Origin of the sequence: Actinomadura sp. NPDC000600 (assembly GCF_040492135.1) — a bacterium.
Classification (GTDB): Bacteria; Actinomycetota; Actinomycetes; order Streptosporangiales; family Streptosporangiaceae; genus Spirillospora.
On sequence record NZ_JBEUPD010000043.1, the window covers coordinates 1 to 57671 of the forward strand.

Below are 57671 nucleotides of genomic sequence, written 5' to 3' on the forward strand. Positions count from 1 at the left end.
GTCGCGCTGTTCACGCTGTCCAGCCTGGCGTGCGGGATCTCCCAGGACCCGGCGCAGCTGATCGCGGCCCGCGCCGTGCAGGGGCTCGGCGCCGCGCTGCTGATGCCGCAGACCATGTCCATCATCATCAGCGTGTTCCCGCCGGAGCGGCGCGGCGCCGCGCTCGGCGTCTGGGGCGCGGTGGCGGGCGTGTCCACCATCGCCGGGCCGACGGTCGGCGGGCTGCTGGTCACCAGCCTCGACTGGCGGTGGATCTTCTTCGTGAACCTGCCGATCGGCGTCCTCGTGCTGGCCATGGCCGTCCCGATCCTGCCCGGCCACACCCGCACCGTCCGGCACCGGTTCGACGTCGCGGGCGTGCTGCTGGCGTCCGCCGCCCTGTTCTGCGTCACGTTCGCGCTGACCGAGGGCCAGAAGTACGAGTGGAACGAGGGCATCTGGGGGCTGATCGCCGCCGGGCTCGCGCTCTTCGTGATCTTCGTGGTGCACCAGCGGGGCCGCCAGGACCGCGAGCCGCTCGTGCCGTTCTCGCTGTTCAAGGACCGCAACTTCACGATCCTGAACCTCGTCGGCGCGGCCGTCTCGGTCGGCATGATCGGCATGTTCCTGCCGATGACGATCTACCTGCAGTCGGTGCTCGGCTTCAGCGCCCTCAAGGCGGGCCTCGTCATGGCGCCGTCGTCGCTGGTGTCGATGCTCCTCGCCCCGGTCGCGGGCCGGATGTCCGACCGCATCGGCGGCAAGTTCATCCTGATGGCCGGGCTGACCCTCTACGGCGTCGGCATGGCGTGGATCCTGGTCGTCGCCGAGGTCGGCACGCACTGGACCGCGTTCATCGCCCCGCTCGTGGTGTCCGGGCTCGGCATCGGCGGCGTGTTCGCGCCGATGGCGACCGAGGCGACGCGGAACGTCCCGCCGCGCCTCGCCGGCGCCGCGTCCGGCGTCAACAACATGATCCGGCAGGTCGGGTCGGTGCTCGGCAGCGCCGCGGTCGGCGCCGTCCTGCAGAACCAGCTCGCGTCCTCGCTGCGGGACGAGGCGGCCACCCGTTCGGCGGCCCTCCCGCCGGACGTGCGCGGCGGCTTCGTGCAGGGCTTCGCGAACGCCGCCAAGGGCGGCCTGGAGGTCGGCGCGGGGCAGAGCGGGGCGCGGCAGCAGCTGCCACCCGGCGTCTCTCCGGGCGTCGCGCACCGCATCCAGGAGCTGGCCGGGCAGGTGTTCTCGCACGGCTTCGTCCACGCCATGAAGCCGACGATGTGGCTGCCGATCGCCGTCATCCTGCTCAGCGCCGCCGCCTGCCTCACCCTCAAGGGCCACCAGGCCGGCACGTCGCTGCAGAAGGATCCCGAACCCGCCCCCATGGCTAGCTGAGACAAGGGTCCGCTCCCCTGGGGCGGGCCCTCATTTCCTACCCGCGCTACCGCTGGGTACGGCCCGCCTTGCCGAGCAGCCAGTCGCCCGGCGGGCGGGCCGGCGGGACGAGCATGATCCCGATCACGGCGGCGACCATGCCGCCGATGATGAACACGTACCCGGCCGTCGTCGCCGGGACGACGAGGTCGCCCTCGGGGCGGCGCATCGACAGAACGAACACCACGACGCCCCAGACGATCGCGGGGACCGTCGCGCCTAGGCGCCCGCCCATGCCCTTCCCCGACAGCCACGCCATCGCGAAGACCAGCGCGACCAGGACGAGCGCCGCGAGCGGGACGGGGCCGACGGTCCAGTCCTGCACGAACGAGCCGACCACGCCGAACACGCCGCCGAGGACGCCGAGCGCGGCGTAGGCGGCGCCGGACACGAACGCGTCGCCGGGGCCCTCGCCGCCGTCCGGTTCCAGGGCGGTCGCGCCGGCGTCCGGGCTCCCGTCGCCGGGAGCCTCGGGGGCGCCGGGGGCGTCGGGGGCGCCTGTCTCGGCGACGTCGGCCGGGGCCTCGGCGTCCTTCGCGCCCTCGTCCGCCCGGGGGGCGTTCTTGGCGAGCCGCACCCGGGCCTCGTCGTCCTTGTCCACGGACGCCAGCGTACCGGGGCCGGTCAGTCCGCCGTGCTCGTCAGACCGGCGAACAGGTCCCGCTCGCGGCGGCCGGGGCCGACCGGGCCGAGCTCACCCGCCTGGAGGATGAAGTACTCGGTGCCGAACGCCTGCTGCCCCAGGTTGTTCGAGAGCGCGAAGAACGGCCCGACCTGCTCGGGCGCGACCGTGATCTGGGTGTGGTGGGCGCGCAGCGCGGCCAGCTTGGCGGGCAGGTGGGCGCGGGCGTCCACGACCGTGGTGACCTCCCCGTCCGGGACGCCGGAACCGAGCTCCTCCAGCCCCGCGACGCGGGCGAAGGGCAGCCGGGCCTCGCGCATCACCGCGATCGCGCGGGCGAGGACCGTCCGCGGGGTGGCGTAGGCGTAGACCTTGGCCGCCCGCCACGGCTCGGCGCCGTCCTCGTGGGACGGGTCGGCGGCCAGCTCGAACGCCCGCCACGTGACGCGGTGCGCCTGGATGTGGTCGGGATGGCCGTAGTTGCCGCGCTCGTCATAGGTGACGATCACCTGCGGGCGGACCTCCCGGATGACGCTCGCGAGGTCCAGCGCGGCGGTCGTGACGTCCGCCTGCCAGAAGCAGCGCGGGTCGTCGTTCGTGGGTGCGCCCATCATGCCGGAGTCGCGCCAGCGACCGGGACCGCCGAGGAAGCGGTGGTCGCGGACGCCGAGCGCCTGGCAGGCCGCGGCGAGCTCGCCGATCCGGTACTCGCCGAGGGCGTCCTCCTTGTCGGAGGCCAGGTGGCGAAGCTCCTCGGGGATGACTTCGCCCTCCTCGCCCAGCGTGCAGGTGACGAGGCAGACGTGGGCGCCCTCGGCGGCGTATTTGGCCATGCTCGCCCCGGTTCCGATGGACTCGTCATCCGGATGGGCGTGGACGAACAGGATCCGCGGCTCCTTCATAGTCCCCGAGCGTACTCAGTGCCCGGCACGGCGGCGATGACCGCCCTGCCCCGCACATCCCGGAGGGTCGCCGCGGGGCCGCGTCAGCCGCCTCCGCCGGTGCCGCCGCCGGTGCCGCCCGCTCCCGTGCCGGTGCCGTCACCGCCGCCTCCGCCGGTGCCGCCACCGCCGGTGCCTCCCCCGCCGGTGCCCCCGGTGGGGGAGGTGGGCGTGGTGGTCGGCGTGTCGCTGGTCGGCGCCTCGGTGGGGGTCTCGCTGGTCGGCGTCTCCGACGGCGGCTCGGACGTCCGCGGCGGCGGCGTGTTCTCACGCGTCTTGGTGCGGGTCGGCGTGGGCGCCTCGGGCTCCTCGGACGTCGGCGACTCCGAGACCGACCCGGAGTCGGTGACGGCCGGGGTGGGCGTGCCGCCGCTGTCGTCCTTGTTGCCCTGGGTCGCCATGAACAGCCCCACGACCAGGGCCAGCACGGCGATCGCCGCGATCGCTCCGAAGATCGGCCACTTGGACTTGCGCTCGGGCTCCCAGTCGTTGTAGCCGCCGCGGGGCGCCCCGGTCGGGGGGCCGCCCGCAGGCGGGAGGGTGCCGGTGTAGTCGCGCGGCGCGACGCCGGGCGCCCCGCGGCCCGGGTGGGTGGCGCCGCCCGCCATCATCCCCGCGCCGGCGAGGCCGCCCGCGGCGAGCGTCGACCCCTCCGCGAGCATCGTGGTGGCCTGGGCCGGGTCGTCCATGCGGGTCTGCCCGGCGCCGGGGATGACGCCGGGGCCGCCGCCCGGGCCGCTGCCGATCAGCGCCATCATGATCTGCTGCGCGGTCGGCCGCCGCTCGGGCTCCTTGGCCAGGCAGGCGGCGATCAGCCGGTGCAGGTCGGCGGGCACGCCGTCCAGCGACGGCGGCTCGTGCATCACCCGGTTGATCACCGCGACCACGGTGTCGTCGCCGAACGGCGGGTGCCCGGTCGCGGCGAACACCATCGTGGTGGCCCAGGCCCACACGTCCACGGCCTCGGTGAGCGTCGCGCCCGCCACCTGCTCGGGCGCCATGTAGGACGGGGTGCCGATCGCCTTGGTCGCGTTGGTCTGCCCGGTGTCGAGGGCCCGCGCGATGCCGAAGTCGATGACGCGGGGCCCGTCCGGGGCCATGATCACGTTGTGCGGCTTGAAGTCGCGGTGCACGATCCCGGCCTGGTGGATCGCCACCAGCGCGGTCGCGGTGCCGATCGCCAGCCGGTCCAGCGGCGCCCCGCTGATCGGGCCGGTCTCGGTGACCTGCTTGTACAGCGACGGCCCCGGCACGTACTCGCTCGCGATGTAGGGCTGGTCACCCGCGACGTCGGCCTCCAGGACCTGCGCGGTGCAGAACCGGGCGACCTGCTTGGCCGCCTGCGCCTCCCGGACGAACCGGTTGCGGGCCATGGTGTCGCCGGCCAGGTCGGCCCGCAGGAGCTTGATCGCAGCGCGGTTCCCGGAGGCGTCGACCCCGCCGTAGACGACGCCCTGGCCGCCCTCACCGAGCCTTTCGACGATCTCGTAGGAACCGAGCCGCCGGGGGTCTCCCGGCTGCAGCTCAGGCATTGACCACTCCTCAGCCCGCGACGATGAAAGTGCTTGGGGAAGCTTTGAGCTTACGCGAGGGCGGACACGGGCACGGGACATTCCCGTCCGCTACGCGACGACCCGTGATCATAGGGGGCAGGAGGCCGCCGTGCGCCGTACTTCCGCACCGCCCTGGCAGACTCGGATGCCATGAGCATCAGCTATCCGCGGCAGAGCGCCCGCACGCGACGGTTCAGCCTCGGCGTCCCGCGCGCCTTCCAGATCGCGCCGGACGGGTCGCGCGTCGTCTTCCTGCGCACCCGGGCGGGCGACGACCCGGTGACCTGCCTGTGGACGCTGGACACCGCCACCGGCGAGGAGGAGTGCGTCGCCGACCCGGCCGCGCTGGACGTCCCCGGCGAGGAGAACCTGCCCGCCGAGGAGCGGGCCCGGCGCGAGCGCGCCCGCGAGCAGGCGGGCGGCATCGTCGGGTACGCGACCGACCGCGCCGTGAAGCAGGCCGTCTTCACCCTGGGCGGCCGCCTCTACGCCGTCGACCTCGACACCGCGCTCGTCCGGGAGCTGCCCGCCCGGGCGCCCGTCTTCGACCCGCGCCCCGACCCGGCGGGCCGCCGCGTCGCGTACGTGTCGGGCCGCACGCCGCGGATCATCGAGATGGACGGCGGCGACGACCGCGCGCTCGTCGAGCCCGAGTCCGACCAGGTCTCCTACGGTCTCGCCGAGTTCGTCGCGGCGGAGGAGATGGGCCGGATGCGCGGCCACTGGTGGTCCCCCGACGGGGGGACCCTGCTGGTCGCGCGGGTGGACGAGACGCCCGTGCAGCGCTGGCACATCGCCGACCCCGCCAACCCGGACCGGCCGCCGTCCGAGATCGCCTACCCGGCGGCGGGCACGCCGAACGCCATGGTGTCCCTGGTGCTGCTGAAGGTGGACGGCGGGCGGCTAGCGGTCGCCTGGGACCGCGGCATGTTCCCCTACCTCGTGACCGCCGTGTGGGACCGGCACGGCCTGCTGATCGTCGTGCAGCCGCGCGACCAGCGCTCCCAGCGGGTGCTGAAGGTCGATCCGACCAACGGCGAGACGTCGCTGCTGCACACCGAGCACGATCCCGTCTGGACGGAGATCATCCCCGGTCTGCCCGTCCGGACGCACGGCGGCGCCCTCGTCTGGGCCACCGAGGACGCCGGGACCGACACCCGCCGCATCACCGTCGCCGGCGAGCCCGTCACGCCCGCCGGCCTTCAGCTGCGCTCCGTCCTCGGCGTGGACGGCGAGTCGATCCTGTTCACCGCCTCGGAGGAGCCCACCGAGGTGCACCTCTACTCCTACGAGGGCGGCGAGGTGGCCCGGCTGACCGAGGGGCAGGGCGTCTTCTCCGGCACCCGCGCGGGCGGCGTCACCGTGGTCACGGGCGCGCGGCTCGACCGCCCCGGCTCGGAGGCCGAGGTGCGCACCGCGTCCGCGGTCCACCCCGTCGTCTCGTTCGCCGAGACCCCGGTGATCACGCCGCGGGTGGAGCTGCTGCGCGCCGGGGACCGCGAGCTGCGCACCGCCGTGCTGCTCCCCACCGGGTGGGAGCCGGACCACGGCCGCCTGCCCGTCCTGATGGACCCCTACGGCGGGCCGCACGCCCAGCGCGTCCTCGCCGTCCAGCGCATGTACTGCGAGGCGCAGTGGCTCGCCGACCAGGGCTTCGCCGTCGTGATCGCGGACGGGCGCGGCACCCCGGCCCGCGGCCCCGCCTGGGAGCGCGCGGTGCGCGGCGACTTCGTCGAGCCCGTCATGGAGGACCAGATCAGCGCGCTGATCGAGGCCGCCCGCAAGCACCCCGCCGCGCTCGACCTCGACCGCGTCGGCATCCGCGGCTGGTCGTTCGGCGGCTGGCTCGCGGCCCTCGCGGTCCTGTACCGCCCGGACGTCTTCCACGCCGGCGTCGCCGGCGCCCCGGTCACCGACTGGCGCCTGTACGACACCCACTACACCGAGCGGTACCTGGGCCACCCCGACGAGGAGCCGGAGAACTACTCCGCCAACTCCCTGCTCGACCGGGCCCCGGACCTGAAGCGCCCGCTGATGATCATCCACGGCCTGGCGGACGACAACGTGGTGGCCGCGCACACCCTGCGCCTGTCGTCGGCGCTACTGGCGGCCGGACGCCCCCACACCGTCCTCCCCCTCTCGGGCGTCACCCACATGACCCCGCAAGAGGTGGTCGCCGAGAACCTCCTCCACATCCAGGTCTCCTTCCTCAAGGAATCCCTAGAGGGGTAGCCCGCGCCCTAACTCCTCCAGGAGGCCCAAAGGGCCGCGTAGGAGCCCTGGGCGGCCAGGAGGGCGTCGTGGGTGCCCAGTTCGGTGATGCGGCCGTCCTCCACCACGGCCACGCGGTCGGCGTCGTGGGCGGTGTGGAGGCGGTGCGCGATGGCGACGACGGTGCGGCCGTCCAGGACGGCGGCGAGCGAGCGTTCCAGGCGGCGGGCGGCGCGCGGGTCGAGCAGCGACGTCGCCTCGTCCAGGACGAGCGTGTGCGGGTCGGCGAGGACGAGCCGGGCCAGGGCGAGCTGCTGCGCCTGGGCGGGCGACAGGGTCTCGCCGCCCGAGCCGACGGCGGTGTCGAGGGCGGGGCCGTCCCAGTCGACGGCTTCGAGGACCTCGCGGATGTCGTCGTCGGTGGCGTCCGGGCGGGCCATCACGAGGTTCTCGCGGAGGGTGCCGCGGAACACGTGGTGCTCCTGGGTGACCAGCGCGACATGGCCGCGCAGGTCGTCCAGGGGCAGCTCGACCAGGGGGACGCCGCCGTCCGCGCCGACGGTGACGGCGCCCGCGCGCGGGCCGTCGACGCCGGCGAGCAGGCGGCCGAGCGTCGACTTGCCCGCGCCGCTGGGCCCGACCATCGCGAGCCGTTCGCCCGGCCGCAGGTCGAGGTCCACGCCGTGCAGGACGTCGTGGCCGGGCCGGTAGAAGTAGTGGACGTCGCGCGCCGTGATCCGCTCGCCGGCGGGCCGCCTGTCGCCGGGCGCGCGGTCGGGCGGGACGGTGCCCACGCCGAGCAGCCGGGCCAGGGAGGCGCCGCCGAGCTGCAACTCGTCCAGCCAGGACATGAGCGCGTCGACCGGTTCGATGAGCTGCTGGGCGTACAGGGTCGCGGTGGTCACCTGCGCGAGCGTCGCCATGCCGTTCATGTAGAGCAGGCCGCCGACGAGCAGCGTCGACACGACGGGCAGGACGAAGCTCATCTCCATCACCGGGAACAGCACCGTGCGCAGGCGCAGCGTGTACCGCTCCACCTTGTAGGACGCCGCGATGTCGGCGTCGCCGCGCTCGTGCCGCCGCTCGGCGAGGCCGAGGGCCTCCACGGTCCGGGCGCCCTGGACGGTCTCGGCCAGCCCGTCGCCGATGCGCGCCCAGGCCGCGTTCTCGCGCAGGTAGCCCTCGTGGGCGCGGGGCAGGTACCAGCGCATCACCGCGACCAGCAGCGGCACGGCGACCAGCGCGGGCAGCGCGACCAGCGGGCCGTTCAGCATCAGCGCGGCGACGGTGAGCCCGCCCACGACGACGGCGACGAGCGTCTCCGGCATCGCGTACCGGACGGAGGTGCTCAGCGTGTCCACGTCGCGGGACGCGCGGGTGACCAGGTCGCCGGTCCCCGCGCGCTCGACCGTGGACAGCGGCAGCGCCAGGACCCGGTCGACGAACTCCTCCCGCAGCTCGGCCAGCACCCGCTCGCCCAGCTTCGCCGACGCCAGGTAGGCGTACCGGATCAGCACGCCCTGGAGGATCACGAACCCGGCGATGGCGAGGCCGGTGGTGTCGATGTCGGCGCGGCCGTCGCGGACGTCCTCGACCAGCGCGCCGAGCAGCCGCGGCGTGACGAGCCCGGTGGCGGCGGCCAGCGCGTGCAGGCCCAGCACCGCGGCGAGGTCGCGGGGATGCCGGAGCACGAGGCGCCGGGCATAGGCCCGCACCTGCGCGGGTGTCGCGACCGGCAGGATCTGGTTGCTCACGTCGTCGCCCTCTCCGCCGCCTCGCCTCTGGTGACGGTCGCCGCGTAGCGCGGCTCGGCGTCCAGCAGTTCCCGGTGTGTTCCCTCCGCGACGACCACGCCGTCCCGGACGAAGGCGACGTGGTCGGCGCGGTCCAGCATCAGCGGGCTCGTCGTGCACACCACGGTGGTGCGGCCCGCGCGCGCTTCGCCGAGCCTTTCGGCGATGCGTGCCTCGGTGTGCGCGTCCACCGCACTGGTCGGCTCCACCAGAACGAGGACGTCGGGGTCGGCGGCGAGCGCCCGCGCAAGGCGGAGGCGCTGCTGCTGGCCGCCGGAGAACTCCCGCCCTGCCTCGGCCACGTGCGCGTCGAGCCCGACAGCGTCGACGACGTCCTCGGCGCAGGCCGCGCGGACCGCGGCCTGAAGCGCGGGCCCCTCGGCGTCCGGCGCGAGGGACTCCGCCAGCGGGCCGGAGAACAGCCGGTCCTCGTTGACCGCGACCAGGATCCGCTTCCGGACGTCCGAGACCGCGCGCAGCGGGACGCCGCCGAAGTCGACCTCGCCGTCCGCGTACCGGCCGAGGCGGTCGGCGATCGCCTGCGCGTCGCGCGGGTCGGCCGCCGCGACCGCGGTGACCCGGCCCGGCCGCACGACCAGCCCGGACGCGATGTCGACCAGCTCGGCGCCGGCCGGCGGCCGGGCCGTCCCGGCGGCGGGCAGCTCGGGGTCGAGCCGCAGCAGCGCGGTGACCCGGCCCGCCGCCACCAGGCCCTTGGTGATCTTGCTGGCGGCCTCGCCGAGGGTCTTCAGCGGGACGATCAGGAACACCGCGTACCCGTAGAAGGCGACCAGCTCCCCGACGCCGATCGCCCCCCGCACGGCGAACCGGGCGCCGGCCCAGGTGACCAGCGCGACCAGGAGGCCGGGCAGGAGCACCTCGGCGCCGTTCATCCGCGTCTCGGCCCGCGCGACCGCCACCCCGGCCGCGCGCACCCGCTGCGACTCGGCGCGGTAGCGGCCGGAGAACAGCGTCTCGCCGCCGATCCCGCGCAGCACCCGCAGGCCCGCGACCAGGTCGGTGGCGTGCGTGGTCAGCTCGCCGACCAGCTCGCGGTGCGCCTGCTCCCGCTCGCGGTAGGGGCGCAGCAGCGGCGCCGCGGCCACCAGGATCAGCGGGACGCCGACCAGCACGATCAGGCCGAGCGGCGGCGACGTCGTCAGCAGGAGGCCGGCCACGACGACGATCGAGACCACGGCGCCCGACCCGCGCGCGATGATGTCGAGGGCCTCCCCGATGTGCGCCACGTCGGACATGCCGACGCTCACCACCTCGCCCGCGGTCAGCCGCTTCGGCAGCGTCGAACCGAGGCGGGTGGTCTGCCGGGTGACGAGCTGGACGGTCCGGTACGCGGCGGCCAGCCAGTTGAACACGGCGAACCGGTGCCGGAGCACGCCCGTCACGGCCTGCGCGACGCCGAGGCCGAGCAGGACGGCCGCCCACGCCACGAGGGCGCGCTCGTCCCGCGCCGCGACGCCGTCGCCGATGGCGCGGCCGAGCGCGGCGGGCATCAGCGCCTGGCTGAGCATCCAGGCCACCCCGAGGAGGGCGCCCGCGGTCACGCTGCGCCACTGGGCGCGCAGCAGCGCGAGCAGGTAGCGCGCCGGGGCACGGCGGTCGGCGCGTGAGGCACTCCAGGGATCGAGGGGGTTCGCTCCCCCTCGGGTGACGTGGTCAGGGCCGCCAGGATTCTTTTCTGGCAACGGCTTCACGCGACGAAGGCTATGCAGCGCGACCCTTGTCGCACGACTGGTTTTTCAACAGGACGAACAGGTTTCGGACGGTCCGGAAACCCTCGCGAAGCCGGGCTCGGGGGATGCGCCCGGCCGCGGTGACACGCTAAAGTCGTCACCGTACGGAGCGATGCTTCCTCCGCTCCATGAGCCGGGACACTGGCGGCTAGGCCCATGCCGCTGCCCCGGCGCGGCCCGTACCGCTCCTGCGGCCGCAGGAACAGGCGGGACGACCCGGCCGTTGCCAGTGCCGTCGCCAGCCCGACAGTCCGGAATGACCTGTGAGCACCATCAGTCACCAGACGCATCCCCTCACGCCAGGTACCGAGGACAGGATCGACCTGCTCCTCATCGACGACGACCCCACCGACGTGCTCATGGTGGAGAAGATGCTCGCCGACAGCGGTCTGGACACGGAGATCACCGTGGCGAGCGACCTCGACTCCGCGCGGCGCATGCTGACGCGCCGCACCCAGTGCATCATCGTCGACCTCTCCACGCCCGGCATCGACCGGCTGGAGGGGCTGCACCAGGTGCTCGCGTTCTCCGGCCCGGCCGCCGTCGTCGTGCTGACCGGCCTGGACGACGGCCGGCTCGGCGTCCGGGCGGTCGCCGCGGGCGCCGAGGACTATCTGGTCAAGCAGGAGGTCGACGGGCCGCTGCTGGCCCGCGCGATCCGCTACGCCATCGAGCGCAAGCGCTCGGAGGAGACCGAGCGGCGGCTCGTCGAGGCCCGCATCCTCGGCCGCGAGAACGCCCGGCTGGAGCGCGGCCTGCTGCCGGTCCCGCTGATCGAGGACCCGTCCCTGCGGCACCACACCCGCTACCGGCCGGGCCGGCGGCGGGCGCTGCTCGGCGGCGACTTCTACGACACCGTGCAGACCGAGGGCGGCGCCGTCCACCTGATGATCGGGGACGTCTGCGGGCACGGCCCCGACGAGGCGGCCCTCGGCGTCCAGCTCCGGATGGCGTGGCGGACCCTCGTCCTCGCCGGGCACACCGGCGAGCAGCTCCTCGGCACCCTCGACACCGTCCTCGGCCACGAGCGGCGCAGCGAGGAGATCTTCACCACCCTCTGCATGATCACTATCGCGCCGTCCCGGCGGACCGCCCGGATGCACCTGGCCGGCCATCCCGCGCCGCTGCTGTTCCGCGGCGCGCCGGGCGACGGCGGCGAGGTCGCGGCGCTCCCCGACTACGCGCACGGCCCGGCGCTCGGCCTCGTGCCCGGCGCGGAGTGGCCGACCACCGAGATCGACCTCGGCGAGTCCTGGGGCCTGATGCTCTACACCGACGGCCTGATCGAGGGACGGGTCGGCGACGGCTCCGACCGGCTCGGCACCGAGGGCCTGGTCGACCTCGCCCGCGCCGCGCGCACCCGCGGCGCGGCCGGACGGTCGCTGATCGACGCGCTGGTGGGCGAGGTCGAGCGGCTCAACGGCGACGCCCTCACCGACGACCTCGCCGTCCTCCTGCTGTCGCGGCAGGCCGGCCACGACGGGCCCGGGCGCTGATCGGGAACGCTGATCACAAGCTCCTGACCTCAGTCAATGTCTTCTAGGTCACTCCCCGATGAGGTTCCCGCACCCGCTGTGAAGTCCCTCACCCGGACGATTGTCACGGAACGGCCACAAGGGCCTCGCCGCATGTGTTCATAGCCTGCGGCTATCGCCACGAGTGCGTTCATGACTTGGAACGAATCGCCGAACCGGACATAGCGTGCAGGTCGTGGCTATAGCGATACCTGCGATCTACCGGTCGACCGTCGGCAAGAAGGCCGTCATGGCCGTCACCGGCGGCATCCTCGTGCTGTACCTGGTCCTGCACATGATCGGGAACCTGAAGATCTTCCTCGGCGCGGAGGACTTCAACCACTACGCGCACTGGCTGCGCACGATGGGCGAGCCCGCGGTCCCGTACCGGACCGTACTGACGGTCATCGAGCTCGTGCTCGGCGTGTCGGTCGTCCTGCACATGTGGTCGGCGGTGTCGCTCGCGCGCCGCGCCTCGGCAGCCCGCCCCGTGAAGTACCAGTCGCGCAAGAAGTCCCACGCGCAGGGCTATGCCGCCCGGACGATGCGGTACGGCGGCGTCATCATCGCCGTCTACGTCGTCTGGCACCTGCTGGACCTCACGTTCTTCGCCCTGAACCCCAAGGGCGCCGACGCCACCCCCTACGAGCGGATGGTCGCCGACTTCGACCCGTCCCGCTGGTACATCACCGTCTGGTACGTCGTCGCGGTCCTGCTCGTCGGCCTCCACCTCAACCACGGCATCTGGAGCGCGTTCCAGACGCTCGGAATGCGCGGCCCGCGCAGCCACAACGCCCTGCGGGGCCTCTCCGCGACCGTCGCCGCGCTGGTCACGCTCGGTTTCGTCGCCGTCCCCGTCTCCATCACCTTCGGATGGGTGAGCTGATCACATGGCAGCTGAGGACATGACAAACGGCTTCTACAAGTCCGGCGAGCCGATCGCCGACGCCAAGGCGCCCAAGGGCCCCATCGAGGAGCGCTGGACGACCCGCAAGTTCGAGGCCAAGCAGGTCAACCCGGCCAACAAGCGCAAGAAGAAGATCATCATCATCGGCACGGGGCTGGCCGGCGGCTCGGCCGGCGCCACCCTCGGCGAGGCCGGCTACCACGTCCAGCAGTTCTGCTTCCAGGACTCCCCGCGCCGCGCCCACTCGATCGCCGCGCAGGGCGGCATCAACGCCGCCAAGAACTACCGCAACGACGGCGACAGCGTGTACCGGCTGTTCTACGAAACGGTCAAGGGCGGCGACTTCCGCTCCCGCGAGTCGAACGTCTACCGGCTCGCAGACATCTCCCGGCAGATCATCGACCAGTGCGTCGCGCAGGGCGTCCCGTTCGCCCGCGAGTACGGCGGCCTGCTCGACAACCGCTCCTTCGGCGGCACGCAGGTGTCCCGCACCTTCTACGCGCGCGGCCAGACGGGCCAGCAGCTGCTCCTCGGCGCCTACCAGGCGCTGATGCGGCAGGTGGACGCCGGGAACGTGGAGCTGTACCCGCGGCACGAGATGCTCGACCTGATCATGGAGGACGGGCGGGCGCGCGGCGTCGTCGTCCGGAACCTGATCAACGGCGAGGTCAAGCACTACACGGCGGACGCGGTGGTGCTCGCGTCCGGCGGCTACGGCAACGTGTACTTCCTGTCCACGAACGCGATGGGCTCGAACGTCACCGCGTCCTGGCGCGCCCACCGGCACGGCGCCCTGTTCGCCAACCCGTGCTACACCCAGATCCACCCGACGTGCATCCCGGTCAGCGGCGACCACCAGTCGAAGCTGACGCTGATGTCGGAGTCGCTGCGCAACGACGGCCGCGTGTGGGTGCCCAAGAAGGCCGGCGACACGCGCAAGCCCTACGACATCCCCGAGGACGAGCGCGACTACTACCTGGAGCGCATCTACCCCTCGTTCGGCAACCTCGTCCCGCGCGACATCGCGTCCCGCGCGGCGAAGAACGTCTGCGACGAGGGACGCGGCGTCGGCCCCGGCGGGCTCGGCGTCTACCTCGACTTCGCCGACGCGATCGCCCGCCTCGGCCGGGGCAAGGTCGAGGCCAAGTACGGCAACCTCTTCGAGATGTACGAGCGCATCACCGGCGAGAACCCCTACGACACGCCGATGCGCATCTACCCCGCCGTCCACTACACGATGGGCGGCCTGTGGGTGGACTACGACCTGGAGTCCACGATCCCGGGCCTGTTCGTCATCGGCGAGGCGAACTTCTCCGACCACGGCGCGAACCGGCTCGGCGCCTCCGCGCTCATGCAGGGCCTCGCGGACGGCTACTTCGTCCTGCCGAACACGATCAACGACTACATCGCCCGCAACGAGCTCCCCCCGGTCGCCGAGACCGCGGTCGGCGAGGCCGAGGAGCGGGTGCGGACGCGGATCGAGCGGCTGCTGTCGATCGACGGGGACCGGTCCGTCGACTCCTTCCACCGCGAGCTCGGCCACATCATGTGGGAGTACTGCGGCATGGAGCGCACGGAGGAGGGGCTGCGCAAGGCGCTGACCCTCATCCCGGCGCTGCGCGAGGAGTTCTGGACGCGCGTCAAGGTCACCGGCAAGGGCGAGGAGCTGAACCAGCAGCTGGAGAAGGCCGGCCGGGTCGCCGACTTCTTCGAGCTGGCCGAGCTGATGGTCGTCGACGCGCTGCACCGCACCGAGTCCTGCGGCGGCCACTTCCGGGCCGAGAGCCAGGACGAGGAGGGCGAGGCCAAGCGCGACGACGACAACTTCGGCTACGTCGCCGCCTGGGAATGGGCCGGGGAGGGCGAGCAGCCCGTCCTCCACAAGGAGGCCCTCAACTTCGAGTACGTCAAGCCGACGCAGAGGTCGTACAAGTAATCATGAAGCTCACACTGCGCGTCTGGCGCCAGGGCGGCCCGCAGGACAAGGGCCGGATGGTCGAGTACAAGCTCGACGACGTCTCCCCGGACGCCTCGTTCCTGGAGATGCTGGACGTCCTCAACGAGAAGCTCATCGCCTCCGGCGAGGAGCCGATCGCGTTCGACCACGACTGCCGCGAGGGCATCTGCGGCATGTGCTCGCTGGTCATCAACGGCACCCCGCACGGCCCGGAGCGCGCCACCACCACGTGCCAGCTCCACATGCGGAAGTTCAAGGACGGCGAGGTCATCGACGTCGAGCCGTGGCGGGCCAAGGCGTTCCCGGTCGTCAAGGACCTGGTCGTCGACCGGTCGGCGTTCGACCGGATGATCCAGGCGGGCGGCTACATCACCGCCCCGACCGGCACCGCGCCCGAGGCGCACTCGACGCCCGTCCCGAAGCCGGACGCCGACCGCGCGTTCGAGGCCGCCGAGTGCATCGGCTGCGGCGCCTGCGTCGCGGCCTGCCCGAACGGCTCGGCCGCCCTGTTCCTCGGCGCCAAGGTCACCCACCTCGGTCTGATGCCGCAGGGCCAGCCCGAGCGCTGGGACCGCGTCGTGTCCATGCTGGAGACCCACGACGAGGAGGGCTTCGGCGGCTGCACCAACACCGGCGAGTGCACCGCCGCCTGCCCGAAGGGCATCCCGCTGGACGTCATCGGCCGGCTGAACCACGACTACCTGAAGGCGACCGCCGGCGGGAAGAAGCGGTAACCGCGCCCCCTGTTCTCGGTCCCGCCCGGAGTACCGGGCGGGACCGTTCTAATGTGGCCGCATGACGATCACTTTGCTGCCCTACCACCAGGACGAACGGCTCCCCGACGCCTCCTTCCCCCTCCCCGGTCACGACGTCGTCGCGGTGGAGCCCGAACTCCCCGACGGCGACGTCTGGCAGCGCGTCGCGGCCCTGTTCGAACCGGTCGCGGCCGAGGTCGCCGGGCAGATCGGCAAGGGCTCGATGCCGCGTGTGGTCTCGGGCGACTGCCTGACCGCCGAGGCCGTCCTCGCGGGCGTGCAGAAGGCCGGGGTGGACGCCGCCATCGTCTGGTTCGACGCGCACGGCGACGTCCACACCACGGAGAGCTCGACGTCCGGCTACATCGGCGGGATGCCGCTCCGGCAGATCCTCGGCGCCGACACCGCCCTGCTCGCCGACCGGCTCGGCCTGCGCACGCTGGCGGAGGACCGGGCCGTCCTGGTGGACGCCCGCGACCTCGACCCGGCCGAGGCGGAGTTCCTCGCGTCCTCGCAGGTGAGGCGCTGCGCGGTCGACGACGTGACGCTGCCTCCCGGGCCGCTGGTGCTGCACATCGACGTGGACGTCATCGACGCCGCCGACCTGCCCGGGCTGAAGTTCCCCGTGGGCGGCGGGCCGTCCTACGACGCGGTCGTCGCGTCCGTCCGACGGATCATGGCGACCGGCCGCGTGGCCGCGCTGGACATCGCCTGCCCCTGGCATCCGCCTCAGGACGGGGACGGCGACGTCCGCGCCCGGCTGCTGAAGGATCTCCTGACCGCCTGACGACGAGTGCGCGCCGGGTCCCCGAACCGCTTCGACATGCGGTGATCTTGCCGTAGCATGCTCACGCACATGCATGAGGGGGTGCATATGCATGGGCTGATGCACTGTGCAAGCGGAGCGGGTCCGGCGGTGCACCGGACGATCCTCTGCCTCGACGTCGAGGGCTACGGGCGCCGCACCAACGGGGACCAGCTCGCCGTCCGGGCGGGCTTATACGGCGCCCTGCGAAGGGCCCTCGCCGACTCCGGCGTGCCCGCGTCCTCCTGCTACTGCGAGGACCGGGGCGACGGAGCCATGATCCTCATCAGGCCGGACGTGCCGAAGGAGCGGGTGGCCGGCCCGTTCCCGGCGCGGCTGGCCGCCCTGATCGAACGGCACAACGGCGGCGCCCCGCCGGGCGCCCGCATCCGGGTGCGCGTCGCCGTGCACGCCGGCGAGGTCCACCACGACGACCACGGCGTGGCCGGCACCGCGATCAACAAGGCGTTCCGGCTGCTGTCGGCGCCTCCGCTCAAGGACGCGCTGCGCACCTCCCCCGGCGTCCTGGCGCTGATCACCTCCGGCTGGTTCTTCGAGGAGGTCGTGCGGCAGAACCCCGCGTGCCTCGCGGCCGCCTTCCGGCCCGCGCACGTCGCCGTCAAGGAACTCCGCGAGCGGGCCTGGATGCGGCTGCCGGAGACCTGGCCGCATGCGGACACCGACCGGGACCGCCGGCTGCTCGCCCTCCACCCCGGCGCGGAGATCTCCGTCCCGGCCGCGGCGGCCCTCCTCGACGTCCCGGACGCCGAGGCGCGCGTCCTGCTCGACGGCCTCGGCCTGGTGGAGCACGCCGAGGGCCGGTACGGCGTGCCCGTCCCCGACGGCGGGCCCGGCCTCGCGCCTGGCGAGCGCTCCGCCGCCGTCCGCCGCGTCCTCGGCTGGTACCTGGGCACCGCCGACAACGCGCGCCGCCTGCTGTGCCCGGACCGCGTCACCGCGGCGCTGGCGCTGCCGGGCGAACCGGGCCGCGCCCTCTCCTTCGCCTCCGCGGACGAGGCCCGGCACTGGTGCGAGACCGAGCGGCACAACCTGGTCGCCGCCGCCCGCGCCGCCGCCGCCGAGGGCCACCACGACATCGCCTGGCGGCTCCCGCTCGCCCTGTGGACGTTCTTCTTCCTCCGCACCGCCTGGACCGACTGGTACGAGGCGCTCCGCACCGGCCTCGCGTCCGCCCGCGTCCTCGGCGACGACCGCGGCATCGCCTACGCGCTCGGCGGCCTCGGCTACGCCTGCCAGAGCCGCTGGCGGTTCGAGGAGTCCGCGGAGCTGTTCACCGCGGCGTGCAAGGTGTTCTCCCGGCTCGGCGACGTCCGGGGCGAGGCGTGGGCCCTGCACGGGCTCGGCTACGCCTGCCGCCGCCTCCAGCGGTACCGCGAGGCCGTCGCCCACCACCGCCGCTCCATGCTGCTGGCCGGCCTGCTGGGCGACCGCCGCAACATGGGGCGCGCGCTGACCGGCCTCGGCTACGCCTATGCCGGGCTCGCCGACTTCGGCTCGTCCCTGGACCACTTCGAGCAGGCCCACGACCTCGCGCTCGACGCCGACGGGCGCACCCTCGGCTGGGCCCTGCACGGGCTCGGCTACGCCCACCACGGCCTGCGCCGCCTGCACACCGCCATCGTCCACTACGAGAAGGCGCTGGAGGTCTTCCGCGAGTTCGGCGACCGACCGGGCCAGGGCGAGACCCTCTACAACCTCGGCCGCGCCCACATGCAGATGTCCCGCCCGGACGCCGCCCGCGACTGCTGGATGCGCGCCCTCGCCATCTTCGAGGACCTCCAGACCCCGCGGACCCGATCAGAGATCATGACGGGATGACCCTCCAGCAGCACATGCGCCGGGCCGCCGAAGACTCCCTGCTCTCGTTCCCCGAGGCCCTCCGCCCCGACATCTACGTCATCTCGCTCCGGATCTCGCACGGCGAGTTCTCGACCGTCCACGGGCTGCCCGACTACCCCTACGACCCGTACATGGCGATCGGCTACAACACCGAGAGCAACGTCCGGCGCAACCTCGAAGGCTCCGCCGACCCGCTGGAGGTGCGCTGGAGCTACGCCTACATGCTGCTGGAGGAGGCGGGCCCGGCCGGCCACCACCCCGCCGACCCGGAGGGCACCGCCCTCTACCTGGACGAGGTGAAGCGCCTCGGCCTCTGGTACGAGCCCGGCGAGGACGCGGAGGACGAGCGGGACGAACGGCTCTGCGCCCACTTCGACGACCTCTGCGTCGACGCCGCGCGGCACCTGCGCTCCAGCGGCCTCGTCCAGAGGGTGCTGGGCCGCGAGGTGCCCATCGTCCTGTTCGACATGTTCCGCATCATCGAACCCGACGCCACCCAGGCCGCCAACCCGCCCCACCTCGTCCCCGCCGACTACCTGACCCTCCAGCAGGGCTGAACCGGAGGGCATGGCGGACGGTTGGCATGGTGGCCGACCGGCTCTGGCTAGGCGCTGACGAGGGTCTCCACGCCGGCGGGGAGGGTGCCGGCGAGGCCGGCTTCCACGAGGAACGTCTGGAGGGTCTCCTGGAACGCGCGGGCGGCGTGGGTGAGTTCGACGTCCTTGCGGTGGGCCAGGGCGATGGTGCGGAGCAGGCCGGGGCCGTGGCGGCCGCGGCGCGCCTCCTCGTCGGCCAGGACGAGCGGGGTCCCGCGCAGACCGGGGCGTCCGGCCAGCACCATGCTGGGGACGACCGCGATGCCGAGCCCGACCTCCACGAAGCGCAGGACGGCGTCCATCTCGCCGCCCTCGACCGCGAACCTCGGCTCGAACCCCGCCGCGCGGCAGGCGCTGATGGTCGCCTCGCGCAGGTCGTACCCGGGACGGAACATCACCAGCGGGCGGTTCTGCAGGTCCTCGATGCGCAGGTACGAGCGGCGCGGGAGCTGCGCGGCCTTCGGGGAGCGCTCCGCCGCGCCCGGCTCGGGGCACGCCGGAGAGGCCACCACCAGGTGCTCGCGCAGGATCGGGATCGTGTCCAGCGGCGGGTCGCCGTGCAGCGGGAGGATGACCAGGGCCATGTCCAGCGAGCCGCGCGTCAGCTCCCGGACGAGGTCGCGCGAGCCGCCCTCCTCGACGATGAGCTGGATCCCCGGATACGCGTCGTGGAAGCGGCGCAGGACGTCCGCCAGCAGGCCCGCGCACAGGGACGGCGTCGCGCCGAGCCGCACCCGCCCGCGTTTGAGGCCCACCAGCTCCTGCACTTCGAGGCGGGCCGTGTCGACGTCGGCCAGTATGCGCTTCGCCAGCGGCAGCAGCGCCTCACCGGCCGGCGTGAGGGTGATGTTCCCCCGGGCGCGGCTGAACAGCGAGACGTTCAGCTCGTTCTCCAGCGCGCGGATCTGCTTGGACAGCGACGGCTGCGCGACGCGCAGCAGCTCGGCGGCCTGTGTGAAGTGGCGTACCTCGGCGACCGCGACGAAATAGGAGAGCTGCTGCAACTGCATCCTGCACAGCGTACGGGTCGCCTCGCGATCCGACCGGCACCGGGGCGCCGCCCGGTGGCCTCAGCGCGCGTGGCGGCGTAAGGCCTGGAGGTCGTGGACGATGAGGCGGCGGCGGCCCGTCTCGATCCAGCCGTGCCGGCGCAGCGTGCGCAGCGCCTTGCTGACCGCCTCGCGGGACGCGCCCACCCAGCCCGCCAGCTCCTCCTGCGACAGGTTCAGCGTGATCCGGACGCTCTCGCCGCCCGCCCCCGCCGCCGCCTGCGTGCCCGTCCGGCGGTCGTAGGGGACCCCGAACCGCTCCGCCAGTTCGACGAGGCGCTGCGCCACCCGTCCCGTCGCGTCGAACATGCCGAACTCGACGCGCTTGCGGTCGGCGTCGCGCCAGCGCTGGCACAGCATCCGCATGATGAGGATGGAGACGCGTCCGTGGGCCTGCAGGAACGCCATGAACTCGTCGGCCGTGACCGCGAGCGCCCGCACCGGTTCGAGCGCCGTGACCGTCGCCGACCGGGGCAGCCCGTCGATCGCGGCGACCTCGCCGAGCAGCGCCCCCGGGCCGCGCACCGCGAGCAGCGTCTCGCCGCCCAGCTCGCGGTAGGAGCACGCCTTGACCCGGCCCTGCAGCAGCACCGCCACCCAGCCGGGCTCCTCCCCCTCGATGAAGAGCGTCTCCCCCCGGTCGAAGTCGCGGACGCGGCCGCGTGCCGCCAGCTCCTCGCGTTCCGCCGGGGTGAGCTCGGCGAGGAACGAGCCCGGTTCGAGGGCGCTCATGCCCACCACGCTAAAGGGCCTGGAGCGTTCCCGCCTCCCGGGAAAGAATCACGGTTCAATCACGCGTTGTGTGCACTTATCCCTACTCGAACGTTCGAGGGTGCGCCAGTGTTGGACACGGCGTGTTCGGCCGGGCGGTCGTCCAGGCGTTCACGGCGTTCACGGGGAACGGCGGAACGGCGGGCGGCGGGCCGGGGGCGCGCCGCCCGCCGGGCCCCGGGAGCGCCGCACGCCAGAGCGTCGCCCCCGTGACGGGAAGCGGTGGAAAACGCGAACGCCCCCCGTCGCGCGGGGCGGCGGGGGACGTTCGCGAAACTCCCTGCGGACGGCTCTGCGCGATCAGGCGGACGGGGTGTCCTCGCCCTTGCGCACGATGCCGAGCTTGCTGCCGAGCCACACCAGCGGGTCGTACTTGCGGCCGACGACGCGCTCCTTCATCGGGATCAGCGCGTTGTCGGTGATCTTGATGTGCTCGGGGCAGACCTCGGTGCAGCACTTGGTGATGTTGCAGAAGCCGAGGCCGTGGTCGTCCTGCGCGATGTTGCGCCGGTCGGCCTGGTCGGCCGGGTGCATCTCCAGCTCCCCGATCCGCATCAGGAAGCGCGGTCCCGCGAACTCGGGCTTGTTCTCCTCGTGGTCACGGATGACGTGGCAGACGTTCTGGCACAGGAAGCACTCGATGCACTTGCGGAACTCCTGCGAGCGCTCGACGTCCACCTGCTGCATGCGCAGCTCGCCCGGCTTGGCGTCGCCCGGGTCGAACGAGGGGATCTCCCGCGCCTTCTCGTAGTTGAACGAGACGTCCGTGACCAGGTCGCGGATCACGGGGAAGGTGCGGACCGGGGTGACCGTGATGGTCTCGTCCGGGTCGAAGGTCGACATCCGGGTCATGCACAGCAGCCGCGGCATGCCGTTGACCTCCGCGGAGCACGAGCCGCACTTGCCGGCCTTGCAGTTCCACCGGACGGCGAGGTCGGGCGCCTGCGTGGCCTGCAGCCGGTGGATGATGTCGAGGACGACCTCGCCCTCGTTCACCTCGACCGTGTAGTCGGTGAGCTCGCCCGCGCCGTCGTCGCCGCGCCAGACCTTGAACTTCGCCTCGTAGCTCATCGGTCGTCCTCCTCGGTCTCCGCAGCGTCGGCGGCGGCGGGAGCCTGCTCGGCGAGGCGCGCCGGCAGCTCCTCGTCGGTCAGGTACTTCTTCAGCTCGTCGTTCTCGAACAGTTCGAGCAGGTCGGGGCGCATCGGCGTGAGCGGCTGGCGCTTCAGCTCGACGTGCGGGGCGGACGGGTCGCCGGCCAGCGAGCAGACCAGGTTGATCTTCCGCCACTCCGGCGACATCACCGGATAGTCGTCGCGGGTGTGGCCGCCGCGGCTCTCCTGGCGCTCCAGCGCCGCCTTCGCGACCGCCTCGGACACCAGCAGCATGTTGCGCAGGTCGAGCGCGAGGTGCCAGCCCGGGTGGTAGCCGCGCCCGTCGCCGACCGCGACGGGGTCGACGCTGACGCTCGCGACCCGCTCGCGGAGCTTGCCGAGCGACTCGATGGCCTGCTCCAGCTCCCCCTCCTTGCGGATGATGCCGACCAGCTCGTTCATCGTCTGCTGCAGCTCGGCGTGGACGGCGTAGGGGTTCTCGCCGCCCTCCCGCTCGAACGGCGCCAGCGCCTCGGACGTCGCCGCCTCGATCTCGTCGTCCGGGACGGCCGGGCGCGCGGGCAGGGCGTCCACGTACTCCGACGCGCCGAGCCCGGCCCGGCGGCCGAACACCAGCAGGTCGGACAGCGAGTTGCCGCCGAGCCGGTTCGAGCCGTGCATGCCGCCGGAGACCTCACCGGCCGCGAACAGCCCGGGGACCTTCGCCGCGCCGGTGTCGGGGTCGACCTCGACCCCGCCCATCACGTAGTGGCAGGTCGGGCCGACCTCCATCGGCTCCTTGGTGATGTCGACGTCCGCCAGCTCCTTGAACTGGTGGTACATCGACGGCAGCCGCTTGACGATCTCGGCGGCGCCGCCCGGCATCCGGTCGACGACGGTGAGGAAGACCCCGCCGTGCGGCGATCCGCGCCCCGCCTTGACCTCGGAGTTGATCGCGCGCGCCACCTCGTCGCGCGGGAGCAGCTCGGGCGGGCGCTTGTTGTTGTCGGGGTCGTCGTACCAGCGGTCGCCCTCCTCCTCGGTGGTGGCGTACTGGTTCTTGAAGACCTCGGGGATGTAGTCGAACATGAACCGCTTGCCCTCGGAGTTGCGCAGGACTCCGCGGTCGCCGCGCACCGACTCCGTCACGAGGATGCCCTTGACGGACGGCGGCCAGACCATCCCGGTGGGGTGGAACTGCACGAACTCCATGTTCAGCAGCGTCCCGCCGGCGAGCAGGGCCAGCGCGTGCCCGTCCCCGGTGTACTCCCAGGAGTTGGACGTGACCTTGAAGGCCTTGCCGATGCCGCCGGTCGCCAGCACCACCGCGGGCGCCTCGAACACGACGAACCTGCCCGTCTCGCGGACGTAGCCGAACGCGCCGCAGATCCTGCCGTCGGCGTCCTTCAGCAGCCGGGTGACCGTGGTCTCGGCCCAGACCTTCAGGTTGGCCTCGTAGTCGCCGTGCTCGGCGTGGTCCTCCTGCTGGAGGGCGACGATCTTCTGCTGGGCGGTGCGGATCAGCTCCAGGCCCGTCCGGTCGCCGACGTGCGCCAGCCGCGGGTACTCGTGCCCGCCGAAGTTGCGCTGGCTGATCTTGCCGTCCTTGGTGCGGTCGAACAGCGCGCCCCACAGCTCCAGCTCCCAGATGCGCTCCGGGGCCTCCTTGGCGTGCAGCTCCGCCATCCGCCAGCTGTTCATGAACTTGCCGCCGCGCATGGTGTCGCGGAAGTGGACCATCCAGTTGTCGTTGGCGTTGACGTTGCCCATCGCGGCGGCGGCGCCGCCCTCGGCCATCACCGTGTGGGCCTTGCCGAACAGCGACTTCGAGATGATCGCGGTCTTCTTGCCCTGGAGGCGCGCCTCGATCGCCGCGCGCAGACCGGCGCCGCCGGCGCCGATCACCACGACGTCGTACGAGTGCCTCTCGATCTCAGTCATGATTCCTTGGCCTCAGTTGAAGATACGCAGGTCGGAGATGGTGCCGCTGGCCACCAGCGCGACGTACAGGTCGGCCACCACCAGCGAGCCCAGGGTGATCAGGGCGTAGTTCCCGTGCTGCTGGTTGATCTTGGACACCCAGCCCCACATCCGGTACCGGAACGGGTGCTTGGAGAAGTTCTTCAGGCGTCCGCCGACGATGTGCCGGCACGAGTGGCACGACAGCGTGTACAGCCAGAGCAGCACCACGTTCGCGACCAGGATGAGCGTGCCGAGCCCGATGCCGAACCCGCCGTCCTTGCCGTGGAAGGCGCGGGCCGCGTCCCAGGTGTTGATGAGGGAGATCAGCACGGCGGCGATCCAGAAGTACCGGTGCAGGTTCTGGCCGATCAGGGGGAAGCGGCGCTCACCGGTGTACTTCGCGTGCGGCTCGCGGACCGCGCACGCGGACGGCGCGGCCCAGAACGAGCGGTAGTAGGCCTTGCGGTAGTAGTAGCACGTCAGCCGGAACAGCAGCAGGAACGGCAGCGAGATCGCCGCGAAGGGGATCCAGCCGCGGGTGCTCGCGGGCAGGAAGGTGCCGAACTCCGCCGCGTCGCCCGTGTGGCCGTCCGCCGTGACGTTGTTGCAGATCTCGTTCAGGCACGGGGAGTAGAACGGCGTCAGGTAGTGGAACTCCGGCACGTAGAACGCGGAGCCCCAGAAGGCCCGGACGGTGGCGTACACCACCCAGGCCGTGAAGATCACGAAGGTCGTGACCGGATACAGGCGCCAGTTGTCCTTGCGGAGGGTGCGTTCCTTGATCTGGGCGCGCGACTTGGCCGGCGCCTCCACAGTGGTCATCGATCGCTCTCCTGAGCTCGGGTCGTCGTGTCCCCGTACCACGGTCCGCGCGCACCATGCGGCCGTCCGCGCCCCGGTCGCCGGTCGGGCGCCCCCGGCCGGGGCCGCGGGCGCGCGGTCGGCGCCGGTGCCGCATGCGGGCGGTGACGCCTTGTGTGCGCTTCCAGCGAAGCGACCCTACGCCACCCGCCGGGATCTGTGACATACATAACAAGCAGACCCGGATGTGAGCCTGACCACAGACTTTAGCCCGCTCAGGACCCTTTCGCGGCCCCCGGGACCCATAACCAGTCGTTATGATCAAACAGAATCGAGACGAGACCGCTCCGGCATGACCGTCCGGTCGTCCGATGTCTCCTTCAGTACCGTTCGGGCGAAGTGCGCCTCGGCCTCGCGCGTGCGGCCGGTCCCGTACACCCGCAGCACCTCGGCGAGGTCGGGAAAGCGGTCGGCGATGAGCGCGGCGGCGGCCTCGATCTCGGCGGCGGACGCCACCTCGCGCAGCAGGGCCTGGACGAGCCGGGCCGGTTCCGCGGCGCCTCGCCCGCCCGCACGCCCCGCCGGTTCCTCGGGACGCGCCGGCCCGGGCCCCGCCGGAACGCGCCCGGAGGCCGCGCCGCGCATCCCCGACGTGGTGGCCGGGGACTCCGCCCTGATCTCCTCCAGCCGTGCCTGGACCTCGGCCGCGGGCAGCGCGTCGAAGGCGGGCCCGGCCACGAGCTCCTCGACCGCCATCAGCCGGTGCAGGACCGCCGGGTTGCTGATCTTGGCGCGCTGGCCCGACATGAGCTGGGAGAGCATCGGCGCGGACAGCCCGAGCACGCCGGCGAGCCCGGACTGCGACATCCCGAGGCGGCCGAGCAGCGGCCGGACGCGGTCGCCGAGCGGCTCGCCGTACCACTCGGTCTGCAGCGCGCGGTTCCGGGCGACCGTGTCCTCGGCGACGCTCACCGCACCCCACCCCCCCTTGACGATTCGCAAATGCAAACGATAGATTCACGGTCGCACATGACGATGCCGTTCCGGATGCCATGTTGCCACGGGAAACGCGATTTGCATATGTGATGGATCAGGAGGACCGACGATGGGGCCGACACATCGCCTGGCTGCCGCCGCCGCGGCGGCCCTGCTCGCCGTGGGCGGCCTGGCCGGCTGCTCGCTGCCCGGGACGGGGTCGTCCTCGTCCGGCGACGGGAGCGGGGGCGCAGAGGGCTCGGTGGGCAAGGCGAGCTTCGACAACCCAACCAAGCCGGTGGTGCAGGGGACCGTCGACAGCCCCATCGCGCAAGGGGCCAAGGTCGACATCGCCGTCATGGGTCTCAAGGTGAAGGGGAAGCTCGCCAACCTCACCGTGCGGTTCACGCCGCGCGTCCCGGGCAACCCGGGCCGTCTCGACGCCTACGACCTGAACGGCAAGAACGGCCTCGGCACCTCGCTGATCGACCCGGTCAACCTCAAGCGGTACGTCGTGGTGAGGGACTCCGGCGACAAGGAGCTCCAGACCCACGAGATCTTCACGCCGATGCCGAACAACCAGCCCACCCTCTTCTTCTTCTCTTTCGCCGCCCCGCCCGAGAACGTGAAGGCCGTCGACGTGCAGATCGGCTCGTGGCCCGCGTTCCGCGACATCCCGGTCCAGCGGTGAGCCGCGCGCGCCGTCCGGCCGTCCTCGCGGGCGCCCTGGCCCTCGTCCTCGCCGTCCCGTCCGTCGCCGGAGCCGACCCCAGCGTGCCCGACGAGAACCTGGCCCGGAGCGTCCTGTCCCTCAACGCCGGCGCCACCGTGTACGGGATCGACCTGCAGGAAGCGGTGGTCCCCCTGGAGGAGGAAGACGCCGCCGGGAACCAGGTCACCGTCCGCATCTCGGCGGACGTCCTGTTCGATTTCGGCAAGGCGACGCTCACCGACGCCGCCCGCCGCCGCATAGCCGGGCTCGCCCCCCGCCTCCGCGGCGCCCGGGGCGCCGTCCAGGTGTCCGGGCATTCCGACTCCGTCGGCGAACCCGCCTACAACCTGGCGCTGTCCGAGCGGCGCGCCGAAGCCGTCAAGGCCGAGCTGGCGAACGCCCTGAAGGGGACGAGCCCGCGGATCGAGGCCAAGGGCTACGGCGAGACCAGGCCCGTCGCCCCGAACGAGCAGGGCGGCAGGGACGACCCCGCCGGGCGCGCCAAGAACCGCCGCGTCGAGATCACCTACCAGAAGGGATGAGCGCCGTGCGAGGCGACGACCGTGCGCATAGGGCCAAACCCGTACGCGGGGCCGAGCTCGCGCGAAGGGCCGACCCCGCGCGAAGGGCTGCCTCCACGCAAAGGGCCCGCTCCCCGCAAAGGGCCCGCTCCACGCAGAGGACCGGCTCCGCGCAGAGGGCCCGCTCCGCGCAGAGGGTCGGCCTTGTGCGGCGCGTGTCGCCGGGGCTCGCCGTCTTCCTGGCGGCAGGGCTGTTACTGGCCGGGTGCGGCGGCGGGGAGCCGAAGAAGGCCGGCCCCGGCCGGGCGGCCGGAAGGACGGCGACGCCGACCTCGGCCGCTCCCACCCCGGAGCCGACGAGCTGCCCCCGCGGCGGCGAGCTGATCAAGGCGGTCGAGATCCCGGCCGTGCAGAGCGATCCGGTGCGGATCCCGGAGACCGCGGTCGGCGGCCAGAGGATCCCGGCCGTGACGATCCCGGGTGTGGACATCCCCGCGCAGCGCGTCCCGGCCCAGTGCGTCGAGCACAGGCCCGCCCCGGGCGGCTGCCTCGGAGCGATCAGCATTCCGGGGACCTCGATCCCCGGCGTGACGATCCCCGCCGTGCGGATCCCCGGCGTGAAGGCCCCCGGGATCGACGCCCCGGCGGTCGAGCAGGAGGCCGTGTCGAGCGAGGCGGTCACGCAGCCGGCCGTCACGCAGGACGAGGTCTGCCAGAGCAAGCCCTCGGAGGAGGGCGAATACGTCAGCTCCGTGTACCGGGCGTCGCTCTACCGCGCGTCCCTCTACCGTGCTTCGGCGTACCGCGCTTCGCTGTACCGCCCGAGCGCCTGCAACGACAAGAACGAGTGCATACCGTCGGTCACCGTCCCGGGAGTGTCGGTGCCGGGCGTCAGCATCCCGGGCGTCAGCGTCCCCGGGGCGACCCTCAAGTCCTACGTGGCCGGGCCGAGCCAGGTCATCAAGGGCGACGACAGCATCGCCTTCAACATCGAGGCGGACGTCCTCTTCGACTTCGGCAAGGCCGACATCAAGCCCGCCGCGGCGGCCGAGCTGAAGAAGATCGTGGAGTCGCTGGGCAAGGAGGTCCCTGCCGACGCGCCCGTCCAGGTCGACGGCCACACCGACGCCAAGGGCGACACGGCGTCCAACCAGGCCCTCTCCGAGCGCCGCGCCAAGGCGATCGCCGACTGGCTGGCCACCGAGGGCGGCATCGACCGGTCCCGCCTGAAGGCCGCCGGCTACGGCGAGACGAAACCGGCCTTCCCCAACACCAAGCCGGACGGTTCGGACGATCCCGGGGGCCGCGCGAAGAACCGGCGCGTGGTCATCTCGGCCGCCCGGTGACGTCCCTCACCACTGCGCCCTGCCGGACCCCACGACCCGCACCCCGCGTCCGCAGAAACCGACTCCGAAAGGCCCCCCATGCGCACTGGAAGGACCGTCACCGCTTTACTCCTCCTGCCGATGGCACTGGCGGGATGCTCCGGCGGCGGTGAGCAGAAGCCGGCGTCGCACCGGACGGCGGCGGAGAAGCCGAAGCCGTACACCGGGCCGATGGCCAAGGACGCCTGGTCGTCGCTGGGCGGCGGGCACTCGCGGATCGAGATGAAGCAGGTGGAGCGGCGCGGCGACCGCTCGGTGCTGCGCTTCTACCTGACGAACCCGGGCAAGGAACCGGAGCACTACTCCTTCGGGACCACGATCGCCGGCTCGGCGTACGGCAACCTGCACTTCATGCTGGTCGACCCCGTAGGCCACAAGGCCTACACGCCGCTGTACGACAACAACGGCACGGGCAAGACCGTCGGGAGCGACCTGTTCATCATGTCCGCCTTCCCGGGCGCGCGTTACGAGACGATTCTGGAGTTCCCGCCGCTCCCCGCGTCGCTGGACCGCATGACCGTCGTCACCCCGACGACCGCCGGCGAGTTCACCGGCGTCCCCGTGGTCGACGGCCAGGGCCCGGTCAAGCCGGCCGCCCCCGTCCCCGACTTCTTCGACAAGCCCAAGCCGGGCAGCCAGGTGGCGTGGCCCGTGCGCGGGCTGGACGCGCCCGCGAAGGGCGGCGCCTACGAGCTCTACGGCATCACCGAGGGCGAGGTGAAGTCCACCACCAGCAGCGCCACCGAGGAGAAGGTCGGCCTCCGCACCGACGTGCTGTTCGCCTTCGACAAGGCGACGCTCTCCGCCCGGGCCGAGTCGATCCTGGACGAGGTGGCCGCCGAGACCAAGGCGAAGGCCGACCCTTCCAAGCCCCCGATCCTCATCACCGGGCACACGGACGGCAAGGGCGGCCACGACTACAACATGTCCCTCTCCCAGCGACGCGCCGACGCCGTCCTCAAGGAGCTCCAGGCGCGCCTCGGCACCGCCTACCAGTACAAGGCCGAAGGCAAGGGCGAGACCGAGCCCATCGCCAAGGAGGGCGGCCCCGACGACGCGCAGGCCCGCCAGAAGAACCGCCGCGTGGAGATCTCCTACCAGATCAGGCAGCGGACGGCCGGGACCGGCAGCACCACGTCCGGCGGACAGCAGGCCGACCCGGGCGGCGACGCCGGCCCGCCGGCGCCGTTCCGTCCGGACGGCCCGACGGTGGCCAGCCGCTTCGCGTCCTTCGGGCAGGGCGGCGACAAGCGCCGCATCGACGTGAAGCCCTTCTACCGCGACGGCGCGTACCTGGTCGCCGTGTTCGACATCGTCAACCTCGGCCCGGACGCCGGTCCGAACGAGCTGGAGGACTACTCGACGTCCGGCGGAGGGCCCTTCGGCGACTTCAGCGTCTCCGACCCGTCCACGCGGATCGTCTACCGCGGCGTCCGCCTGGGCAAGGACGGCGGCACCTACGTCGACCCCGGCCGGGCCTCCTTCAGGCACGACCCCGGCACCGACAACCGCGGCTTCTTCTACGTGCCCGCTCCCCCTCCGAGCGTCCGGACCGTGACCTTCAACGCGGGCCCCTTCGGGCAGATCCCCAACGTGCCCGTGCGGTGACCGCCCAGGAGTGCGGCGGGTCAGCGGGGCGGCGGGCCCAGGTGGTCGAAGATCTGCAAGGGCTCGCCGTCCAGCGTGCGGACGGGGAAGCGCAGCTCCAGCCCGCACCCGGCCAGCGCCCGGCGCGCCATGTCGGCGTCGGCGGGACGCCGCGCCGGATCGGCCGCGCACAGATGGGCGACGACCGTCCACAGCACGGGCGGCACTCCGGGAGGCGGCGCGCCGATCCGCTGGCGCGGCGCCGGGTCCCCGGCCCCGGTCAGCATCCGCCAGGCGACCATGCCGGCGGCGTACAGGTCCTGGCGCGGGCCCGGCCGGTCCCAGTCGAGCACCTCGGGCGCGAGGTAACCCGGCGTCCCCACCGCGAAGCCGGTGGTGGTGAAGCGCAGGTCGTCCTCCCCCAGCGCGATCCCGAAGTCGGCCAGCCGGACGTGCGGCGCCCCGACCGGACTCGGCTCCAGCAGCAGGTTGGCGGGCTTCACGTCCCGGTGCACGACCCCGGCACCGTGGATGTGGCTGAGCGCGGCCAGCAACTGGTCCAGGACCTCGGCCGCGTACTCGGGCGGCAGCCTGCCGTAGTCCCCGAGCAGCGTCTCCAGCGAACCCCCGCGCACGAGGTCCATGGCGAGGAGCACATCGTCGTACGCCATGCACGAGGCGTAGGGCGTCAGCACATGAGGGTGCGCCAGCCGCAGCGCCCGTTCCCGGACGACGCGCAGCATCGACGTGGGGCCCTTCTGCCGGACGAGCTTGGCCGCGCAGTACCGCGCCTCGGCATGGTCGTACGCGCGCCACACACGGCTCGTCCCGCCCGCTCCGATCCGGTCGAGCATGGTGAACCGACCGCCGATCACCCACCCCGAGTCCACGGCACCGATCGTACGGAAGTCCACCCGGCCCGGGGACGCCGGATTTCCGCATCCTTGTCAACAGAACGGATGTTCTGCGCATCTAACAAAAGGAGGCACAGGCTCCCCGCGGTCGGACACCTCCTTAGACTGGCTGATCACTCTGACCACGTGCCCTCGACAGGGCCCGCCCGGAACGGGACCGATGAGCGACAAAGACCCGCGCCGCGACGACCTCGCGGGTGACGAGGCCGCCCGGAAGGCACCGGCGGCCTCCGAGCCGACCGGCGGCACCGCGTCAGGGACTCCGGAGCAAGGCGACGATTCCGCGGACGCCGGAAAGGCGCCGGCCGGCGGGCGCGGCACACCTGGAACCGGTGACGGCGTAATGGCCGCCGCGGCGTCCAAGCAGACCGACCGTTCCGCGGAGGCCGAATCCGCCGGCCCGAGCGACTCCGAGCAGGACAATGGCGGCGCCGACGCATCAGAAGAGCCTGTCGCCGACGACGAAAAGGGCACCGCGTCCCACGGGGCTCCGCCAGAGGGAGACCCGCCGGGCGGCACCCCGCCTTCCGCGCCCCGGCGAGGCGGACGGCGGCGCAGGGGACTGCGGTGGGCCGCGGTCGGCGCCGTCGCCGTGCTGCTGGCCGGAGGCGGCGGGGCGGCGTGGCTCTACCACGACCTGGTCGGCGGGATCGAGCAGAAGCGCGTCAGCGACAAACTCGGCGCGAACCGGCCGAAGAAGCTGAACAAGTCGCTCAACATCCTGCTGATCGGGTCCGACACGCGGGAGGGCGAGAACTCCGAGTACGCGGTGCCCGGAATGGCCGGGGCGCGGTCGGACACCACGATCCTGCTGCACCTGTCGCCGAACCGGGACCAGGCCGTCGGGGTCAGCTTCCCCCGGGACTCGATGGTGAAGATCCCGTCCTGCAAGAAGGAGAAGGGCGGCACAGTCCCCGCGCAGTTCGGAATGCTGAACGCGGCGTTCGCGTACGCGGGGCCGACGTGCACCTGGAAGATGCTGGAGTCGCTCACCGGCATCCACATCGACCATTTCGTGCAGGTCGACTTCGCCGGGTTCAAGCGGATGGTGGACGCCCTGGGCGGCGTCGAGATCTGCGTGGACAAGCCCGTGAACGATCCGCGCGCCGAGCTGTTCCTGAAGGCCGGCAAGCAGACCGTGAAGGGCGACGACGCGCTCGGGTACGTCCGGGCGCGCTACTCGCTCGGCGACGGGTCCGACCTGGAGCGGATCGAGCGGCAGCAGAAGTTCATGGCGGCCGTCGTCGACAAGGCCACGAGCGGATCCGTCCTCACCGACCCGGCGAAGACCTACAAGTTCCTCAAGGCCGCCACGAAGTCGATGACGACCGACGACGACCTGGACCTGGCGGGCATGCGCAAGCTGGCGGACGGGCTCAAGGGGATGAGCGCGGGCCAGGTGCGGTTCGTGACCGTCCCGGTGAAGGGGTACGCGCCGGACCCGAACCGCGTCCAGTGGAACGAGGAGCTCGCGAAGCCGCTGTTCGAGGCGATCCGGCACGACGACCGGCTGCCCGCCGAACCCGCGAAGCCCGTCCAGGCGGCGCCGCAACCGCCCGCGCCCGGCAAGGTGCACGTCACCGTCGTCGACGCGGGCGCGCGCGACCCCCTGGTGAAGCGGGTCGTGCGGCAACTGCGGCTGCGGGGCTTCAAGGTGACGGGCAAGGTCGAGAAGGCCGCCGCCGCGCCGGAGAGCCGCATCGTCTACGCCCCGTCCGGCGAGGCGCAGGCGTCGGCACTGGCACGCGACCTCCCCGACGCCCTCCTCACCGCCGACAACGCCGCCCCGGCCGACGGGATCCGCCTCGTCATCGGCAAGAACGGCCTCCGCCTCGCCCCACCCGCCATCAACAAGATCAGCGGCGGCGTCAAAGCCGACCGCAAACTCTGCGGCTGACACCCGGCTCCCGGACCCCGAACGCTCCACCGTCCGGCTCACCGCTCGCCGCGTGCGGCCGCACGCCGAACCTCACCGCAGGAGGAAACGATGGGCCATCTGATCGGAGTCGCCCTCGGGGTCGCGGTCTTCTGCGGCGGCGTCTACGAACTGGTGACGCGGCTGCGCCTGCAAGGCCGGATGGCCCGCGCGGAGGGCGTCTTCGTCGGGCGGGACGACGTGATGGGCCCCGGCGGTCCGAGCACCAGGAGCCGCGTGGGGCGGTTCCGGTTCACCACCCCGCAGGGGCGCCCCGTCGAGGCCTCCAGTTCCCTGCACTCCTTTCCGGGCCCCAAGCCGGGCAAGCCCGTGACGGTGGTCTACGACCCGGCCCGTCCCGAGGACACCGCCGAACGCCTCGGCGTCCACTACCTGCAGCTGTTCGCGATCGGACCGCTGGTCATGGCCATAGGCATCGCCGTAGCCGCAGCGAACGCGGCCGGCCTGTGACACCCCGCCCTTCGGGGACGACGCCACCCGCTCTCACCGGCGAATACCTGGAGACCGCCGACCATTCGCCTCAGACCAATGCCCGCCACATCTGCACGGCGAGGAACCCTAAGCCGAGTCCTAACGCCAGCATGAAAACGGCCATCGCCAGCACGTAGGCGACGCCGAACTTCAGGTAGGCGCGCGCGGGCCTTGCGGAGTCGTAGAGGACCTCGACGACCTCGCCGACCTTCCAGGTTTGCGTCGTCTTCTGTTCGAAGGTGTACTCCCGCCCGTCCGCCGCCCGGTAGCGGACCTCGAGAACGGGATTGGACGCGCCGGTCCCGTCATGGTCCAGGACCCGGCTCACCACTCTGCCGCGGGTGCGCTCCGCCCGCCCCAGGAACCTGAGCCTTCCGACCAGGAAGACCGGGACGGAGCAGACGAGCCCCAGCGCAAGCAACGTGATCAGGCACGCGACGACGACGCCCATCCCGTCCCCTCAACCGGCCGCGGCGGCGAAGGCCAGCACCGAGACGAGGGCCCCGGCGAGCATGTAGGGGCCGAACGGGAACTCGCCCTTGCGCGAGCGCCGGACGATCATGATGCCCACGGCCACCACGCCGCCGAGCAGGTAGGTCACCAGCAGGCCGACCACCCACGCGTCCTGCCCGAACCAGCCGAGGTAGAGGCCGAGCACGCCGGACAGCTTGACGTCGCCCAGGCCGATCCCCGACGGGACCAGGAACGCCTGCACGAAGTACAGCGCGAACAGTGCGGCCATGCCGATGAGCGCGTGCTCGAACCGGCGCAGGCCGGCGTCGGTGAACGGCGCCGCCGCGGCGAGCAGCGCCGCCGCGATGCCGTAGGAGGGGAGCGTGAACCGGTCGGGCAGCCGCTTGACGGCCACGTCGATGAAGCCGAGCAGGGCGCCGACGGCCGCGAGGTACAGCAGCGCGGGGAGGACGGGCTCGAAGCCGACCCGCCACCCCAGCAGGCCGTAGAGGACCGCGGTGACCAGCCCCAGGACGACACGGCGGCGGCGCGGGACGTCTCCGACGTACGGCGCCGCCAACGGCGCCGCGAGCAGCCCGACGACCAGCCCGACGGGCACCAGCACCAACGCCGCCATCGATCCTCGCCCCGATCCACCGGATTCCTCGCCCCGGCACGTCCGACCGGACGGGTGCGCGGAACGCCCCCGCGCCATCCAATCGGCCGCACCCGCCGCACCACATGGGCCCCAGGGCCCAATTCGGCGAAGCGGACGTCAGGTCGCGGCCACGAACAGCATGACGAGACCGAGGACCGCGAAGACGCAGCCGGCGGCGATCATGCCGACCGATCCGGACAGGGCGCGCCCGGAGGAGGTGTCCATCCGCGCCTCGCGCGGGTTCCGCGGATCGTAGAGCACCGCCACGGGGCGCCCCTTGAGCCGGTTCAACTCGAACGACCCGCCCCTCGTCTGCCCGACGGTCTCGATCTCGGCGCCTTCCATCGTCCGGAACCGCAGCACCGGGAAGAACTCGTAGCTGTCGCTTCTCTCGACCCGGTGGATTCCGGCGACGACCCCCGGGACCCGCTGCGCCGAGGCCATGAACTCGCGGCCCGAGCGGTACCGCTGGATCCCGCCGACGACGAAGGCGACGCCGAACGCCAGGGCCAGGAGCGCGAGGAGCCAGAAGGACATCAGGACATCACCAGTACCCGCCGAGCCCGTCGTTCTTGACGCTGATGACCACGGCCAGCGCCAGCCCCGCGGCCGCGCCGGCCGCACCCTCGGCAACGTACAGCACGGCCGAGAGCGTGTCGCCGCTCCCGCCGATCGGGGCCGCGATCCCGGCGAGGGTCACCACCAGCGGCATCGGGAGGACGCTCGCGAGCCAGCGCGCCTGGTTGGAGCGGTCCCGCTGGACGGCCCCGGCCATCACGACCATCGTCATGCTGATCAGGATCCACGGCAGGTCCAGCCGCAGGATCCGGTCGACGTCGGTGAACGGCTCGCCGCCCGGGGCGCCGGACGCCAGCCGCGCGACGGCCGCGAAGCCGAGCAGCCAGACGAACAGGGACGCGCCCCAGGCACCCACCAGCCTGACCATGTCAGCTCACCTTGATCGAGTCGATGATGCCGTCCACGACGTCGTCCTTGAGCTTGCCGCGCTCCCAGAGGAGGCGCACATCATGGACATGGCCGTTCTTGCCGATCACGCCGACGTCCACTCCCTGGCCCGGAGCGCTCGTCCCGCGGAAACCGGTGAAGGTGTAGTCGATGCGAAGCGCGTCCTTCGCCCCCGCGATCTTGATCGCCTTGGAGCCGGTGCGGTGGTAGCCCTTGGCGTTCATCATCGGTCCGGCCTCGATGGTCGCCTCCAGCATCTCCGGCCGGCCGCGCTCCGCCGCATCCTTGATCACCGACAGGATCGCCGTCTGCCCCGGCGCCTGCATCGACAGGGCCAGGCCGGCCTCCGGCCCGCGCTGCCAGTCCTTCGGATAGGCGATCGACAGCACCTTCGCGTCGCCGCGGACGAAGCCGTCCGGCGTCTCCCCCGACCCGCCGGACTCGCAGCCCGCGACCGTGCCCGCGACCGCCACGGCGGCCGCCGCGGCGGCGGCGATCCTCAGCCTGTTCGCACCCATGTCGGCTCCCTCAGTTCTTCGCGCATTCCGGCCACTGCTGGAAGGTCCGCTGACCATTCTGCGGTGCGCCGAGGTACTGGGAGTCGACGATCTGCTGCTTCTCTCCCTCGTATCCGCCCTCGATGCCGAACTTGAGCTCAGCGGCGATCTCGGCGCCGACCTTGAACTCGTCCACGTCGCCGGCGTAGACGTTCCGGCTGACGAGGCCGCGCTCGTAGAGCAGCTTGTCGAGCGGGTCACCGTTCGGGCCGGGGTCCTTCGACACCACCGAGCCGTTCTCGTCGAACGTGTTGCGGATGGTCTGGAACGGCATCAGGAACGCGTTGTCGTGGATCCACTTCTCGCCGATCGCCCGGTTGGAGTCGTCGAAGTTGATCGTGGTCGCGGTGACCGACACCTGCTTGTCGGTCCCCGTTCCGCCCGCGTTCTTCTTCCCGGGGTTCTTGTACCCCTCGCTGGAGTTCGTCTCCTGCGTGGTCAGCCAGGTGATGCTCTTCAGCCTGCCGTTCTTGTCATACGTGACCCGCGTCTGCCCGATGTAGGACCTCTCCCCGCCGGGCCCGTACCCGAGCGCCTTGGCGCCGCCCTTCACCGCACCCTTCACCTGGAAGGAGTACGTGGTGAGCGGGTAGCCGTCCTTCTCCGATCCGCTCTGGTCCTTGGTGACGAGCACGGCGTCGCCGGCCTTGCCCTCGATCTCCAGGCCCGTCCCGATGTCCTTCACCGACTTCTTGCCCGACGAGTCGCTGGTCAGGTTGCCGAAACCGGCGGCGCCCTTCAGCACGCCCTCCGCGCCGACCTCCCACTGCGTGATCTCGGGGTCGCGGGTCCTGGGCTTCCAGCCGGTGACCTTGTCGAAGACCCAGAGGCCGGGGCTGACCTTCTCGCCCTCCTTGCGGGCGAGGTCCCACTTCACGTCGTCCAGCCAGTCGCCCGCGGCCTTGTCGTCGGGGAAGATCCAGGTGTCGCCGTACTTGAAGTTGACCGACCCCTCGACCTTCGCGCCGAGCTCCCCGCCGAAACTGCCCTTGCCGAACTGGAGCTTGCCGCCGATCTCGGCCTCCGCGCCGAGCTTGTAGTCGGCCGGGACGATCATGATGCGGACCTTGCCGTCCGCGTACTTGATCTTCACGAACTGGAAGTTCTGCCCGACCTTGACGGAGAAGGCGGTCACCGAGTAGCCGACCTTCTTGGAGTCGGAGCCGGTGATGCACGCCGATGCCGGCGGCTTGTAGTTGTACGGCTGCGACGAGCAGTCGGTACCGCCGAAGATCTTGCAGAGCGCGATCTTGACATGCGACCCGACCGGGTTGGGCACCATGAGCAGCAGCGCCACGATCAGCAGCGAGGCGATGACCAGCAGCACCGCATATTCGATCGTCGCGGCCCCGCCGTCGCGCCGCACGCCGGCCCGGCCGAGTCCATTTCGCATGCCGGAAGGTTATTTGCGGACTAATGCCCTCCCCAGGGCCCCCGGACCCATTCCCAGGCCCGAAAAGCCGCCCGTCCACCCGCCCGCCGTCGAGGCACGCGGGGGCCCAACGACCGGGCCCGCGGACCTAGGGATCGAGAACGTCCACCGCCCCGGCCGCGACCCTGTCCCGGACGTCCCCCACGGTCATGACCTGTCCGGAGACACCCCGCACGAGGACCGGCCAGTGCGCCGCGGCGGCCTCCACCAGCTCCGCGGCGAGCGTCTGGGACTCGGCCGTGTCGAACACTTCGAGGGCGACCGAGTTGTACGGCGGCTCTCCGAGCACCTCGCGGTGCAGGCCGATCTTCCCGGGGTCCACGGGCGCCTCCCCGGGGCCGGCCGCCCGAAGCCACACCCGCGCCGCGCCCCGCTCCAGGAGCGCGTCGGTCCGGTCGTCGGGGTCGAGCCGCCCGCCGAGAGACCGGACGAGCCGCGCGACACCGCCCGGCTCCACCGTCCCCGGAAGGAGCAGCGTCACCTCCACCACCCGGTCGCGCCGTGCCGCCGCAGGGCTGGGGTCGTACCACGCGTCCGGTTGGAAGAAGCCGCTCGGCCGTTTCGCCAAGCGCCTCTGGAACTCCTCGATGCCGACGATCTGCTCGCCGAAGTCGTCCACCACCACCGGCCAGCGCTCCGCCGCAGCGAGGACGTACTCGGCGGCCAGCCACTCGCTCTCGGGATCGCTGCTCAGCTCGACCATGGCCCGCGACCGCGGCGGGCCGCCCAGGACCCGCCCATAGGCGGCGAGGAGGTCGGGACCGTAGGGCAGCGTGTCGGGCTCGAAGGGGTAGACCAGCATGAGGCCCTCGTCGCGCTCCACGGTGCCGCTCGGCGTCCCGTCGGGGCCGACGTTCGTCTCACCGCCCAGCGCGCCGACGACGTCCAGGAACTCCGCGGGGGTCACCGGCGCGCTGGAGAGCACCATCACGCTGCGCGACATCGGCTCCCCTCAGCACGCACCGGTGCGCCGCAGGTCGTTGACGAGGTGGTCGAGGCTGCCGAACACCTTGACGCCATTTTCCTTGCGGAACCTGGCCCTGTCCAACTCCGAGACGTTCGGGGCCAGGACGTACACCGCGCGCTTGCCGCCGGGGTTGATCTCCGGATGGTTCTTGTACTTCGTCATCTGCTTGCTCTTGCCGTCGAAGTCCGACTTCTCGCCGTTGTAGACCTCGATGATCGCGCCCGGCGTCGCCGCGTCGATCTCGCCGGCGTCGACGCCCCCGGCCGCGGGGAACTTGTAGTTGAACTCGGTCAGGCACTTCTGCAGCCTCTGCCCGAGCTTGCCTTCGAGCTGCTTGTCGGGGTCGGTGCTCTTCAGCGCCTCGTCGAGCTTCTTGCGAACGTCCTCCGGCTTCTGGCAGCTGTTGTGGACGAGGACGTCTTCGGGGCCGGCGGCGACGTAGTAGGTGTGGAGGTCGGCGACGGTGAGGTTGTAGACGCGCTCGACGCGGGTGAAGGGGCGGACCGCGACGACGAGGGCGTCTCCGCCGCGCGCCGTGGCGAGGCGGGCGCCGGGGCGCAGGTCGCCCGCGTCGGTCCAGGTCCGCTCGTCCGGGCGCCAGAACGGGTGGCCCACGGTGGCCGTGACGGTGGCGGTGGCCCCGCCGCGGACGCCGTCGGGGTCGATGGTGATGTGCACCAGGTGCTTCACGCCGTTCCCGCGGATCAGAGCGGTCACCCGGCGCGGCGCGCTCACCCCGTAGGCGGGGTCACCGGACCACACCGTGTCGCCGACGCGTACGTCCTCGATGGGTGTGGGCGGCCCGTCGCCCATGAGCACTCTTGTCCCCGCCACGAAACTGTTCGGGACCTTGCAGGCGAGCTTCTTGGCGGCCTTCTTCTCCGCGAGGTTCTTCTCCGCCTGTTTGAGGGCGGCGTCCGCCGCCTGCTTCTCCTTCTTGGCGGCGGCGATCGCGTCCCACAGCTTCTTCAGCCGTTTGCCCAATTTGACGGCGGCGGGGATCTTCTTCAGCAGCTTGAGCGCCTTGCCCCACGGGACGACGCCCACCAGCGTCCACAGGCACGCCTTGATGTCACCGTGGATGCATTTCAGCGCGTCGTCGATCCCGATCAGCTCGGAGAGGAACTTCAGCAGTTCCTCCCCCACCTGCTTCACCTGTTCGCCGAGGTTGTCGGTGTTCTTGCCGGCCGCATCCGCACGCTTCTTCGCGGCGTCGTAGGCGGCCTGTTCCGGCGAACCGGGCAGTGCGTTGGCGTTCGGGTCGACACCGGGCTGCCCCGGCGCCGTCGTGGGCGTCCCGCCGGGCGTGTCCGACCCGGGCTTGCCCTTGTCGTCGCAGTCCTTGCGGTCGAATATCTGGCAGAGCGCGCCCCGCGTCGAGGTGGAGACCCTGTCCGGGATCGCGAAAAGCGTGACGGCCGTGACGATGGCCCCGACCAGCAAAAGGATCGCACCGTACTCGACGACCGAAGCGCCTCTGTCCCCGCGACGCCAACCCGATCCCAACACGCACCCCTAACACCCCGAATCAGAGTTGTCAGCGCATCACACGGCCTCGGGCGCGGCACAGGGCCCTGGGGCCCAATTCTTCGGGCGATCCAGTGATTAGAGTTCCGGGCATGAAGCGCGAAGTCCCCCTCGCCGTCCTCGTCGCCGCGGGCGTCCTCGCGGCCGGGTGCACGGGCGGCGGTGAGCACAGGAAGGCCGCCTCCCAGTCGCCTCGCCCGACGCCGACGCAGGCGGCGCCGGCCACGGTCGGCCCGGTGACGCTTCCGGAGGATCCGGCGGGGCTCGTGACGACCATCGGGCGGCAGATCAAGGCGGCGCGCGCCTTCCACGTTCAGATGACCTCGATGGGCGAGGACGGCAGTTCCGTCCGGGCCGACGGCGACGTGCGGACCGACACGGCGACCCCCACCGCCCAACTCACCATCAGCGACGAGGGCAGAACGCACGCCGTCCTGCTGGACGGGACCGTCTACGTGCGGAACGAGGGCGAGGAGATCGAGCCGGGCAAGCCCTGGGCCCGTCTCGCCCGGCCGGACATCGGGGCCGCGCGGCCTACCGGGACCCCAGAGCCGCAGTTCAGCAAGCAGGCCGACGACCTCCAGCGGACCCTGAAGACGCTGCTGGACGGCGTCGACGAGGCGTTCCGTGAGATCACCGCCGACACGGGGCTGGCTCTGGTCAGAAACGGCTCCTTCACCGGGAAGCCGGTGAAGGAGCAGGTGAACGGGCAGGAGGCGCAGCGCTACGACGGGAAGACGAGCACCGGCGCGCTGTCCGGCGACCCGGCGCTGAAGGCTCTCGACTCCGGTGGCGTCGACACGCTGCCGTGGTCGCTGTGGGTGGACGGCAAGGGCCTGCCGCAGAAGTTCACCGTCACGATGGCAGGCAAGGCGCGCTGGGAGGCCACCTACACCCGGTGGGGCTCCCCGGTCACCGTGCAGGCGCCGCCCGCGAACCAGGTCAGCGGGATCCAGTAGCTCACGTCTGACGGTCGCGCGGCACGGAACCGAAGTTCGGAGGCGGCCCGGGGCCGCGCTCCGGCGCGCCCTGCGGCCGTGGGGCGGGCGCCTGCGGGGCGGCCGGCCGCCGGTCTGGCGGCCGCAGCTCGCGCGGCTGCTCCGGCGCCGGTGCGGGTTCCCTCAGCGGGGTGGGCACCGGTCGATGGACGGCCGGGCGTCGCGGCCCTTGCCCTTGGGGCGGCCGGAGCTCGGTCACCTCGCCCAGCGGGGCCCTCTGCGCGTCCGCCCGCATCGCCTCGGGTGTGCCCGGTACCTGCTCCGCCGGGGTGTCGGGAGGGAGCGCCTGGTCGTAGAAGCCCTCCCATCCCGGTTCGAGGTCCGGGACGTCCAGGTCCTCCTGGGTGCGGGACAGGCCGCGAGCCATCGCCAGGCCGACGGCCACGCCGAAGAGCGTCTCGATGAAGTGCAGGACGACACCGAGGGCGCTCGACGTCCGGGGCACCGCGAATGCGAGCCCGGCGACCGTGGCGACCAGGGGCACCGCGAGGACGGCGAGGATCCTGGGCGGTCCGGTGAGCGCGTTCCGGGTGTAGACACCGGCCGCCCAGCCCATCAGGAAGTTCGCCACGACCCACGGGAGGTGGACGCGCAGGACCTGGTCGAGGTCGTCGCCCGTGTCGGCGGGCTCCAGGACGATGAGGGCGCCGAACCCGACGGCGCACACGAGGATCGCCGACGACCACGCACCGTACAGGACTCGCATACGCACAAGGTAGGACCGAAACCGGCCCGGCCCCAGAGTCCCGGGTCCCTTTCACGGGGCCCAGTCGACCCGCCGCGGTTAGGCCCTCTCCTTGGGCCCCCGGTGGCGGCTCCGCCCGTCAGCCGTTGAAACGCATGGCGTACGAGGGCGAGCGAAGCGTGGATATCTTGACCCAGCTCCCCGTCTGTGGCGCTTCTACCATTTTATTATCACCATAATATATGGCGACATGATGGGTCGGATAAGCACCGAAGAAGATCAGGTCTCCCGGCTGGAGCGCACTGGTGGAGACCCTCTGGCCCCGGCTGTCGCTCACCTGCGATCCGGTGAAGTGGCCCAGGGCGATCTTCCCGTGGGACGCCTGGTACACGGCGTACATGGTGAGGCCGCTGCAGTCGAAGCCCAAGGTGCGGGCACCGCTGTAACCACCGGGTGAGCAGCAGATCCCGTAGCTCGGGCCGCTGTAGGTGCCGCCGCCCCACGAGTACGGCGTCCCCTGCCAGCACAGGGCCCAGGCGACCACGCGCGCGCCGAACGAAAGGCTGTCCTCCGGCTTCTTGCCGGTCTTGATGCACTCCGAGACTACGGCGGGGCCACCGCCCGCCGGGCCGCCGAGGCCGTCGGGGAGACCCGTGTACTGGACGGGGTCCTCGCGGTCGACGAGGCGCACCCGGAAGAGCCGCTCGACCTGCTCGCGGTTGCCGTTGGGAAAGGCTTGGACGCCGTTTCCGCAGATCAGCTTTCCGGTCATCGCGCCGCCGGTCGGGTCGGCGGGATTGTCCGGCGGCTGCGGATCGTACTCGTAGTGGCACTCGGGGTAGAAGACCTTGGCGATCGCGGTGGCGGTGCCGAAGCGCCCGATCCCCTTCTTGCCGCCGGTGTCGGTGCACAGGTTCCGGTGGTGCTTGAGGTCGTCCTTCTCCTTGTCCGTCAGCTCTTCCTTGCGTTTGAGCTGGCAGTCGTTGGTCCGCGTCTTGACCTTGGCCGTGTTGCCGAAGAGTCCGGTGAGATGGGCCTCGCCGATGAGTTGGGAGTTGTTCTTGTTCGCGAAGACCTTGGCGTGGTCGCTCGCGGACCCGTCGACCAGCCAGTAGCCGGCGCCGGACGGGTCGATTCCCTCCAGCGCCAATCCGACGGCCTGGTCCCGCAACGGAGTGAGAGTGCCGAGCGCGGCCGCGTCCGCACCGGTCTGCGCCTTCGTGCGCAAGTCGTTCGCATGGGCCACGCGGCTGAACAGCAGAAGGCCCGCGACGAGCAGAAGCGCCATTCCCACGATGACCGTGGTCGTGGCGGCGCCCCGGTCCCCGTTCCGGCTCCGCCCGGACATGAGCCGTTGCAGCATTCCCCGTCACACCCCTACGGCGTCGATCACGACTGTCCATTGGGGACCCTAGACGCCGGGGGACTCGGGCAGCCAGGGCCCAGGGGCCCATTAGCGGTACATTCCGTCACCGCCGACGCGCGCGCTTGCGGCTCCCCGGGCCGGTGGCTACGGTCAGCGCCATGTCCTCGGTGAGCGCGGACGGCACGCGCCGTCCCGGAGAACGGCTCGGACGTTACCGTTTGCTGCGCGTCCTCGGCTCCGGCGGAATGGGCACCGTATACCTCGCCGAGGACGAAGAGCGGCGACAGGTCGCGATCAAGGAAATTCATCCGAAGTTGTCGGCACGGCCGGAATTCCGGGAACGGTTCCGGCGCGAGGTGAAGGCCGCCCGCCGGGTGCGGCCGTTCTGCACGGCGCCCGTTCTGGACGCCGACGTGGACGGCGAGCGGCTGTTCGTGGTCACCGAGTACATTCCGGGTCCGACGCTCGAAGAGACGGTGATGGAGAACGGCCCGCTGCGCGGCGCCGACCTCGAGGCGCTCGCCGTCGGGGTGGCGGCCGCGCTCTCGGCCATCCACGGCGCGGGGGTGGTGCACCGCGACCTGAAGCCGGCGAACATCCTGCTCTCCCCCTTCGGGCCGCGCGTCATCGACTTCGGCATCGCGCGGACCCTGGAGACCGACGGGCGGATGACGCAGACCGGCGAGACGATGGGCACGCCGTCCTTCATGGCGCCGGAGGGCCTCATCGGACGGCCGGTCACCACGGCCGCCGACGTGTTCACCTGGGGCTGCGTCGTGGTGTGGGCGGCGACGGGACTCCCGCCGTTCCCAGGCGACAACGTCGGCGAGATCCTGTACCGGACCGTCTACGGGGAGCCGCAACTCGAGGGCCTCGCCCCCGAGATGCGGCGGATCGTCGAGCGCGCCACCGCGAAGGACCCGTCCGAGCGTCCCGACGCCGCCGAACTGCTGCGCATGCTCACCGGCGAGCCCGATCCGGCGAACGCGGCGCGCTTCGTGACCCTGCCGCCCGCCGCGAACCGCCGGTCGGAGCCGATGCGCAGGCGGCGGGGCTGGACGCACGACGGACGAACCCTGCTGACGACGCTGCGGAACTCGGGGCTGTGGCGCACAGCCGCACGGCGGCGCGCCGCCTGGGCCGTCACGGCGCTGTGCGCGGCCGCCGCGGTCGGCGCGACCGCGCTCATGGTGCTGGACGCGGCGGGCGGTCCGCCGGCGGCCGAGCAGCACCTGTTCGACGACGACTTCTCCGACAGGTCCAAGGGCTGGAACGAGGGCGGGATCAGCGACTATTTCCACCGCTACGAGAACGGCGGCTACACGATCTCGCAGAACTCGACCGACGAGTTCGGCGCGCAGGCCGCGCCGGTGTCCGCCCTGCCCCCGCGGCTGCTGATCGGGGCGAAGGTGCGGGTCGTGTCGCAGGAGCCGCGCGACGAGGGCGGCCTGTACTGCCGCGACGACGGAACGGCCCGGTTCGAGGTCGTGCTCGCCCGCGACGGGCACATCGCCATACGCAGGACGTCCGGGCGGAACCATGCCGAGCTCGGCCGTTCGGCGGACGCGGCGGCGAGCCCGGGGGCCGCGGCGGAGATCCGGATGCTGTGCGAGACGTCAGGCGGCGGCACCCGCGTCCGGGCATGGGTCGACGGCCACGAGGTCGCCGAGGGGGCCTCCGCCGAGGGGCCCCTCACCGGCCGGGCCGGGCTCCTCGCCGGCCGTCCCGGCCGCCGCTACGCGGCCCCCGCCAGCGTCGCCTTCTTCGACGACGTGACGATCGACCGGGCCTGACCCCGGCCGCTCCGCCACGACCCCGTCCAGCGGGCGGTCCTTCGCCCTGCGGCCGCCTGCCAGGCTGCCGTGCACGAGCATGATTCCGGTGACCATGAGCACCAGCGGCGTGACGATCATCGCGGTGATCGCGGCGGTCAGCTGCATCGGCACCGCGTGGATCACCACGCCGAGGCCGGGAACGGACGCGACGGACGCCACCCCGGTCCGGCCGATCTCGATGCCGTCCAGCCGGGACGCCGGGACGAGCGCGAGCAGCGGGAACAGCATCGCCTCGTACCAGGGGAAGTAGACGGGCGTCACGACCGTCCAGGCGATCCCGACAGCGAGCGCGACCCGGACCGCGACCGCCTGAGGGTCCGCCTGGCGGCCACTGCCGAAGCCGGGCAGCAGCCCGCGCAGGAACACCGCCGCCACCAGGACGGTGAGGAGCAGCGCACCCCACGACAGCACCCACCCGGGCGGCCGCGCGCCGGTCCCGATCATGATCATCTTCCAGGTGCCGATCCAGGACGGGTCGGCGCCCCGCGCCACCAGTACCCGGATCGCCTCGGGCCCGGTCGCGGCGTAGCCGGGGATCAGCACGGCCACCGTGCCGAGTGCGCCGCCCGCGAGGGCCCGCGGCGAGCGCCGCGCCGCCCACAGCAGACCGAGCCCGAACACCGCGAACGGCGCCTTCACCGCCACCGCGGCGCCGAGCAGCACGCCCGCGGCCGCGCCGAGGCCGAAGCCGCCGAGCCGCGAGGCGGCCCGCCCCGCCCGGAGCCCCGCCCAGAGCGCGGTGACCGCGAGCCCGGCTGCCAGCCCGTCGACGTGCCCGCCCGCGACCAGGTGCCAGAGCAGCAGGGGGTTGAGCGTCCAGAGCAGGTGAGCGCGGGCCCGGCGGGCGGCGTCCGGCCCGGCCATCCGGTCGAGGGCGAGCGCGCCGAGCGCGAACGCGGCCCCGTTCCACACCTTCAGCCAGAAGATCGTCCACGCCATGGACGAGCCGCCGAGGCGGGACGCCGCCCACTCGGTGGCGGTGGCGACCGGACCGTACACCGACGGCGCGTCCTCCCACGACTTCGTCGTGAGCAGGCCGATGGGGTCGCCGAGCCGGCGCAGCTCGATCGGCGTCATCTCGTAGGGGCTGTGCCCGAGCGCGCTCATCCGCCCGAACGCCGCGTAGTTGAGCAGGTCGGTGGAGCCCATCGCCGGAAGGGCGACGAACACCGCCGCGATCAGCAGGCCGACGGCCGCCAGCACGCGGGGCCGCGGCCGCCAGCCCCGCCGCAGTGCCGCGAGGCCGGCCGCGGTCCCGCAGGCACCGGCAGTCAGCGCGACCCACAGCGAGATGACGAGCCCCGACGGGGACGGCGGCGAGCCCAGCAGGCAGAGGCAGCGGTCGGTGGTGGCGACCGCGCCGGACGGCCCCCAGAGCCCGGCCGCGGTGATCACGCAGACGCACGCGGCCACCAGCGTGACGGCTAGGCCCCCGAGCCAGCGCACGGGAAATCTCCTCACATCCCCTACTTCCGTACGTAAACGGTCGCGGTCTTGTCCCGGTAGACGCGGCGCCAGTGCGGGCTCAGGTCGAGCACCCGGGTCAGCGGGTGCTCGGTGTGCCACACGATGACCGACACCCCGTGCTCATCGAGCACGGCCTCCCAGTTCGGCCGGACGTTCAGCACGTCCAGGTACTCGAACAGGAGCTTCTTCGGGTACATGTCGTAGCGGTCGTCGATGAAGACCTTCTGCCGCGACGAGTACTCCTTGAGCGTGTAGGCGCCCCACACGTCAGAGGTGAACATCCGCTGCCCCATCAGGCCCTGGTCCCGCAGGACGTGCATGGCCGCGACCGGGTAGTCGTCGAGTTCGTAGTCGGGCTTCGCGGCGAGGTTCCCGAGCCAGACCGAGCCCGCCGTGACGATGGCCGCGAGCAGGACCCAGTTCGTCCGGCGGCCGGGGTCGGGGCGAGGCCGGGCCAGCAGCCGCGCCGTGATGGGCAGCGTGACGACCGGGACGATGGCGATGTTGCGCAGCGCCCACATCCCGAGCAGCACGAACGGGATCGTGACCAGGACGTCGCGGCGGGACGGCCGGACGGGCGCCAGCGCGAGGACGCCGAGCACCACCGCCGTCCAGGCCGCGAACAGCGCGCCCTGGGGGGCGCGGAAGTCCGGTGACCCCCATTCGGCGACGTTGCTCAGGAAGTCGCTCATCCCCATCAGGTGGAAGGGGAAGGTCACCATCTCGATGCCGTACGGGTTGGCGGCGCAGAGGACGAGGGCGATCAGGGAGCCCTGCAGCAGGCGCAGCTCGCGCCCTCGCCAGGGCGGGGCGCCTTCGAGCCACCGGCCGAGCAGGTGCAGCCCGAGGTAGCCGCCGCCCAGGACCCACGTCCCGTGCACGTTGGCCCAGAGGGCGACGATCAGCGGGATCCAGACGAGGGGCCGCCGGCCGAGACCCGACTCCGGTAGCTCGACCACCCACACGATCAGCAGGAACGCGAGGATGCCGAGGAACAGCGGCCGCTCCCCCCACAGCATCGCCGAGGCGAGCACGGCCGGGACGTTGAGGAAGGCGCCCTTGACGTGGTCGCCCGCGAGCCGCACCACCATCCGGTACGCCAGGTAGGCGACGACTCCGCCGGTGACCGCGCACAGCAGCCGGACCCCGAGGGGGCCCATCGTCCGGTCGAGCCCGGCGTAGAGGACCTCCGCCAACCACGACTGGAGGACCCAGTGAGTCCCGGGCGCGGTGTAGGAGAAGACGTCGCCCCGCGGGAATCCGTGGTCGAGAATCCACTGGCCCGTGCGCAGGTGCCAGAAGTAGGAGTTGTCGCTCAGCCTTCCGAACCCCATCGCACAGCCGAACAAGACCCATGCCGCACCGAAAACGGCGCCCATTCCCGGATGGCGGAGACGCCGACCGGACTCCGCGCTATCTTCCCCCGCGGCCGCCGCCGCTCCGGTACCGGTCTTTGTTTCGGGGTTGATTTCTTTTTCGGTGCCGGTACCCGTTCCGGCGCCGTCGTCCCCGGACGCGACGGCGTCGTTATCGGCCGTTTCCATCACGCCCTCGTCCGGCGCGTCACCCAGGTCACTCGACCGTCGCTGTGCAAGTGGGCGCATAGTTCTCGACGTTATGCGCGGGCGTTCGCGAATGGCAGGGTCCGCGGACCCAAGCATGGACCCAGTCCCCTGGGCTCGGGGTCCTCAGACGGCCCCGCGGCGGATACCCCGCGGTGCGATCGGCGGAGCGACGCCGGGCCCGAAGGTGAGGGCCGCGGCGGTCCGCGCGCCGGACCGCCGGGCCCTCGTCCTGGGGCTCACTTGATGGTGAGGCCCTTCAGCGGGATCGTCTGCGTGAACCAGGGCAGCTCGACGTCGACGGTCGTGACGCTCGCCGGCACCTTGTAGACGTCGGTGTAGGTGACGCTCTCCTTGGGCTTGAGCTCGCCGCGGGCGCGGTTGGCGAGCTGGGTGCACAGGCAGGAGTCCTCACTGTTGCGCACCGGCCAGTACCGCATCTTCTCCGCGGGGTCGAGCAGGCGGGCGCCGTTGGTCGAGGGCCCCGAGTACTCGAGCGACTGCGGCCTGCCGAGCCCGGCGGCGACCGCCGTCACCTTGTCGGACATGTTCGTGAGCGTCCAGTTCACCGTGACGAGGCCGCCCGCGTCGCGGTGCACCGCGTTGACATCGAACTTCAGGTTGTTCGCCGCCGTGTCCAGTTCCCGCGGAGACTTGATGTTCGGCCTGACCGACGCGACGACGGGCAGCGCGCCCCCGGACGCGGGCGGTGCGCTCGGCGGCGCGGCCGGCGGCGCCGGCTCCGGCGGGCGGGCGAAGGTCACCGCGACGCGGCGGTTCTTGCGGCGGCCCTCCTCGGAGGAGTTGTCCGCCACGGGGTCGGCGGACCCGTGACCCGCCGACCTGAAGTCGACGCCCTGCCGGGTGACCAGGCCCTTCAGCTTGGCCTCGACCGCCTGGGCGCGCCGCTGCGACAGCGGGTTGTTGATGGCGTCGTTGCCCGAGTTGTCGGTGTAGCCGTCGATGGTCACCGTCGGGCCGCGGGAGGCGTCGATCTGCTTGGCCACCTTCTGAAGGGTGGCGTCGGCCTGCGGGGTGAGGTCGGCCTTGTTCAGGGCGAACAGCACGTCGGCCGAGAGCCGCACCCGGGTGTCGTTGCCGTCCTGGTCGATCGCCTCGGCGGCGCCCTCCGACGTGCCGATGAGCGGGCGGACCACCGGCCGGCCGAGCTGCGCGGACCCCGGGTCGAGGGTCTGGCCGGGCGCCGGGCCCGCCGACCCGCTCGGGATCGCGACGTCGGTGAACGGGGGCGCGAGCGGCACCCACACCATGACGTTCTTCACCGGCGGCGCGGGGAAGACGGCGTACAGCTCCTGGGCCTTGCCGGGCTGGACCTCGACGTTGTTCACGTCGCTGCACAGGCAGTGGCCGTCGCCGGCCGTCAGGGGGTGGTACATCTTGTTGCCCGCCCCGTCCACGAGGGCGAGCCCCCCGGAGCCGAGCAGGCCGGCGACCTGGTTCTGCCGCCCGGTGTCGACGAAGATCTGCGAGAGCCTGATCCGCTGGGGGCCGTCGTTGACGATCCTCGCCCGCAGCGTCACGGTGTTGTTCGCGGACGGGGTCAGTGCCAGCAGCTCGGCGTGCGCGGGACCGTCGGCGTGGGCCATGGGCTGCGACTGCAGGGCCTTGGCGGACGTCCCGCCCCCGTTCCCGCCGCCCTTGGACGGAGCCGGGCTCGCCTTGCCGCCGTCGTCTCCGCCGCTGCAGCCGGCCAGGGCCAGCCCGAGTGCCGCGCCCCCGGCCACCCAGAGCCGCAGGCTCCGGCCGCGCGCACCGGCGCCGCCCGCCTGCCGCCGCTTCCTGTTTCCCACTGACTGCTCCATTGATCCGTCCGCCACTCGATCGACTGACATGACAAAAACCACAACAACGGCGAAAGGGAAACCGTCGGAAGTAACGGTTTCCCTTCGCCGTGGGCGTGCTCTGCAGGCCGGCCGGATTCCCGCGGACGGGATCCGATCAGGTCGCCGAGCCGTCGAAGATCTTGGTCAGGGCGTTGGTGACGGCCGTGTCGAGCTTGCCGACGATACCAGCCGCGTACAGCGCCGCCACAATGGCGCCGACCAGGACGAGCAGCGCCGCGTACTCGATGAGGCTGGCGCCCTTGTCGGAGTCGTTCCTGACCCGCTCGATCCGGTCGAGGACAAAAGTCTGAAGCGTCACGTACAGGGGGGCGAGGTTCATTTCTTTCCTCCTGGCTCTCTGGTCCCTCCGCGTTGATGACAACATTAGGGAGCCGAGTGCTTTTCCCCCAGGGTCCGGTGGCCCAATCCGGGGCGGAATACGGGCCCAATCCGCATTGGGCCCAGGAGCCCACCCCGTCCGGCGGGCGGCCCGCACCGGCGGCGCCGCGCCCGTCGACCGCCGTCCGGGTCACCGCCCCTCCGGGCCGGCCGTGCCGAGCCAGCGGGCGATCGCCGAGGCGCGCGAGGTCACGCCGAGCTTGGCGTAAATGCGGTTCACGTGGTTCTTCACGGTCTTCTCCGCGAGGAACAGGCGACCCGCGATCTCCCCGTTGGAGTGCCCCTGGACGATCAGGTTCATGACCTCCGCCTCCCGGGCCGACAGGCCGTAGCGGTCGGTGTCGGGAGTCTCGTAGGGGCGCGGCGCCGATCCCGCGGTATCGGACGCCGTGGAGGCCGGCGAAGCCTGGGCGGGGGGCCGCGCCGCGGCCGGGTCGTGTCCGCCGCGGCCGCCGGGCGTGCCCACGAGTGCGGACACGGCGGCCTGCGACAGCGAGTGCACCCCGCTGATCGCCCCGCGCACGGCCGCGGCGAGTTCGTCGGCGGAGAAGGTGCCGTGCACCAGGTAGCCGGTGGCGCCGTTCCCGATGGCCTCCCGGATCACCCGGTCGTCGTCGGTGTAGGTCAGCATGATGACGCGGGTGCTCTCGCTCAGCGTCTTCACCGCCGTCACGCCGTCCATCAGCGGCATCTGCACGTCGAGGAGCACCAGGTCGGGTTCGACCTCGGCCGCCAGGTCGAGCGCGGTCCGGCCGTCGCCGGCCTCGCCCACGACCTCGAAGCCCGAGGCCTCCAGCAGCGAGATCAGGCCGGACCGCACGACGAGGTTGTCGTCGACCACCATGATCCTCGGAACGCTCAACTCAACTCACCTCGGCCAGACGTTGATCAGCAGGTGTGGTGCGGGGCAGCCGCGTGGTCACCGTGGTCCCGCCGCCCGGCTCGGACAGGACCGTCACCGTCCCGCCCACCCGGGCGGCGCGCTCGTGCAGCCCGACCATCCCGTAGTGGCCGTCGCGGGCCAGCACCGGCAGCTCCTTCACCTCGAAGCCCTTGCCGTCGTCGCGGACGGTGACCACGACGTCGGCGCCCTCGGCCGCGAGCCGGACCAGCACCTGCCGGGCTTCGGCGTGCCGGGCGACATTGGTCAGCGTCTCCGACAGGATCGCGACCGCCTCGTAGCGGGCCATGGGCGGCAGGTCGGCGCGCTCGTCGAGTTCGAGGGCGACCTGGACGTCCGCATCCGCAGACCACTGCCGCACGGTCTCCTCGACCGCCTCGCGCAGCGACTGCATGATCGACTCGCTGCGCAGCTCGTCCAGCAGGTTGCGGGCCTCCCGGGAGGCGATCTCCGCCGCGGCCGCGATGCGCTCGGCCTCCGCCATCCCCCGGGCGGGCTCGTTGCGGATCCAGACCGGCAGCGTGGCCGCCGCCAGAGAGATGCCGCGCAGCGTCTTGGCCAGCGAGTCGTGCATCTCCCGGGCGAGCCGGGCCCGCTCCTCCGCGGCCGCCGCCACCACCTCGGCCTGGCGGTGCGCGTCTTCGATCCTGGCCTGCTCGTCGAACAGCCTGCGGAGCGCGGCGCCGGCGAACCCGGCCAGGGGGTAGAAGACGGGCTGCCCTATGACGGACTGGAAGGTGTCCAGGACGACGGCCTCGTTCTGCAGCGAGAAGGCCAGCGTCCCGTAGTACAGGATGATCTGGATGACGCTCACGCCCACCACGCCCGGCCACCGGTACAGCAACCCGGCGACGGCGGCGGTGATGACGGTCGACAGGAAGAACGGCCCGGACGTCCCGCCGATGCCGAGGACGGCGAAGGAGACGCAGATGTCGAGGGCGAGCAGGATCGGATGCCGAAGCAGCCAGGGGACGAGCAGCCTCCAGTGATTGGCCGCGAGCCACGACAGCAGCACGATGCAGGTGACGAGGACGAATGCCTGCGGGACGAGCCCGTCCCGCGGGATCAGCAGCAGCGTGATCGCGGCCACGAGCATCCTGACCTGCATCAGCAGCTGGAAGGCCGCGCCGACCCGGTCGGACAGCGTCTCCCGCGCGCCGTCGCGGCGCTCAGTTCCCGAAGAATCCACCAAGGTTCGCTCCCGAGCCGAAGAACATCCCCCCAAGGACGAGCAGCATCACGGCGGGCAGGGTGAGCGCCGTGCTGACGGCGGTGATCTGGGGCGTGGTGCGCTGCGCCTTCCGCTTTGCCCACTGCGACGACTCGCGCCGCATGTCCTTGCTGATGTCCATGAGCGCGGTCTGCAGCGGGGCGCCGAGTTCCTCCGCCTGCAGCAGCGCGGTCACGAACGACGACAGCGCCTCCGAGTTGTTGCGGTTCCGCAGGTCCTCGAACGCCTCCCGTCGGGAGGTCCCCAGTTCCATCTGGCGGAGGGCGACCATGAACTCGTCCGCCAGGGGCCCTGGCATGCTGCCCGCGACCCGGTCGAGCGCCACGCGGAAGCTGAGGCCGGCGGACACGGTCACCGCCAGCACGTCCAGGAAGTCGGGCAGCGTCCGCTGGATGGTGTCCTGCCGGGCGTTCATCCGCCCCCGCAGGACGCCCTCGTTCTGCAGGGCGCCGAGCAGGCAGAGGAGCCCGAAGAACGGCTGGCCGATGGCGATCATCAGCAGTGCCAGCGTGGCGAACATGATGACGTAGCCCGCCGTCGTCCGCGCGTACGACTCGACGGTCATGCCGCCGGGACGCCCCGCCGCGTCGATGCGCTTGCGGATGCTCGCCCGCCAAGGGGCGAGCAACTCCATCGCGAGCCCGGTGAACGGCCGCCCGATGATGTCGGCGATCACGTTGAGGATGAAGGCGTCGTTCTTCTTCGCCTTCGTCTTGACCGGCACCGCGGACGGCGCGACCCGCTCGCCCGCGCGCACGAGCGAGAAGCCCCACACCGCCAGGACGACGCAGAGCGCGCCTGCGAGACCGATTCCGAGAACCATCATCGCGACCTCAAATGTCGATCCGGGTGATACGGCGGATGATGAACAGGCTCAGCGTGAAGAAGATCGCGGCGATGCCGAGGATGATCTGCCCGATGATGTGCCCGCTCATGGCGCGCAGCGCGCCGGGCTGGATGAGATTGACCATCACGATCGAGCCGAGGCCGAGGACGCCGATGGCCCAGTTGCTGACCACCGCCTCACCCATGATCGTCTTTACCTCGCGCCGGATCTCCTTGCGCTCCTCCAACGTGGAGGCGATCGTGCGCAGCGCGGTGACCAGCGAGCCGCCCGCCCTGGACGACACCACCAGCGTGCTGACCAGCACCCCCAGCTCGCGGGACGGCAGCCGCTCGGCCAGGTCGCGCAGCGCGTCGTCCAGCGACTGGCCGAGCCGCAGCGCGTCGGCGGTGCGGCCGAGCTCGGTGTGCGCCGGCTCGTCCAGCTCGTCCGCCGCGATCTCGAGTGCGGTGCGCAGCGCCAGCCCCGCGTTGGTGGCGTTCGACAGCACCCGCGCGAGGTCGGGCAACTGCGCGACGAACGCCTCCTTGCGCCGGTCCTCGCGGCGCCGCAGGAAGGCGAAGAAGGACCAGGCGACACCGGCCGCCGCGAGCACCCCGAACAGCGGCGCCATCCACTCGCCGATCAGGAAGATCGCGCCGGCCGCGCCCGCCACCATGAGCAGCAGGAAGGTCGACACCCGGATGCGCAGCCCGGAGGCCGCGATACGGCGGGCGATGGCCTTGCCCAAGTCCGTCCGGCGCAGCGCGAGGTCCAGCCGGTCGCTCAGCCCGCCGAGCGCCTTCTCCTCGGCCAGCGCCGACCGGGCCGCGAGCCGGCGCCGTCGCTCGAAGCCGGTGGCGAGGTCACCGACCGCCCACACGACGAGCGCCAGCGTCACGGCGAGGATCAGCAGGATGGCGGGGAGCGAGAGACTCACGAGACCTCCCGGATATGGTCGGGGTCGTTCCCGACGCCGAAGGCCGGGGGGATGCTCTCCCCGGCGTGGAAGAGCCGGTTGGCGAGCTCCGGCGGGAGCGGGTGGGCCCGGAACTCGCCCCGCACGACCCGGTCCGGGCCGATCGGGGCGGACTCGAACCGCATCACGCTGCGCAGCGCGAACGCCTCCCGGTTGCGGGAGGCCACCACGGCGACCTCGGTGATGCGGCGCGTCCCGTCCGGCCCGCGGCTGAGCTGGACGATCACGTCGACCGCGCTGTTGATCTGGTCGCGGATCGCCTCGAACGGCAGCTTGACGTCGCTCATGCTCGCCAGCGTCTGCAGCCGGTAGATGGTGTCCTCGGTGGAGTTGGCGTGCACGGTCACCAGCGACCCGTCGTGACCGGTGTTCATCGCCTGCAGCATGTCCAGGGTCTCGCCGCCGCGGACCTCGCCGACGATGATGCGGTCCGGGCGCATGCGCAGCGCGTTGCGCACCAGGTCGCGGATGGTGATCTGGCCCTTGCCCTCGATGTTGGGCGGCCTGGACTCCAGCGGGATGACGTGCTCCTGCTTGAGCTGCAGCTCCGCGGAGTCCTCGATGGTGACGATGCGCTCCCAGTCGGGGACGAACGCCGACAGGGCGTTCAGCATCGTCGTCTTCCCGGTGCCGGTACCGCCCGAGATCACCACGTTGAGCCGGGCCCGGACGAACGAGGCCAGCAGCATTCCCGTCGCCGCGTCCATCGACCCCATGCCCGCCAGCTGCTCGATCGTGTAGGCGCGGGGGAAGCGCCGGATCGTCAGGATCGGGCCGATCAGCGACAGCGGCGGGATGATGACGTTGACGCGCTCACCGGTCGGCAACCGCGCGTCCACCATCGGGCTGGACTCGTCCACGCGCCGGTTGACCTGCGCGACGATCCGGTCGATGGTCTGGTAGAGCTGGTCCTCGCTGGCGAAGCCGTTCTCCAGCCGCTGGACCCGGCCGGCCCGCTCCACGAACACGTGGTCGGGGCCGTTCACCATGATCTCGGTGACGCTCGGGTCGGCGAGCAGCGGCTCCAGCACGCCGAGGCCGAGCGCCTCGTCCACCACCCGGCGGATCAGGTTGGCCCGCTCTCCGGCGGCGAGCACCGGGCCCTCGCGGGTGATGAGCAGGCCGGTGACCTTCTCCAGCCGGGCCCGCCGCTGCGCCATCGTCAGCGTCGCGAGCTCGTCGAGGTTGATCTCCTCGAGCAGCCGCGCGCGCCAGTGGCCCACGGTGTTGCGGCCGGTCCGCTCCGACGACGACCTGTCCTCTTCGAGTCGATCCTTGAGCGCCATCGGTCACCCCAGCGGCATGGTCACGGTACGGGTGACGCCGAAGTCCAAGGGAATCCCCTTCCAGATCACCGGGACCTGGGCCTTCACCCGGCAGGAGACGGCGTCGCCGTCGTTCACCGTGGTCGGCCCGCCCGAGATCGAGTAGTCGTTCAGCCAGTACGGCATGGCGTCCTGCGCCCACTTCTCGCAGCTTCCGGCGTCCATGCGCTTGCTGGCCTCGCGGGCGCCGGTGCGCGCGGCGTTCTCCACGCGCTCCACCGTCGTAGAGGCCATGTACGCCTGGAACGCCAGAAAGATGATCATCAGGGCCAGCGGCAGGACCGCGGCGAACTCGACCGCGGCGGCGCCGCGGTCGACCCGCCGGGCGCCCCGGCGGCGGTCGGCGTCCCGATGCCCTCTCATGACCTCACCTCCCGTCCCCGTCCCGCTCATTGACGATCTTCGACCTGGTGGAGATGCCGAACGGCGTGCGCCAGCCGGGCAGCACCGCGGGGCAGTCGATCGTGACCTTGGCGTAGCCGTCGGCGACCTGGATGCGCAGGTGCTCGCGGTCGGCCCAGGGGCCCGAGACGCGTGCCACGGCCCGGCGGCGCACCTCCTCGCGGTTCGCGCGCGCCTCCGGCGTGCTGCCCTGGTCGTAGCCGATGACGTCGACGGCGCGGGCGGCCTCGTTGGCGGCGTGGCTGGAGTACATCGACGTGATGCCGATCAGCACGACCTGCCACACCAGCAGCAGGACGGCGCCGACCAGAGGCACGATCGCCGCGAACTCGACCACCGCGGAACCCCGGTCCCTGGCCCGCGCCGGCGCCGGCTGCTGCTGCGGGCCGAGCAGGGACAACTCCGCGGCGACCTTGCCGATCGCCTTGCGGAAGTCCCCGTTCTTGACCGCCATCGGCGACCCGGTGTTCGCCGCGTCCTCCAGCGCCCGGAAGTTCGCCGGGATCGTCGTGCGCAGCAGCGGCGACCCGGCCATCTTGCGCGCGAGGTCCGGCTGGATCTCGTTGCGCTTGTCGTGCCTGGTCAGCAGCACCCAGACGTCCTCCTCCTTGCGGATCTGCAGCCGCGACCACAGCCGGGTCATCCGCTTGCTCCCGCGCATCGAGGGGACGTCCGGCGTCGCCGTGATCACGACCGTGTCGGCGAGCTCGACCGCCATCGCGTTGGCCTCGGTGACCTGGCTGCCGGAGTCGACGATCACGATGTCGTACCGGGACCGGATCACCGTGAGGATCTGCCGGATGGCGCGGGCGGAGATCTCCTCGGCGTCCTCGCCGTGCGGCGGGGACAGCAGCAGGTGCGGGCCGGTCGGGTGCACGAACAGCGCCTCGGCGACGACCGCGCCGTCCAGGCCGTCGGTCGCGGCGGCGAGGTCGGCGACGCTGTGCCGGTGCTGCACGTCGAGGTAGACCGGGATGTCGCCGGCCTGCAGGTCGAGGTCGACCAGGCACACCCGCCGGCCGGCCGTGGACAGCGCGATCGCCAGGTGGATCGCGAGCGTCGTCGTCCCGGTGCCTCCCTTGGCCCCGCAGAGCGTCACCAGCGTGCCGAGCTGCCCGGAGACCGGGGCCGCCTCGGAGCTGCTGTCGAAGTGCCGCCGCATCGTGCGGGACCAGTCGGCGGCCTGGGACACCCTGTTCTGCAACTCCGCGAGGGTCGGCTCACTCGTGATCACGCCGCGCGCGCCGGAGCCCATCGCGGCGGCGAAGGTCTCCGCCGTCGCGTCCTCGGCGATCAGGATGACCGCGAGCTGCGGATGGCGCACGACCAACTCGCGGATCAGGTCCAGCGCGGGCAGCGGGCCGAGGTTCTGGTGCACCAGCACGACGTCGACGTTGGGGACGGCGCCGACCGCGCTGATGACGTCGCCCGAGACGGACTCCAGCGCGACGATGTCGACGTCCTGCAGCTCGTGGAACTGGCTGCTGAGGGCGGAGGCGACCTCGCGGTCCCCGATTCCGAGCACTACCTGGATCGTCATCTGCATCACTTCGCAGGGATGGTCTGGCAGACAGGAGCCAGCCGGACGTCGTCCGGGGTGAGCCCGGATCCGCCGATCAGCGCCAGCCGGATCTTGTTGGCGAAGCTCTCCTCACGGGTGAGCTTCAGGCTGTCGGCGGCGCTGAGCGCGAACGTGACGGGGACGACCTGGTTCTTGGCCTGCGCGTTCTTGTCGTCGGTCTGCGTGGTGATCGTGCCGATCTGGATCACGCGCGCGGCCTTGACGATGCGGGCGGCGCAGGAGGTCTGCCGGTTGGTCTCCGCGGCCTGGTAGGTCGCGTAGATGTCGACGATCATCCCCTCGTGCACCTTGCCGGCGACCCCGGTCTCGGCGTCGATCATGATGGCGATCTCGCGCTGGCCCGGCTGCAGGTTGGGCGCGGTGACGAGCATCCCCTGCTGGAGGTAGGCGCCCTGCGGCAGGTCGGCGGCCGCGACCTTGCCGTTGAGCTGGGCCATGTCGGTGACCATGGTCTGCGGCGTCCACTTCCGCGGTACCTGGACCCGTTGCAGCATGGACTCGGTCACCTGGGTGTAGGCGGGCACCGGCTGTTTGAGCTGCAGGACGTCCGTCTTGACCCCGACCTCCGCCCGCACATCGCCCACGTATCCGACGATGCCGACGAAGACCACGATCGAGCCGATCGCGGCAAGGATCATCAGCAGGACTCCACGTCGCTGGCGCGGGTTCATGGGACTCCGTTTCTTCTACGACAGCGCGTCGTTACTTTCGGGAGGAGCGGAATGCGACCGTTCCCGGGCGGGAGGGCCAGTCCTCGTCGAGGTCGGTCTGCTCGGCCGCCCGGCCGTTCACCTGCGGCGCGTCGGTCTCGGCCGGCCCACCGGCGGCCGCCGGGCCACCCGGCCGCACGTCTCCGGCG

Annotated in this window: 51 protein-coding genes and 1 pseudogene (1 of these 52 running past the window's edge); 17 read left to right on the forward strand and 35 right to left on the reverse strand. The window is 72.0% G+C overall.

The genetic code is table 11. From position 1 onward, the window contains the following. The coding region (locus ABWI07_RS37895) for a DHA2 family efflux MFS transporter permease subunit (protein WP_353821483.1) at positions 1-1371 on the forward strand (1371 nt) is incomplete at its 5' end. Between the two features lie 46 nt (positions 1372-1417). Here the strand turns inward: ABWI07_RS37895 and ABWI07_RS37900 are convergent. The 3 genes from ABWI07_RS37900 to ABWI07_RS37910 form a co-directional block, all read right to left on the reverse strand. Next, positions 1418-2011 (reverse strand): DUF6113 family protein, encoded by a 594-nt coding sequence (locus ABWI07_RS37900; RefSeq protein WP_149260833.1) that lies wholly within the window; start codon positions 2009-2011, stop codon positions 1418-1420. Positions 2012-2034: 23 nt separating this feature from the next. Continuing rightward, a complete protein-coding gene (gene mshB, locus ABWI07_RS37905; RefSeq protein WP_353821484.1) occupies positions 2035-2934 on the reverse strand; it encodes an N-acetyl-1-D-myo-inositol-2-amino-2-deoxy-alpha-D-glucopyranoside deacetylase in 900 nt (299 codons plus the stop codon). A gap of 83 nt (positions 2935-3017) precedes the next feature. Then, a complete protein-coding gene (locus tag ABWI07_RS37910; protein WP_353821485.1) occupies positions 3018-4505 on the reverse strand; it encodes a serine/threonine-protein kinase in 1488 nt (495 codons plus the stop codon). Positions 4506-4676: 171 nt separating this feature from the next. Here ABWI07_RS37910 and ABWI07_RS37915 point away from each other — a divergent pair, with 171 nt between their 5' ends. Beyond that, a complete protein-coding gene (locus ABWI07_RS37915; RefSeq protein ID WP_353821486.1) occupies positions 4677-6758 on the forward strand; it encodes a S9 family peptidase in 2082 nt (693 codons plus the stop codon). Between the two features lie 8 nt (positions 6759-6766). On the opposite strand, the gene ABWI07_RS37920 is transcribed toward ABWI07_RS37915, so the two are convergent. Continuing rightward, positions 6767-8491: an ABC transporter ATP-binding protein gene (locus ABWI07_RS37920; protein WP_353821487.1), complete on the reverse strand. Its 1725-nt coding sequence runs from the start codon at positions 8489-8491 to the stop codon at positions 6767-6769. Continuing rightward, positions 8488-10242, reverse strand: a complete 1755-nt coding sequence (locus ABWI07_RS37925; RefSeq protein WP_353821488.1) for an ABC transporter transmembrane domain-containing protein — start codon at positions 10240-10242, stop codon at positions 8488-8490. Before ABWI07_RS37925 ends, ABWI07_RS37920 begins: the two co-directional genes overlap by 4 nt. A 302-nt stretch (positions 10243-10544) precedes the next feature. On the opposite strand from ABWI07_RS37925, the gene ABWI07_RS37930 reads away from it, so the two are divergent. From ABWI07_RS37930 to ABWI07_RS37960, 7 genes are all read left to right on the forward strand, one after another. Next, entirely contained in the window at positions 10545-11777 is a 1233-nt protein-coding gene (locus ABWI07_RS37930; RefSeq protein WP_353821489.1) for a PP2C family protein-serine/threonine phosphatase, read from the forward strand. A gap of 214 nt (positions 11778-11991) precedes the next feature. Next, positions 11992-12681: a succinate dehydrogenase cytochrome b subunit gene (locus tag ABWI07_RS37935; RefSeq protein ID WP_149260839.1), complete on the forward strand. Its 690-nt coding sequence runs from the start codon at positions 11992-11994 to the stop codon at positions 12679-12681. A gap of 19 nt (positions 12682-12700) precedes the next feature. Then, on the forward strand, positions 12701-14638 hold the full coding sequence (locus ABWI07_RS37940) for a fumarate reductase/succinate dehydrogenase flavoprotein subunit (protein WP_353821511.1): 1938 nt from the start codon (positions 12701-12703) through the stop codon (positions 14636-14638). Positions 14639-14640: 2 nt separating this feature from the next. Next, positions 14641-15393: a succinate dehydrogenase/fumarate reductase iron-sulfur subunit gene (locus tag ABWI07_RS37945; protein ID WP_149260840.1), complete on the forward strand. Its 753-nt coding sequence runs from the start codon at positions 14641-14643 to the stop codon at positions 15391-15393. Positions 15394-15454: 61 nt separating this feature from the next. After that, positions 15455-16201, forward strand: coding sequence for an arginase family protein (locus ABWI07_RS37950; protein ID WP_353821490.1), 747 nt, complete (start codon positions 15455-15457; stop codon positions 16199-16201). A gap of 129 nt (positions 16202-16330) precedes the next feature. Further along, the gene (locus ABWI07_RS37955) at positions 16331-18058 is read left to right on the forward strand and encodes a tetratricopeptide repeat protein (RefSeq protein ID WP_353821491.1); all 1728 of its coding nucleotides are present in this window, start codon (positions 16331-16333) and stop codon (positions 18056-18058) included. Beyond that, positions 18055-18636: a hypothetical protein gene (locus ABWI07_RS37960; protein WP_353821492.1), complete on the forward strand. Its 582-nt coding sequence runs from the start codon at positions 18055-18057 to the stop codon at positions 18634-18636. Before ABWI07_RS37955 ends, ABWI07_RS37960 begins: the two co-directional genes overlap by 4 nt. 47 nt (positions 18637-18683) lie before the next feature. Here the strand turns inward: ABWI07_RS37960 and ABWI07_RS37965 are convergent, their stop codons facing one another. The 6 genes from ABWI07_RS37965 to ABWI07_RS37990 all read right to left on the reverse strand — a co-directional run bounded on the left by ABWI07_RS37965 (position 18684) and on the right by ABWI07_RS37990 (position 25354). Beyond that, positions 18684-19685, reverse strand: coding sequence for a LysR family transcriptional regulator (locus ABWI07_RS37965; RefSeq protein ID WP_149260843.1), 1002 nt, complete (start codon positions 19683-19685; stop codon positions 18684-18686). A gap of 60 nt (positions 19686-19745) precedes the next feature. Next, complete coding sequence (locus tag ABWI07_RS37970; protein WP_149260844.1) at positions 19746-20456, reverse strand: Crp/Fnr family transcriptional regulator; 711 nt, start codon at positions 20454-20456, stop codon at positions 19746-19748. Between the two features lie 339 nt (positions 20457-20795). Then, positions 20796-21566: a succinate dehydrogenase/fumarate reductase iron-sulfur subunit gene (locus ABWI07_RS37975; protein ID WP_149260845.1), complete on the reverse strand. Its 771-nt coding sequence runs from the start codon at positions 21564-21566 to the stop codon at positions 20796-20798. Then, the gene (locus tag ABWI07_RS37980) at positions 21563-23530 is read right to left on the reverse strand and encodes a fumarate reductase/succinate dehydrogenase flavoprotein subunit (protein WP_149260846.1); all 1968 of its coding nucleotides are present in this window, start codon (positions 23528-23530) and stop codon (positions 21563-21565) included. The genes ABWI07_RS37975 and ABWI07_RS37980 overlap by 4 nt, the downstream gene beginning before the upstream one ends. A 12-nt stretch (positions 23531-23542) precedes the next feature. After that, the gene (gene sdhC / locus ABWI07_RS37985; protein WP_149260847.1) at positions 23543-24373 is read right to left on the reverse strand and encodes a succinate dehydrogenase subunit SdhC; all 831 of its coding nucleotides are present in this window, start codon (positions 24371-24373) and stop codon (positions 23543-23545) included. A gap of 300 nt (positions 24374-24673) precedes the next feature. Continuing rightward, entirely contained in the window at positions 24674-25354 is a 681-nt protein-coding gene (locus ABWI07_RS37990) for a helix-turn-helix domain-containing protein (RefSeq protein WP_353821493.1), read from the reverse strand. A 103-nt stretch (positions 25355-25457) separates the two neighbouring features. Here ABWI07_RS37990 and ABWI07_RS37995 point away from each other — a divergent pair, with 103 nt between their 5' ends. The 4 genes from ABWI07_RS37995 (at position 25458) to ABWI07_RS38010 (ending at position 29553) form a co-directional block, all read left to right on the forward strand. After that, a complete protein-coding gene (locus ABWI07_RS37995; protein WP_149260848.1) occupies positions 25458-26018 on the forward strand; it encodes a hypothetical protein in 561 nt (186 codons plus the stop codon). After that, on the forward strand, positions 26015-26581 hold the full coding sequence (locus tag ABWI07_RS38000) for an OmpA family protein (protein ID WP_353821494.1): 567 nt from the start codon (positions 26015-26017) through the stop codon (positions 26579-26581). The genes ABWI07_RS37995 and ABWI07_RS38000 overlap by 4 nt, the downstream gene beginning before the upstream one ends. 185 nt (positions 26582-26766) lie before the next feature. Next, positions 26767-27906: an OmpA family protein gene (locus tag ABWI07_RS38005; RefSeq protein WP_353821495.1), complete on the forward strand. Its 1140-nt coding sequence runs from the start codon at positions 26767-26769 to the stop codon at positions 27904-27906. A gap of 78 nt (positions 27907-27984) precedes the next feature. Next, complete coding sequence (locus tag ABWI07_RS38010; protein WP_353821496.1) at positions 27985-29553, forward strand: OmpA family protein; 1569 nt, start codon at positions 27985-27987, stop codon at positions 29551-29553. Between the two features lie 20 nt (positions 29554-29573). On the opposite strand, the gene ABWI07_RS38015 is transcribed toward ABWI07_RS38010, so the two are convergent. Then, positions 29574-30422 carry a serine/threonine-protein kinase gene (locus ABWI07_RS38015; RefSeq protein WP_149260852.1) on the reverse strand — a complete coding sequence of 283 codons (849 nt, stop codon included), beginning with the start codon at positions 30420-30422 and terminating at the stop codon, positions 29574-29576. Positions 30423-30606: 184 nt separating this feature from the next. Between ABWI07_RS38015 and ABWI07_RS38020 the strand changes: the two genes are divergently transcribed. Together ABWI07_RS38020 and ABWI07_RS38025 are read left to right on the forward strand one after the other, a co-directional pair. Then, the gene (locus tag ABWI07_RS38020; protein WP_353821497.1) at positions 30607-32343 is read left to right on the forward strand and encodes an LCP family glycopolymer transferase; all 1737 of its coding nucleotides are present in this window, start codon (positions 30607-30609) and stop codon (positions 32341-32343) included. A gap of 90 nt (positions 32344-32433) precedes the next feature. Continuing rightward, positions 32434-32832 (forward strand): DUF3592 domain-containing protein, encoded by a 399-nt coding sequence (locus ABWI07_RS38025; protein ID WP_353821498.1) that lies wholly within the window; start codon positions 32434-32436, stop codon positions 32830-32832. A gap of 70 nt (positions 32833-32902) precedes the next feature. Here the strand turns inward: ABWI07_RS38025 and ABWI07_RS38030 are convergent, their stop codons facing one another. The 8 genes from ABWI07_RS38030 to ABWI07_RS38065 form a co-directional block, all read right to left on the reverse strand. Beyond that, positions 32903-33304, reverse strand: a complete 402-nt coding sequence (locus tag ABWI07_RS38030) for a DUF3592 domain-containing protein (protein WP_149260855.1) — start codon at positions 33302-33304, stop codon at positions 32903-32905. A 9-nt stretch (positions 33305-33313) separates the two neighbouring features. Then, the gene (locus ABWI07_RS38035) at positions 33314-33943 is read right to left on the reverse strand and encodes a prepilin peptidase (protein WP_353821499.1); all 630 of its coding nucleotides are present in this window, start codon (positions 33941-33943) and stop codon (positions 33314-33316) included. 138 nt (positions 33944-34081) lie between these two features. After that, the gene (locus ABWI07_RS38040) at positions 34082-34501 is read right to left on the reverse strand and encodes a DUF3592 domain-containing protein (protein ID WP_353821500.1); all 420 of its coding nucleotides are present in this window, start codon (positions 34499-34501) and stop codon (positions 34082-34084) included. A 7-nt stretch (positions 34502-34508) separates the two neighbouring features. Next, positions 34509-34910, reverse strand: coding sequence for a hypothetical protein (locus ABWI07_RS38045; RefSeq protein ID WP_149260858.1), 402 nt, complete (start codon positions 34908-34910; stop codon positions 34509-34511). A gap of 1 nt (position 34911) precedes the next feature. Continuing rightward, on the reverse strand, positions 34912-35448 hold the full coding sequence (locus tag ABWI07_RS38050) for a hypothetical protein (protein WP_149260859.1): 537 nt from the start codon (positions 35446-35448) through the stop codon (positions 34912-34914). Positions 35449-35458: 10 nt separating this feature from the next. Continuing rightward, entirely contained in the window at positions 35459-36880 is a 1422-nt protein-coding gene (locus ABWI07_RS38055) for a hypothetical protein (RefSeq protein WP_353821501.1), read from the reverse strand. A gap of 127 nt (positions 36881-37007) precedes the next feature. Beyond that, complete coding sequence (locus ABWI07_RS38060) at positions 37008-37862, reverse strand: hypothetical protein (RefSeq protein ID WP_353821502.1); 855 nt, start codon at positions 37860-37862, stop codon at positions 37008-37010. Positions 37863-37871: 9 nt separating this feature from the next. Beyond that, positions 37872-39329, reverse strand: coding sequence for a Hint domain-containing protein (locus tag ABWI07_RS38065; protein ID WP_353821503.1), 1458 nt, complete (start codon positions 39327-39329; stop codon positions 37872-37874). A gap of 176 nt (positions 39330-39505) precedes the next feature. Between ABWI07_RS38065 and ABWI07_RS38070 the strand changes: the two genes are divergently transcribed. Next, positions 39506-40372, forward strand: a complete 867-nt coding sequence (locus ABWI07_RS38070) for a LolA-like protein (protein WP_353821504.1) — start codon at positions 39506-39508, stop codon at positions 40370-40372. A 1-nt stretch (position 40373) separates the two neighbouring features. On the opposite strand, the gene ABWI07_RS38075 is transcribed toward ABWI07_RS38070, so the two are convergent. Together ABWI07_RS38075 and ABWI07_RS38080 are read right to left on the reverse strand one after the other, a co-directional pair. Further along, entirely contained in the window at positions 40374-41117 is a 744-nt protein-coding gene (locus ABWI07_RS38075) for a hypothetical protein (protein WP_353821505.1), read from the reverse strand. Positions 41118-41235: 118 nt separating this feature from the next. Further along, positions 41236-42459 carry a C40 family peptidase gene (locus ABWI07_RS38080; RefSeq protein ID WP_353821506.1) on the reverse strand — a complete coding sequence of 408 codons (1224 nt, stop codon included), beginning with the start codon at positions 42457-42459 and terminating at the stop codon, positions 41236-41238. 161 nt (positions 42460-42620) lie between these two features. Here ABWI07_RS38080 and ABWI07_RS38085 point away from each other — a divergent pair, with 161 nt between their 5' ends. Beyond that, positions 42621-44255 (forward strand): serine/threonine-protein kinase, encoded by a 1635-nt coding sequence (locus tag ABWI07_RS38085; RefSeq protein ID WP_149260865.1) that lies wholly within the window; start codon positions 42621-42623, stop codon positions 44253-44255. Positions 44256-44903: 648 nt separating this feature from the next. Here ABWI07_RS38085 and mptB read toward each other — a convergent pair. The 13 genes and pseudogenes from mptB to ABWI07_RS38150 form a co-directional block, all read right to left on the reverse strand. Further along, positions 44904-45863 (reverse strand): annotated as a pseudogene (gene mptB / locus ABWI07_RS44535) (polyprenol phosphomannose-dependent alpha 1,6 mannosyltransferase MptB); the annotation flags it as partial. Further along, positions 45764-47098 carry a hypothetical protein gene (locus tag ABWI07_RS38095; RefSeq protein WP_353821507.1) on the reverse strand — a complete coding sequence of 445 codons (1335 nt, stop codon included), beginning with the start codon at positions 47096-47098 and terminating at the stop codon, positions 45764-45766. The pseudogene mptB and the gene ABWI07_RS38095, both read right to left, overlap by 100 nt. Positions 47099-47565: 467 nt before the next feature. Then, positions 47566-49137 carry an OmpA family protein gene (locus ABWI07_RS38100; protein WP_353821508.1) on the reverse strand — a complete coding sequence of 524 codons (1572 nt, stop codon included), beginning with the start codon at positions 49135-49137 and terminating at the stop codon, positions 47566-47568. A gap of 148 nt (positions 49138-49285) precedes the next feature. Then, entirely contained in the window at positions 49286-49510 is a 225-nt protein-coding gene (locus ABWI07_RS38105) for a hypothetical protein (protein ID WP_149260867.1), read from the reverse strand. A gap of 189 nt (positions 49511-49699) precedes the next feature. Beyond that, positions 49700-50431, reverse strand: a complete 732-nt coding sequence (locus tag ABWI07_RS38110) for a response regulator (RefSeq protein WP_149260868.1) — start codon at positions 50429-50431, stop codon at positions 49700-49702. A 1-nt stretch (position 50432) separates the two neighbouring features. Continuing rightward, complete coding sequence (locus tag ABWI07_RS38115) at positions 50433-51659, reverse strand: sensor histidine kinase (protein WP_149260869.1); 1227 nt, start codon at positions 51657-51659, stop codon at positions 50433-50435. Beyond that, entirely contained in the window at positions 51640-52527 is an 888-nt protein-coding gene (locus ABWI07_RS38120) for a type II secretion system F family protein (RefSeq protein WP_149260870.1), read from the reverse strand. The genes ABWI07_RS38115 and ABWI07_RS38120 overlap by 20 nt, the downstream gene beginning before the upstream one ends. Before the next feature lie 7 nt (positions 52528-52534). Continuing rightward, the gene (locus tag ABWI07_RS38125; protein WP_149260871.1) at positions 52535-53464 is read right to left on the reverse strand and encodes a type II secretion system F family protein; all 930 of its coding nucleotides are present in this window, start codon (positions 53462-53464) and stop codon (positions 52535-52537) included. Continuing rightward, a complete protein-coding gene (locus ABWI07_RS38130; RefSeq protein ID WP_149260872.1) occupies positions 53461-54789 on the reverse strand; it encodes a TadA family conjugal transfer-associated ATPase in 1329 nt (442 codons plus the stop codon). Before ABWI07_RS38130 ends, ABWI07_RS38125 begins: the two co-directional genes overlap by 4 nt. Positions 54790-54792: 3 nt before the next feature. Continuing rightward, positions 54793-55191, reverse strand: coding sequence for a TadE family protein (locus ABWI07_RS38135; protein WP_160160983.1), 399 nt, complete (start codon positions 55189-55191; stop codon positions 54793-54795). Between the two features lie 4 nt (positions 55192-55195). Further along, positions 55196-56770: a CpaE/TadZ family protein gene (locus ABWI07_RS38140; RefSeq protein ID WP_160160984.1), complete on the reverse strand. Its 1575-nt coding sequence runs from the start codon at positions 56768-56770 to the stop codon at positions 55196-55198. Positions 56771-56775: 5 nt separating this feature from the next. After that, the gene (cpaB, locus tag ABWI07_RS38145; RefSeq protein ID WP_160160985.1) at positions 56776-57450 is read right to left on the reverse strand and encodes a Flp pilus assembly protein CpaB; all 675 of its coding nucleotides are present in this window, start codon (positions 57448-57450) and stop codon (positions 56776-56778) included. Between the two features lie 64 nt (positions 57451-57514). Further along, positions 57515-57671 carry the end of a hypothetical protein gene (locus ABWI07_RS38150; protein WP_353821509.1) on the reverse strand. Its footprint extends 1346 nt past the window's final position, so only the last 157 of its 1503 coding nucleotides appear in the window; the start codon falls outside the window, past its right edge — the gene reads right to left on this strand; its stop codon occupies positions 57515-57517.

Coding starts and splice junctions, on each gene's coding strand:
- mshB (WP_353821484.1), bottom strand. CDS start 2,934: ATGAAGGAGCCGCGGATCCTGTTCGTCCACGCCCATCCGGATGACGAG.
- ABWI07_RS37910 (WP_353821485.1), bottom strand. CDS start 4,505: ATGCCTGAGCTGCAGCCGGGAGACCCCCGGCGGCTCGGTTCCTACGAG.
- ABWI07_RS37915 (WP_353821486.1), top strand. CDS start 4,677: ATGAGCATCAGCTATCCGCGGCAGAGCGCCCGCACGCGACGGTTCAGC.
- ABWI07_RS37940 (WP_353821511.1), top strand. CDS start 12,701: ATGACAAACGGCTTCTACAAGTCCGGCGAGCCGATCGCCGACGCCAAG.
- ABWI07_RS37945 (WP_149260840.1), top strand. CDS start 14,641: ATGAAGCTCACACTGCGCGTCTGGCGCCAGGGCGGCCCGCAGGACAAG.
- ABWI07_RS37950 (WP_353821490.1), top strand. CDS start 15,455: ATGACGATCACTTTGCTGCCCTACCACCAGGACGAACGGCTCCCCGAC.
- ABWI07_RS37960 (WP_353821492.1), top strand. CDS start 18,055: ATGACCCTCCAGCAGCACATGCGCCGGGCCGCCGAAGACTCCCTGCTC.
- ABWI07_RS37965 (WP_149260843.1), bottom strand. CDS start 19,685: ATGCAGTTGCAGCAGCTCTCCTATTTCGTCGCGGTCGCCGAGGTACGC.
- ABWI07_RS37970 (WP_149260844.1), bottom strand. CDS start 20,456: ATGAGCGCCCTCGAACCGGGCTCGTTCCTCGCCGAGCTCACCCCGGCG.
- ABWI07_RS37975 (WP_149260845.1), bottom strand. CDS start 21,566: ATGAGCTACGAGGCGAAGTTCAAGGTCTGGCGCGGCGACGACGGCGCG.
- ABWI07_RS37980 (WP_149260846.1), bottom strand. CDS start 23,530: ATGACTGAGATCGAGAGGCACTCGTACGACGTCGTGGTGATCGGCGCC.
- sdhC (WP_149260847.1), bottom strand. CDS start 24,373: ATGACCACTGTGGAGGCGCCGGCCAAGTCGCGCGCCCAGATCAAGGAA.
- ABWI07_RS37995 (WP_149260848.1), top strand. CDS start 25,458: ATGGGGCCGACACATCGCCTGGCTGCCGCCGCCGCGGCGGCCCTGCTC.
- ABWI07_RS38010 (WP_353821496.1), top strand. CDS start 27,985: ATGCGCACTGGAAGGACCGTCACCGCTTTACTCCTCCTGCCGATGGCA.
- ABWI07_RS38020 (WP_353821497.1), top strand. CDS start 30,607: ATGAGCGACAAAGACCCGCGCCGCGACGACCTCGCGGGTGACGAGGCC.
- ABWI07_RS38025 (WP_353821498.1), top strand. CDS start 32,434: ATGGGCCATCTGATCGGAGTCGCCCTCGGGGTCGCGGTCTTCTGCGGC.
- ABWI07_RS38030 (WP_149260855.1), bottom strand. CDS start 33,304: ATGGGCGTCGTCGTCGCGTGCCTGATCACGTTGCTTGCGCTGGGGCTC.
- ABWI07_RS38035 (WP_353821499.1), bottom strand. CDS start 33,943: ATGGCGGCGTTGGTGCTGGTGCCCGTCGGGCTGGTCGTCGGGCTGCTC.
- ABWI07_RS38040 (WP_353821500.1), bottom strand. CDS start 34,501: ATGTCCTTCTGGCTCCTCGCGCTCCTGGCCCTGGCGTTCGGCGTCGCC.
- ABWI07_RS38045 (WP_149260858.1), bottom strand. CDS start 34,910: ATGGTCAGGCTGGTGGGTGCCTGGGGCGCGTCCCTGTTCGTCTGGCTG.
- ABWI07_RS38050 (WP_149260859.1), bottom strand. CDS start 35,448: ATGGGTGCGAACAGGCTGAGGATCGCCGCCGCCGCGGCGGCCGCCGTG.
- ABWI07_RS38055 (WP_353821501.1), bottom strand. CDS start 36,880: ATGCGAAATGGACTCGGCCGGGCCGGCGTGCGGCGCGACGGCGGGGCC.
- ABWI07_RS38060 (WP_353821502.1), bottom strand. CDS start 37,862: ATGTCGCGCAGCGTGATGGTGCTCTCCAGCGCGCCGGTGACCCCCGCG.
- ABWI07_RS38070 (WP_353821504.1), top strand. CDS start 39,506: ATGAAGCGCGAAGTCCCCCTCGCCGTCCTCGTCGCCGCGGGCGTCCTC.
- ABWI07_RS38075 (WP_353821505.1), bottom strand. CDS start 41,117: ATGCGAGTCCTGTACGGTGCGTGGTCGTCGGCGATCCTCGTGTGCGCC.
- ABWI07_RS38080 (WP_353821506.1), bottom strand. CDS start 42,459: ATGCTGCAACGGCTCATGTCCGGGCGGAGCCGGAACGGGGACCGGGGC.
- ABWI07_RS38085 (WP_149260865.1), top strand. CDS start 42,621: ATGTCCTCGGTGAGCGCGGACGGCACGCGCCGTCCCGGAGAACGGCTC.
- ABWI07_RS38095 (WP_353821507.1), bottom strand. CDS start 47,098: ATGGGGTTCGGAAGGCTGAGCGACAACTCCTACTTCTGGCACCTGCGC.
- ABWI07_RS38105 (WP_149260867.1), bottom strand. CDS start 49,510: ATGAACCTCGCCCCCCTGTACGTGACGCTTCAGACTTTTGTCCTCGAC.
- ABWI07_RS38120 (WP_149260870.1), bottom strand. CDS start 52,527: ATGATGGTTCTCGGAATCGGTCTCGCAGGCGCGCTCTGCGTCGTCCTG.
- ABWI07_RS38130 (WP_149260872.1), bottom strand. CDS start 54,789: ATGGCGCTCAAGGATCGACTCGAAGAGGACAGGTCGTCGTCGGAGCGG.
- ABWI07_RS38135 (WP_160160983.1), bottom strand. CDS start 55,191: ATGAGAGGGCATCGGGACGCCGACCGCCGCCGGGGCGCCCGGCGGGTC.
- ABWI07_RS38140 (WP_160160984.1), bottom strand. CDS start 56,770: ATGACGATCCAGGTAGTGCTCGGAATCGGGGACCGCGAGGTCGCCTCC.
- cpaB (WP_160160985.1), bottom strand. CDS start 57,450: ATGATCCTTGCCGCGATCGGCTCGATCGTGGTCTTCGTCGGCATCGTC.